This window comes from Gilliamella sp. ESL0232, assembly GCF_013346885.1.
Classification (GTDB): domain Bacteria; phylum Pseudomonadota; class Gammaproteobacteria; order Enterobacterales; family Orbaceae; genus Gilliamella; species Gilliamella bombi.
Map to the genome: position 1 here is coordinate 224,103 of NZ_JAAEDW010000002.1, position 57,671 is coordinate 281,773.

44 protein-coding genes and 2 tRNA genes (1 of these 46 only partly in view) are annotated in these 57,671 nt (G+C 34.8%); 20 read left to right on the forward strand and 26 right to left on the reverse strand.

What is annotated here, in order from left to right; all coding sequences use genetic code 11:
* Both ispE and GYW75_RS04120 read left to right on the forward strand, forming a co-directional pair.
* A protein-coding gene (gene ispE, locus GYW75_RS04115; protein ID WP_174798539.1) for a 4-(cytidine 5'-diphospho)-2-C-methyl-D-erythritol kinase crosses the window boundary here: on the forward strand, positions 1-795 show its 3' portion. It extends 48 nt beyond the left edge of the window; only the last 795 of its 843 coding nucleotides appear in the window; its start codon lies off the left edge, out of view; it ends in the stop codon at positions 793-795.
* Positions 796-1,041: 246 nt separating this feature from the next.
* Positions 1,042-2,103: a bifunctional transcriptional activator/DNA repair enzyme AdaA gene (locus GYW75_RS04120; protein WP_174798540.1), complete on the forward strand. Its 1,062-nt coding sequence runs from the start codon at positions 1,042-1,044 to the stop codon at positions 2,101-2,103.
* A gap of 63 nt (positions 2,104-2,166) precedes the next feature.
* Here GYW75_RS04120 and GYW75_RS04125 read toward each other — a convergent pair whose 3' ends face one another.
* Genes GYW75_RS04125 through GYW75_RS04135 form a run of 3 tightly spaced genes read right to left on the reverse strand, consistent with a single transcriptional unit; the run spans position 2,167 to position 5,654 of the window.
* Entirely contained in the window at positions 2,167-2,850 is a 684-nt protein-coding gene (locus tag GYW75_RS04125; RefSeq protein WP_034914577.1) for a response regulator transcription factor, read from the reverse strand.
* A 2-nt stretch (positions 2,851-2,852) separates the two neighbouring features.
* Positions 2,853-4,298, reverse strand: a complete 1,446-nt coding sequence (locus tag GYW75_RS04130; RefSeq protein ID WP_174798541.1) for a sensor histidine kinase — start codon at positions 4,296-4,298, stop codon at positions 2,853-2,855.
* Between the two features lie 3 nt (positions 4,299-4,301).
* Positions 4,302-5,654 carry a vWA domain-containing protein gene (locus tag GYW75_RS04135; RefSeq protein ID WP_174798542.1) on the reverse strand — a complete coding sequence of 451 codons (1,353 nt, stop codon included), beginning with the start codon at positions 5,652-5,654 and terminating at the stop codon, positions 4,302-4,304.
* 215 nt (positions 5,655-5,869) lie between these two features.
* Between GYW75_RS04135 and apt the strand changes: the two genes are divergently transcribed.
* The 3 genes from apt (at position 5,870) to GYW75_RS04150 (ending at position 8,925) form a co-directional block, all read left to right on the forward strand.
* A complete protein-coding gene (gene apt / locus GYW75_RS04140; RefSeq protein WP_065609011.1) occupies positions 5,870-6,421 on the forward strand; it encodes an adenine phosphoribosyltransferase in 552 nt (183 codons plus the stop codon).
* Between the two features lie 272 nt (positions 6,422-6,693).
* Complete coding sequence (ddaH, locus tag GYW75_RS04145) at positions 6,694-7,464, forward strand: dimethylargininase (protein ID WP_174798543.1); 771 nt, start codon at positions 6,694-6,696, stop codon at positions 7,462-7,464.
* Between the two features lie 51 nt (positions 7,465-7,515).
* Positions 7,516-8,925 carry a basic amino acid/polyamine antiporter gene (locus GYW75_RS04150; RefSeq protein ID WP_174798544.1) on the forward strand — a complete coding sequence of 470 codons (1,410 nt, stop codon included), beginning with the start codon at positions 7,516-7,518 and terminating at the stop codon, positions 8,923-8,925.
* An 11-nt stretch (positions 8,926-8,936) separates the two neighbouring features.
* Here the strand turns inward: GYW75_RS04150 and GYW75_RS04155 are convergent, their stop codons facing one another.
* Positions 8,937-9,683: a tRNA1(Val) (adenine(37)-N6)-methyltransferase gene (locus GYW75_RS04155; protein WP_174798545.1), complete on the reverse strand. Its 747-nt coding sequence runs from the start codon at positions 9,681-9,683 to the stop codon at positions 8,937-8,939.
* Complete coding sequence (nfi, locus tag GYW75_RS04160) at positions 9,673-10,338, reverse strand: deoxyribonuclease V (RefSeq protein ID WP_446719038.1); 666 nt, start codon at positions 10,336-10,338, stop codon at positions 9,673-9,675. The genes GYW75_RS04155 and nfi overlap by 11 nt, the downstream gene beginning before the upstream one ends.
* 59 nt (positions 10,339-10,397) lie before the next feature.
* Here nfi and GYW75_RS04165 point away from each other — a divergent pair, with 59 nt between their 5' ends.
* On the forward strand, positions 10,398-10,979 hold the full coding sequence (locus tag GYW75_RS04165; RefSeq protein WP_174798547.1) for an IMPACT family protein: 582 nt from the start codon (positions 10,398-10,400) through the stop codon (positions 10,977-10,979).
* Between the two features lie 249 nt (positions 10,980-11,228).
* Here the strand turns inward: GYW75_RS04165 and GYW75_RS04170 are convergent, their stop codons facing one another.
* The 3 genes from GYW75_RS04170 to GYW75_RS04180 all read right to left on the reverse strand — a co-directional run bounded on the left by GYW75_RS04170 (position 11,229) and on the right by GYW75_RS04180 (position 14,074).
* Positions 11,229-11,675 carry a hypothetical protein gene (locus GYW75_RS04170; protein ID WP_174798548.1) on the reverse strand — a complete coding sequence of 149 codons (447 nt, stop codon included), beginning with the start codon at positions 11,673-11,675 and terminating at the stop codon, positions 11,229-11,231.
* A gap of 36 nt (positions 11,676-11,711) precedes the next feature.
* Positions 11,712-12,155 carry a hypothetical protein gene (locus GYW75_RS04175; RefSeq protein WP_174798549.1) on the reverse strand — a complete coding sequence of 148 codons (444 nt, stop codon included), beginning with the start codon at positions 12,153-12,155 and terminating at the stop codon, positions 11,712-11,714.
* Positions 12,156-13,093: 938 nt separating this feature from the next.
* Positions 13,094-14,074, reverse strand: coding sequence for a hypothetical protein (locus GYW75_RS04180; protein WP_238786396.1), 981 nt, complete (start codon positions 14,072-14,074; stop codon positions 13,094-13,096).
* A gap of 893 nt (positions 14,075-14,967) precedes the next feature.
* Here GYW75_RS04180 and GYW75_RS04185 point away from each other — a divergent pair.
* A complete protein-coding gene (locus tag GYW75_RS04185; RefSeq protein ID WP_085163926.1) occupies positions 14,968-15,462 on the forward strand; it encodes a GNAT family N-acetyltransferase in 495 nt (164 codons plus the stop codon).
* Positions 15,463-15,505: 43 nt separating this feature from the next.
* Positions 15,506-16,237: a rhomboid family intramembrane serine protease gene (locus GYW75_RS04190; protein WP_174798551.1), complete on the forward strand. Its 732-nt coding sequence runs from the start codon at positions 15,506-15,508 to the stop codon at positions 16,235-16,237.
* 54 nt (positions 16,238-16,291) lie between these two features.
* Here GYW75_RS04190 and lolE read toward each other — a convergent pair whose 3' ends face one another.
* From lolE to lolC, 3 genes are read right to left on the reverse strand one after another with little or no spacing between them, the layout of a single operon-like run.
* Complete coding sequence (gene lolE / locus GYW75_RS04195) at positions 16,292-17,530, reverse strand: lipoprotein-releasing ABC transporter permease subunit LolE (RefSeq protein ID WP_194240425.1); 1,239 nt, start codon at positions 17,528-17,530, stop codon at positions 16,292-16,294.
* Between the two features lie 12 nt (positions 17,531-17,542).
* Entirely contained in the window at positions 17,543-18,247 is a 705-nt protein-coding gene (gene lolD, locus GYW75_RS04200; protein WP_065590452.1) for a lipoprotein-releasing ABC transporter ATP-binding protein LolD, read from the reverse strand.
* On the reverse strand, positions 18,240-19,442 hold the full coding sequence (gene lolC, locus GYW75_RS04205) for a lipoprotein-releasing ABC transporter permease subunit LolC (RefSeq protein ID WP_174798581.1): 1,203 nt from the start codon (positions 19,440-19,442) through the stop codon (positions 18,240-18,242). Before lolC ends, lolD begins: the two co-directional genes overlap by 8 nt.
* Positions 19,443-19,600: 158 nt before the next feature.
* Between lolC and mfd the strand changes: the two genes are divergently transcribed.
* From mfd to mmuM, 5 genes are all read left to right on the forward strand, one after another.
* Complete coding sequence (mfd, locus tag GYW75_RS04210) at positions 19,601-23,059, forward strand: transcription-repair coupling factor (RefSeq protein ID WP_174798552.1); 3,459 nt, start codon at positions 19,601-19,603, stop codon at positions 23,057-23,059.
* 36 nt (positions 23,060-23,095) lie between these two features.
* Positions 23,096-24,607, forward strand: coding sequence for a YdgA family protein (locus GYW75_RS04215; RefSeq protein WP_085163922.1), 1,512 nt, complete (start codon positions 23,096-23,098; stop codon positions 24,605-24,607).
* A gap of 313 nt (positions 24,608-24,920) precedes the next feature.
* The gene (locus tag GYW75_RS04220) at positions 24,921-26,213 is read left to right on the forward strand and encodes a DUF945 family protein (RefSeq protein WP_174798553.1); all 1,293 of its coding nucleotides are present in this window, start codon (positions 24,921-24,923) and stop codon (positions 26,211-26,213) included.
* A gap of 89 nt (positions 26,214-26,302) precedes the next feature.
* Positions 26,303-27,706, forward strand: a complete 1,404-nt coding sequence (gene mmuP / locus GYW75_RS04225; protein WP_085163920.1) for an S-methylmethionine permease — start codon at positions 26,303-26,305, stop codon at positions 27,704-27,706.
* Positions 27,693-28,634, forward strand: a complete 942-nt coding sequence (gene mmuM, locus GYW75_RS04230; RefSeq protein WP_174798554.1) for a homocysteine S-methyltransferase — start codon at positions 27,693-27,695, stop codon at positions 28,632-28,634. Before mmuP ends, mmuM begins: the two co-directional genes overlap by 14 nt.
* 520 nt (positions 28,635-29,154) lie before the next feature.
* Here mmuM and GYW75_RS04235 read toward each other — a convergent pair.
* A complete protein-coding gene (locus GYW75_RS04235; RefSeq protein ID WP_174798555.1) occupies positions 29,155-31,125 on the reverse strand; it encodes a TonB-dependent receptor domain-containing protein in 1,971 nt (656 codons plus the stop codon).
* A 167-nt stretch (positions 31,126-31,292) separates the two neighbouring features.
* Between GYW75_RS04235 and GYW75_RS04240 the strand changes: the two genes are divergently transcribed.
* The 3 genes from GYW75_RS04240 (at position 31,293) to GYW75_RS04250 (ending at position 35,262) form a co-directional block, all read left to right on the forward strand.
* Positions 31,293-32,219 carry a siderophore ABC transporter substrate-binding protein gene (locus GYW75_RS04240; RefSeq protein ID WP_174798556.1) on the forward strand — a complete coding sequence of 309 codons (927 nt, stop codon included), beginning with the start codon at positions 31,293-31,295 and terminating at the stop codon, positions 32,217-32,219.
* Positions 32,220-32,548: 329 nt separating this feature from the next.
* The gene (gene rimO, locus GYW75_RS04245; RefSeq protein WP_194240428.1) at positions 32,549-33,865 is read left to right on the forward strand and encodes a 30S ribosomal protein S12 methylthiotransferase RimO; all 1,317 of its coding nucleotides are present in this window, start codon (positions 32,549-32,551) and stop codon (positions 33,863-33,865) included.
* An 8-nt stretch (positions 33,866-33,873) separates the two neighbouring features.
* The gene (locus GYW75_RS04250) at positions 33,874-35,262 is read left to right on the forward strand and encodes an MATE family efflux transporter (protein ID WP_174798557.1); all 1,389 of its coding nucleotides are present in this window, start codon (positions 33,874-33,876) and stop codon (positions 35,260-35,262) included.
* Positions 35,263-35,444: 182 nt separating this feature from the next.
* On the opposite strand, the gene tkt is transcribed toward GYW75_RS04250, so the two are convergent.
* From tkt to GYW75_RS04275, 5 genes are all read right to left on the reverse strand, one after another.
* Positions 35,445-37,451 (reverse strand): transketolase, encoded by a 2,007-nt coding sequence (gene tkt / locus GYW75_RS04255; protein WP_174798558.1) that lies wholly within the window; start codon positions 37,449-37,451, stop codon positions 35,445-35,447.
* A gap of 136 nt (positions 37,452-37,587) precedes the next feature.
* On the reverse strand, positions 37,588-38,538 hold the full coding sequence (gene tal, locus GYW75_RS04260) for a transaldolase (protein ID WP_174798559.1): 951 nt from the start codon (positions 38,536-38,538) through the stop codon (positions 37,588-37,590).
* A 321-nt stretch (positions 38,539-38,859) separates the two neighbouring features.
* Entirely contained in the window at positions 38,860-39,102 is a 243-nt protein-coding gene (locus GYW75_RS04265; RefSeq protein ID WP_238786397.1) for a FeoC-like transcriptional regulator, read from the reverse strand.
* A 77-nt stretch (positions 39,103-39,179) separates the two neighbouring features.
* Positions 39,180-41,507, reverse strand: coding sequence for a Fe(2+) transporter permease subunit FeoB (gene feoB, locus GYW75_RS04270; RefSeq protein WP_174798560.1), 2,328 nt, complete (start codon positions 41,505-41,507; stop codon positions 39,180-39,182).
* The gene (locus GYW75_RS04275) at positions 41,504-41,746 is read right to left on the reverse strand and encodes a FeoA family protein (protein WP_065589913.1); all 243 of its coding nucleotides are present in this window, start codon (positions 41,744-41,746) and stop codon (positions 41,504-41,506) included. The genes feoB and GYW75_RS04275 overlap by 4 nt, the downstream gene beginning before the upstream one ends.
* Positions 41,747-42,574: 828 nt before the next feature.
* Between GYW75_RS04275 and GYW75_RS12735 the strand changes: the two genes are divergently transcribed.
* On the forward strand, positions 42,575-42,679 hold the full coding sequence (locus GYW75_RS12735; protein ID WP_446719039.1) for a hypothetical protein: 105 nt from the start codon (positions 42,575-42,577) through the stop codon (positions 42,677-42,679).
* A gap of 44 nt (positions 42,680-42,723) precedes the next feature.
* Here the strand turns inward: GYW75_RS12735 and GYW75_RS04285 are convergent, their stop codons facing one another.
* From GYW75_RS04285 to erpA, 4 genes are all read right to left on the reverse strand, one after another.
* The gene (locus GYW75_RS04285; protein ID WP_174798561.1) at positions 42,724-43,854 is read right to left on the reverse strand and encodes a hypothetical protein; all 1,131 of its coding nucleotides are present in this window, start codon (positions 43,852-43,854) and stop codon (positions 42,724-42,726) included.
* A 764-nt stretch (positions 43,855-44,618) separates the two neighbouring features.
* Positions 44,619-44,694, reverse strand: a tRNA-Gly gene (locus tag GYW75_RS04290).
* 18 nt (positions 44,695-44,712) lie between these two features.
* A tRNA-Leu gene (locus GYW75_RS04295) sits at positions 44,713-44,800 on the reverse strand.
* Between the two features lie 216 nt (positions 44,801-45,016).
* Complete coding sequence (erpA, locus tag GYW75_RS04300) at positions 45,017-45,355, reverse strand: iron-sulfur cluster insertion protein ErpA (protein WP_034914816.1); 339 nt, start codon at positions 45,353-45,355, stop codon at positions 45,017-45,019.
* 159 nt (positions 45,356-45,514) lie between these two features.
* Here erpA and hemL point away from each other — a divergent pair, with 159 nt between their 5' ends.
* Both hemL and bcp read left to right on the forward strand, forming a co-directional pair.
* Positions 45,515-46,807, forward strand: a complete 1,293-nt coding sequence (gene hemL, locus GYW75_RS04305; protein WP_174798562.1) for a glutamate-1-semialdehyde 2,1-aminomutase — start codon at positions 45,515-45,517, stop codon at positions 46,805-46,807.
* A 61-nt stretch (positions 46,808-46,868) separates the two neighbouring features.
* Positions 46,869-47,345 carry a thioredoxin-dependent thiol peroxidase gene (gene bcp, locus GYW75_RS04310; RefSeq protein ID WP_065559949.1) on the forward strand — a complete coding sequence of 159 codons (477 nt, stop codon included), beginning with the start codon at positions 46,869-46,871 and terminating at the stop codon, positions 47,343-47,345.
* Between the two features lie 24 nt (positions 47,346-47,369).
* On the opposite strand, the gene GYW75_RS04315 is transcribed toward bcp, so the two are convergent.
* Both GYW75_RS04315 and GYW75_RS04320 read right to left on the reverse strand, forming a co-directional pair.
* On the reverse strand, positions 47,370-48,455 hold the full coding sequence (locus GYW75_RS04315; RefSeq protein WP_174798563.1) for an AI-2E family transporter: 1,086 nt from the start codon (positions 48,453-48,455) through the stop codon (positions 47,370-47,372).
* Between the two features lie 48 nt (positions 48,456-48,503).
* Positions 48,504-50,027, reverse strand: a complete 1,524-nt coding sequence (locus tag GYW75_RS04320; RefSeq protein ID WP_174798564.1) for a helicase HerA-like C-terminal domain-containing protein — start codon at positions 50,025-50,027, stop codon at positions 48,504-48,506.
* Between the two features lie 169 nt (positions 50,028-50,196).
* Here GYW75_RS04320 and GYW75_RS04325 point away from each other — a divergent pair, with 169 nt between their 5' ends.
* On the forward strand, positions 50,197-50,418 hold the full coding sequence (locus GYW75_RS04325) for a YdcH family protein (RefSeq protein WP_034914830.1): 222 nt from the start codon (positions 50,197-50,199) through the stop codon (positions 50,416-50,418).
* A gap of 334 nt (positions 50,419-50,752) precedes the next feature.
* Here GYW75_RS04325 and mgtA read toward each other — a convergent pair whose 3' ends face one another.
* From mgtA to zntB, 3 genes are all read right to left on the reverse strand, one after another.
* On the reverse strand, positions 50,753-53,461 hold the full coding sequence (mgtA, locus tag GYW75_RS04330) for a magnesium-translocating P-type ATPase (protein ID WP_238786398.1): 2,709 nt from the start codon (positions 53,459-53,461) through the stop codon (positions 50,753-50,755).
* A gap of 968 nt (positions 53,462-54,429) precedes the next feature.
* Complete coding sequence (locus tag GYW75_RS04335; protein WP_065589907.1) at positions 54,430-56,322, reverse strand: DNA topoisomerase III; 1,893 nt, start codon at positions 56,320-56,322, stop codon at positions 54,430-54,432.
* 143 nt (positions 56,323-56,465) lie between these two features.
* Entirely contained in the window at positions 56,466-57,467 is a 1,002-nt protein-coding gene (zntB, locus tag GYW75_RS04340; protein WP_174798566.1) for a zinc transporter ZntB, read from the reverse strand.
* Positions 57,468-57,671: the final 204 nt, after the last annotated feature.

Here is a 57,671-nt window from a genome sequence, read left to right on the forward strand (position 1 = left end):
ACTGGACGCCGTTCTGACAATTATCATAATTTGCAAACGTTATTTCAATTTATTGATTATTGCGACATCCTAATCTTTAATGTTCGTCAAGATAATAAAATTAACTTATTAACCGATTTTACAAATGTACCCGTTAATAAAAACTTAATTGTTGTTGCTGCTGAACAATTGAAATCCTATACCAACCGTAATGATTTAGGTGTAGATATTACAATTGATAAAAAAATTCCTATGGGTGGTGGATTAGGAGGAGCCTCATCTAATGCTGCAACAGTATTAGTAGCACTTAATCAGCTATGGCAACTTAATTTATCAACCGAAATACTAATGGATATAGGACGAAAAATTGGTGCCGATGTCCCTATTTTTATTTATGGTCATGCGGCTTTTGCCGAAGGAATTGGCGATCAATTTCACCCTGTAGATATTCCTGAATATTGGTATTTAGTCACTTGCCCTAATATTGAAATATCAACAGTCGAAATATTTAATGCTCCTGAGCTAACTCGCAATACGCCAGCTCAAAGCATTACTGATTTACTTTCATTGAAGTTTAACGAATTAAAAAATGATTGTGAGGAAGTAGTTAGGAAACGTTATCCAACAATAAATAAAATAATTACTTACCTTTCCCAATATGGTACAACTCGATTAACAGGAACTGGTGCATGTGTTTTTACCCAATGTGAATCAAAGCAACAAGCATTAGCCATTCAAGGCAAACTTAATGCAGCACTATCAGTTAATAGTTTTGTCGCAAAATCGTTAAACACCTCTCCTTTATTCACAAATTAAACAAAAACCTTAATCAACAATCATTAAATGGTTAAGGTTTTATTACGTCAATATTTATATATTAAATATAACCACATTTTGACAAAGATAGAATGTGGTAATCACCAATTATATTTATAAACCATAAAAACAGTAAAATAAAAATAGTTGTCGATTTTTCGGTTGCGATGCTTATTGTTTATTTAATATGCTGACCAGATTACAAAACCCAGTTATCAATTAACTAAAATTAAGATTTTAAAAATTATGCTTATTACCAATTTAGACAAAAGGAAACAATATTATCAGGCTTTACTTGCAAAAGACCAAGGCTATATTGGGATATTCTATGCTGGAGTTAAAACAACTTCGGTATTTTGTATTGCAACTTGTCGGGCAAAGAAACCAAAATATGAAAATGTAGAATTTTTTAGCACTTTCAAAGAAGCTCTTGATGCTGGATATCGTCCTTGTAAAATTTGCAAACCAACTGAAAATTCTAACGCAGCACCATCAGAAGTCATTAAAGCTATCGCTTTAATTACCCAAAATCCTAAAACAAAAATATCCGATATGATATTAAAAGAGCATCAAATAAGCCCCGAAACGATCAGACGCTGGTTCAAAAAAAATTATGGTATTACCTTCCAAGCCTATCAAAGGATGTATCGAATAAATAATGCCTTTCAAGAGCTTAAAATTGGTAAAAATGTCATTAATATCGCTTATGATACAGGATATGTGTCATTAAGTGGTTTTGGATACACTTACAAAAAAATAATGAAAAATGCCTCATCTCAAAATACTAATAACGAAATTATTTTGGTTAATCGCCTAACTACACCATTGGGACCAATGTTTATTTGCGCCACTAATCAAGGTGTTTACCTATTAGAATTCGTGGATCGTCGAATGTTAGAAACAGAATTTAAACAATTACAAACACAACTTAATACAAAAATTATTTTTGGAGAAAATAGCCATATTGTTCAAGCTAAAAATGAAATTGATGAATATTTTCAAGGAATAAGAAAATATTTTGCAGTTAAATTACATACTCCTGGAACAGATTTTCAGCGAACTGTTTGGGACAGTTTAAAACAAATCCCTTATGGAAAACTAACTACCTATAAAGAGCAAGCAGAAAACATCAATAATCCACATGCTATTCGCGCAGTTGCAAGCGCAAATGGATTTAATCGAATTGCAATTATCATACCTTGCCACCGAGTCATTGGCTCAAATGGCGAATTAATGGGATATGGTGGAGGATTAGAACGAAAACGTTGGCTAATTGAACACGAAAAAAAATATTCAGATAAAAACTAAAAGTATTCTCTCAACACAAATTAGACTAATGCAAAATAAAGTTTTTTATTATCAAAAGTACGATTAATGCCTATACCCTACACCATGAACTGTTTTGATCAAAACTGGATTTAAGGGATCAATTTCGATTTGTTTGCGTAATTTCGAAATATGTTGATCTAGTGTTCGGCTGTTTGGCATATAATCATAGCCCCAAGCGTAATCAAACAGCATATCACGGGTAACCACGTTATTTTTATTTTTATAAAAACATTCCAGTATCTTTATTTCTCGTAACGAAAGCTCAATAGTTTGTTCCCTACGTTTAGCGCATAACTCAATTGGATAAACCAGCAAATCACCAAAAACAAAAGAATCATCAACTTTTGGATTGGATTGTTGTGATTTTAAATAACGTTTAGCTATAGCTTTAATTCTTGCTCTTAGCTCATGTACACCAAATGGTTTACTCATATAATCATCAGCACCTAGTTCAAGCCCTATTACGCGATCAATTTCTTCATCTTTTGCTGATAAAAATAAAATTGGCACATCATCATTTATTTTACGTATTTCACGACAAACGCTGTAACCATCAAGTTCAGGCATCATAATATCTAAAATAATAAAATCAGGTTGATTTTGTTCAAATAATTCTAGAGCAACTTTACCATTAGGAGCTTGAATAATTGAATAGCCTTCTTGTTCTAAAAGATCGGTCATACCTTTACGGATATATAAATCATCTTCAGCAATTAAAATCTTCATTTTTACTCCATAATAATTAACGAAAAGGCTACGCCAGGGTTTTCATTTACAACCTGAATGGTGCCATTCAATTGCTGTGCTAATTGGTTAGCAATGGTAAGTCCAATACCTGTACCAGCAACCCCTTCTGTTATTGATGAATTGATACGATAAAATGGTTTAAAGATCTGCCTGATTAAATGATTCGGTATGCCGATACCATAATCTCGAACTGTAATGATTGTTTGTTTGTCATTTTTATTGAGTAACAAATCAACTTTTTTACCTCTTGCAGCATATTTTTCGGCATTACTTAAAAAATTATTAACAATTTGTAACACACTATCTTCATCGGTATTAATCATGCAATTTTTATCACAATTAATAATTAAATTAAGTTGCAAAGATTTCTTTGCTAACACAGGTTTAAAAGTAGTATAAACTCGTTCAACTAGGTGTGTTAAATTGACTGGTTTAATATTCAGCTTGGCTGGCTTATTAAAATTAAGCACATTTTGTACTAATCTTGTCAATCGCTTGCTTTCACTTGTTATTACCTCTAAATAATCTGAAATTGGCACGGGCTCATCTATCAGTTTTTCTTGTAATAGTTCAGCATAAAGTGTGATATTGGTTAAAGGTGTTTTAAACTCGTGTGAAACCTGACCAACAAAGCTAACTTGTTGTTTTGCTAATCGTAATGTTCGAGTATATTCACGATAGCAATACAAAACAATAAAACTAATAGCAATGATAAATAAACCAATAACCCCACCACCAAGTAAATACAATACTAATAATTTAGGCGATTGATAATAATAAATTAATTTCCAATTCTGTAATGGATAATCTAGCGTAATAGTGATACTATCGGCCAATTGTTCACCATTAACATAAATCTGTTTATCGTGATCTAATAACACAAAATTATCAGCTAACATTTGATCGTCAAATAAACAAATCACATTTAACGAAAAATTAATGGTTGAAAGCTCAAAACCAATTATCGTGTCTGATTCAATTACCCAATAAATAAGATGATCATAGAATTGATACCAACCAAATTTAGGTTGAAATTGCTCAGATTGAGAATGATGATTAACTAAAATTGAACTATCGTATTCAATTGATTCAACAATATTGCTCCATTGCAGATCGGTTTTATTGCTAAAATAAACAATTTTATTATGTTTGATCTTAAAGATATTTTTAATATCGGTTTGTGATGCTAAAAAAACATCAATATCAGTTTGATCGCTATGTAAAAACTGAGCCAAACTATTAAAATAAACAGCTCGTTGATTTAACAGCGATTCAATTGATGATTTTATATTCTTCATTTGACTTTGTGCTAATAGCTTCTGATTAGTTTGGCGCATTAAGATCTCATGCTCAATAGTTCGCCAACCTAAATAGCTAAAAGCAACTATTAATATAAAAAAAGACAAAATCGCTGTTAATTTTTTCATAAGTTATTTTTTTATCACACTTTTCATATTTTGCTTAGATTCATACTGTTTTTCAGTCACTTTTTTACGATAAGTGTTCTCATCATCGGTAAGAATTGCATCAGCCATTATATTATTTTTATCCATTTGTTCTTTTAATCTACTACTTACTTCTGGCTCGCGTTCGCTTAACATTTCTGCTCGATCTCTAAGCTTTTTACTATTTTCTTGCAATAACTGTCTTGCTTCTTCTAATTTACCTTCATTATAAAGTTTTAAAGCTTTTTCATTTTCAAGTGCAACTTTTTGTATTTCTGATTCGGCAACGACTTCATGAACAATGGCTTTATTAACTACATCTTGATTATCAGTATAAGCAATTTTAACGACTTGGGTTTCATTTTCGGTTTTATTTTCTAATAAATTATTATATTGCAAATCAATTTTGGCGAGTGTTTTATTTTGCCCTACTTTACCTTTTTCTGGGATAACTTCTAATAATAGATACTTTTCTTGATTTGAATACAACTGATTCATTTTAACTGTGACTTGATTATCTTTAATCACACCATCACGACCAAGTAAACGCACAGGCTTAACACCTTCTTTCAAATGAATAGTAATAATTACATCTTGCGCAACAGCAGACATAACATCTTTAAATTCACGCACAAATACATTTTCAAGCTTTGCTGTATCATCAATAAATACATGATTACCATCACTATAACTTGCAATCGAAGACATTAACTGCTCATTATAATCACTACCAATACCTAACGTAGTAATAGCAATATTCTTTTTAGCTGCAATAATGGCTAACTCTGAAAGTTCGCCAACCGAAGAAGGTCCAATGTTAGCTTGTCCATCAGATAACAAAATAATTCGATTAACTTTATCTTTAGTTAGTTGCTTTTCAACTTGATTAATACCTTTACTTAAACCAGCAAATAATGCTGTACCGCCACCAGCAACAATGTGTTTATTAATCAATCTTATAATTTTTTGTTTATTAGTAACTTTAGAAGATGGCAAAATAACTTTAGCATCAGAATCATAAGCAACAATTGATAACATATCTTCATTATTAAGCATATTAACCGCAAGAATAGCCGCTTCTCTTGCTTTTTCAATACGGTCACCAGACATAGAACCAGAACGATCAATGACCAAAGCTAAATTAATCGGTACACGCTTAGATGAGTCAAACTCAATTCCAGTTAACGACACTTTTAAATAATTCTTTTCTTCTGAGTTTTCTAAGATAATAGGCGATGCCAATTCTGAACGAACCTGTATTTGATTATTTGTTTTAGCATTCCCCAAAAAGCTCAAGGCAGAAATTCCAATAAAAATAAGTGATTTAATAAATTTCATGTTATTTCCTTTTTTATATGAAGTTTATTCAATTATCTGCTTTTTATAAAATAAACTGTCTGAATATTGTATTTATTTGTAAAAAAATGTAAAAAAACAAGTTAAGAACTTTAATTTATGCCGATATTGACTTTTGTTTATTGCCATTCCAAATGGCGAGAGTATATAATAAAAAATTGTCCATTCTCATAGAAATGATATAGAGAACATTTAATATGACTCAATTACAAGAAAAACTTGCACTTATTAAAAATAGTATTATCACCATACCAAATTACCCTAAAAAAGGGATTTTATTTCGTGATATTACTAGTCTGCTTGAAGATCCTGTTGCATTTCGCACATCGGTTGAGCTATTAATCGATCACTATAAAGATAAAAAAATAGATAAAGTGGTTGGCACCGAAGCGCGTGGATTTATCTTTGCAGCTCCAATTGCATTAGCATTAAATATTGGTTTTGTACCAGTAAGAAAACCCAATAAGTTACCGCGCCACGTATTTAAAGAAGAATATCAGCTTGAGTACGGGACAGATACGTTAGAAATTCACACTGATGCCATTAAACCAGGTGAACGAGTATTAATTATTGATGATTTACTTGCTACAGGTGGAACAATTGCTGCAACAGCGAATTTAATTCGTAAAGCTGGTGGCATTGCCGAAAACGCCGCATTTGTAATCAACTTACCAGATTTAGGTGGCAAAACAAAGTTAACGGATATGGGAATTGATTGCTTTACTTTAGTTAATTTTGACGGCGAATAATTACTATTAAGGGCACAATTAGTGCCTTTTTTTATTTTGAATACTTTTATCTCTTTTCCTTTCTAAAATAAAATAAGTTAGTCATTTTCATTGCATAAAAAATAGATATGTACCACCACTCTATCTAAATTCAGCTAAATAAATCAAGATAAAAAACCAACAAAACCTCCAAAAACGAATGAAAATACACTTTACATCTTGATAAAGCCATAAATGTGAATTATTATTCACAAATAAAGCATAATTATTTAAAACAAAAGGAAATAGATAGAATGAAAAAATTTAACCATATTATTGCAAGAACACCAGCTAAATCACTAATTAATGGTTTAACATCATCCAACTTAGGCAAACCAAATTATCAAAAAGCCTTAGATCAGCACAATAATTACATTCGAGCATTACAACAGTGCGATGTTGATATCACTATTTTACCACCCGACGAACGTTTTCCTGATTCAGTCTTTGTTGAAGACGCTGTGCTTTGTACCCCATATTGTGCAATTATTACAAGGCCTGGAGCAGAAAGTCGCCGAGCAGAAACCGAAATTATATCAAACACCATTGAACGATTTTATCCCAATAAAGTTGAGCGAATCACCGCACCAGGCACCGTTGAAGCGGGCGATATAATGATGGTTGAAAACCACTACTATATTGGCTTATCTGCTCGAACCAACCAAGCTGGTGCTAACCAAATGATAGCTATTTTAGAGAAGTACGGATTAACTGGTTCGGTAGTTAAGCTTGAAAAAGTATTACATCTAAAAACAGGTTTAGCTTATTTAGAAAACAATAACCTATTAGCAGCAGGCGAATTTATAACTAAACCAGAGTTTCAACGCTTTAATATTATCGAAATTCCCGAACAAGAAAGTTATGCTGCCAACTGTATTTGGGTTAATGGTCACGTAATAATGCCGATGGGCTATCCAACAACAAAAGCAAAAATAGAAAAACTTGGTTATCAAGTTATTGAAGTTGATACATCGGAATATCAAAAGATTGATGGTGGCGTAAGTTGCATGTCACTAAGATTTTAATCGATCTATATTAAATATTAACCGTACTAAACCACATAATAAGACAACAACATGAATACATCGGTAAGAAAAAAGCTAGGCATCCTGCCACTCACACTGTTAGTGGTTGGCAGTATTGTAGGCAGCGGTATTTTCAGCCTACCACAAAACATGGCCGAAAGTTCGGGCTCTGGCGCTATTTTAATTGCATGGATAATAACCCTATTTGGCATGTTAATGCTAACACGGATATTTCAGTATTTATCGATTCGATTTTACAAAATCAATGATGGATTATATGGCTATGTGCGTGAAGGTTTTGGCGATTATATCGGCTTTAATGCAGCGTGGGGCTACTGGATATCAGCATGGATGTCGTGCACCAGCTACCTAGTGATTTTATTTAGTGCATTAGGATCTTTCGATTGCTTGAGCTTCTTTGGTCATGGTACTACATTACCTGCCGTTATTACAGCTATCATATTTTTATGGATAGTGCACTATTTTGTATTAAAAGGAATATATCGTGCTTTTTTATTAAATTGCCTAGTAACATTAGCGAAAATCGTGCCTATTGGTTTATTTATTGTTTGTGTTAGCCTTGCCTTTAAAATATCGACATTTAAGATAGATTTTTGGGGAACACCGCAATTAGGCTCAATTATCGAGCAAGTAAAAAACACCATGCTCTATACCGTTTGGGTCTACTTAGGGATTGAAAGCGCAACTGTGTATGCTGCTAGAGCCAAAAACATCATCAGCATTAGCCGAGCCACCTTTTTTGGCTTTGCTATTACCAGCTTATTACTTGTTTGCGTATCTGTGTTATCGCTTGGTATTGTGCCACAACTAGAACTTGCTCAAATGAAAAACCCTTCCATGGCACTTGTTATTGAACATGTAGTAGGCAGCTGGGGAGCAACATTAATTAATATTGGTTTAATTGTGTCAGTCAGTGGTGGATTACTATCATGGTTAATGCTAGCGGCCGAAATGCTATTTTTAGCTGGCCAAGGCACACAACACACAGTACCAAGTTGTTTTGGAAAACTCAACAAAGCAGGCACACCATCCAACGCATTATGGTTAACAACATGTTTAATAACCGTATTAATTATCCTTGCCCACTACTATCAATCTGGCTACAACACCTTAATCCAATTATCAACCTCAATGGTGCTTATTCCCTATTTACTGGCGGCTCTCTTTGTTTTTAAATTAGCCGTTCAACAAGGTAAAGCCTACTTAATTATGATTGGCGCTTTAGGATCGCTTTATGGCATATGGTTGATTTATGCTGGTGGCACAGTTTATTTATTACTGTCGATGGTACTCTATAGTATGGGACTCTGTTTTTACCTTTATGCCAGAAAGGAACGATCTTTGCCAGCATTTAGTTACTTACATGACAAAGTGTACGCTATTGCAATCATCCTATTAGCTATCATCGCTATTTTACACTTCTACATAACACCAAATTAATTAGTTAGGCGTTATTTTCGGAATAAATAAAAGTCAGCTAATAGCTTTCTGAACTCTTGAGAATAACGCCCATCACCATCTCGCATACACAATTGCTGCTCATCAATTTTATTAGCCTGGATAAATGAAAAAGCCAATAATGATAACGAAAAGTCTTTATCTGCACTATATCTAACATTCATCAGTTGGAATAAATATAACTGATTAGATTCACATAATAACCTAAACTGATTGGATAAATGATAAGGTAAAACTAAACAAAATTGCCCTTTCGGTTTTAGTAAGCGCTTAACTGTGTCAATAAGCTGTTGAAAGTTCAAGCTTTCGGTATAACGTGCCAACTGCCTTTGGGAATTGCGACAATCAACGGCAGATTCAAAATAAGGGGGATTAGTCACAATCAAATCATAGCCCACCGCATAACTTAGCTGAAATTGATTAATATCAGCATTAATCGCATTAATCAAAGTAAACCCAGCTTGTTGGCTATTTTGCTGACATTGTGCTACCGCCTGCATATCAATATCGATGGCATCAATTTGGCTGTTATCATGTTCTAACCGCTGAGCTAACATTAACGCAATTACACCACAACCACAGCCAATATCGAGTACCTTTTGCGGAGCCGAATCAATCGGAACCCAAGCCCCTAACAAACAACTATCGGTTGTTACCTTCATTGGACTTTTATCGTGCGCCACAAAAAAACGCTTAAAAGTAAAGCCACCTTTTTTTAACGGTAATGAATTATTCTGCATAAATAAACTTCTTAAACAAAGGCTTGTTAGATGCTATCGCATCAGCCCAGCGAGTCGGTTCTGGCAAACGATAGCCCCGCAAGCATAAATTAACCCATTTTAAGGCACTACCTTGACTTACTCGGTGACCTGTTGAAATAAATAAAGGATTGCAATTATTCTTACTACATAAAACCCAACCAATCTGTTCTTGCCTGTCTTGTAAAGGTGTTACATTACCTACTTGCTTAGGTAATATTTCGTATTGACCGCAAAGCCTTTTTTTAGCAACACCAATTGTTGGCATATCTAACAACAAACCTAAATGGCTTGCAATACCTAAACGCCTAGGATGTGCAATACCTTGCCCATCAACTAACAATAAATCAGGCTTTTGTTTTACCTGCTGCCAAACGGCAAGTAGCGCAGGGTATTCTCGAAAAGACAAATAACCAGGAATATAAGGAAACCCTGTATCAACCCGAGCAATATGATACTCAACAACCTCGAAAGTTGGATAGCGCAAAATAACGATTGCTGCTCGAGTAATCTTGCCATTATCTTCAAAACCGACATCAGTACCACCAACGTAATTTATTGACGGATTAAAGTCATCATCGCATTTAACCTGCTTGGCTAACGCCTGCTGTGTTTGCATTAATTGTTCTAAATTGATAGACATTTTTATTCTGTTCAGTATCATTATTCCAATAGATTGATTTTATCAGAATTAGCATGCCATATACATTAGCAAATCCTACCGAGTTAACAGAAGAAATCAAAAAAAGTCGTTTTATTGTCAATGCAGCGCCAGTCACATCAGCTGAACAAGCCACCGACTTTATTAATCAAATAAGCGATCTCAACGCCACCCACAACTGCTGGGCATGGAAGATTGGACAACAATACCGATTTAATGACGATGGCGAGCCCACTAGTACAGCAGGTCGTCCTATTCTTTCAGCCATTGAAGGACAAGATTGTGACCAAGTGGTTGTAGTAGTAACTCGTTACTTTGGCGGCATAAAATTAGGTACTGGAGGATTAATTCGTGCCTATGGCGGTTCAGCTAGCCACTGCTTACAACAAGCTGAGCTAATTGAACTCATTGCCCGCATAACGCTACAATTTCACTGTTATTATAACGAATGGCCAATTATCGAAAATCGTCTAAAGGAACTTGATTCCATTGTTGAAAATCAAGAGTTTGATGCTGAAGGTGTAAAAGTAAACGTCGCTATCACAAAAGACAAATCGCAACTCCTACAAAAAAATATTAGCGACATCACTCGTGGACGAGTTATTATTGAACTATAAGAATCACTCAGGTAGAATATTGATTTTATTTTATAAAAGATTAATTTTTTTATTGACTATCTTTTGTTATATCAAGTTTAATTTTTAATAAAAGTGCTTTTGGACTTTCAGTCATTAAAATGCAAAGCTCTCAGGCTTTGCTATTTTGGCTGTCCTCCTCGCACTGGAATTTTATTCTTTTATTGATTATTCTTTATTAATATCAGAATATCATCAGCACCATAAAGATTAATAACTAAGTCATAAAAACTAAGGGGTGGTGCAAAGACCATAATTAATAATAGAAGTCTTGAACCAAAAAATATCACCGTTACTAGCTCCCACATCAAACTGACCACTAAACTGCCCTATTCTAGTCGTGTCACTTGTCCAATAGTTTTGGTCAACGAAGTCCGCACCAGCGTAATGATACATAAAGCCCCACTCCGAAAATAATCCAGCACCTATTGTACGCAGGTAATTATTATTTTTTGATGGAGGTGTAGCGCCGATAGAGCCTTGGCAATTCGGACCTGAGCCAATACCAGAACAAACAGCGTTAGTCAGATCCTTAACCTGTGGCACACGATAACCCAAACCACTACACCAAGTTACCATATCAGGGTAGTGATATAATTCAGCCCCCCTAACTACGAACCATTTTTGCAGGACAAATCCATATTTAATTACCTCGTTCCCCTCTCTATCTCTCCCCACTAACTCAAAGGTCAGCGGTAACCTTGGCCTAGCAATTCAACTAGAATAAGGATTGAACCATTGATTTCTTGCCTCTGGACCTGTTAGTGTAACGCGAAATTCAACATCGCATTGGGCATTACATTTTGTTTTTCTTGTTACTGTAGCGGTAATTCCATCATGCGTAATTGGCGTTCCCCATGTTAATTCATCTGCATTTCCCCTTATGATTAAATCAAAATATAACCCATTTGCGCCCGTTGTCGGAAAATTTAGGTTATATGATCCCTGATCGGTTGATTGAACTAAGAACCCATAATCTGGGTGCCATATATCAGCAGGGCCAGCAAAATGGAGTCCACCCAGCTCAATATTGGGCTTTACAAATTTAAGCTCCCCCCATTGTGACGATGGCAGTATTACGGCATCACTACGATTAATCCTTCGACCATTTTTAACGGGTAATGCCTGTAAACTCCATAAAGAAGATAATAATAACAATACCAATACTAACAGAAATTTTCGGAATAATTTTGATAATAATTTGAAAGATAGCTTTGAAAATATAAACGTGGCGGGGCTAAAAATCCAACCAGTATGTTTATTTGATAAATTTAAGACATAGGTTTGCCAGTGCTGGTGTCTGGTGTCTAAAATGATAATGCATTACGGTTCACCTGTCAAGTAAATTAATGATTTATTTTAATTTTTATATTTATTTGATTGTTTAATAAACTATTCCTTTAAGGTGTTAAAGTATAGCCATTTTAAAAAAACTTGGCTAGTTTTTTATGCAATTTTTTAATTAGCATATGGTGTTAGGTTTTGGCGTTACAGTAGGTATAACACGAGATAACTCCCTATTACTAAAAAAATATTAACAATACTACTTGGTGGACAAGTTATTTTTGAGTTAAAAAACTAACCAATTATAATTAGCAAATTTACTATGTACCTTAAATTATTAGTTAACAGCATAAGGAATTATATAAAAAATATTAGTACTTGACCGACTAATACAGGAAAATGAACTAACTACATTAAAGATCTAAAGTCGCTTTAGATAACTTTTAAAATTTCATATGTGGAATAAACCTATTAATCAGTAGCACTGCTCGTTCAAAGCCCCAACTTGGCAGGGCTTTGTTCTTTAATTGATCGTCCTTTATTTGTATCATACCCTATGTAGTCTAGGGATTAAGAATTAAGTTGGAATGGCAACTTAAAAGCCCCTCTTAAAAGATAAATTGGATTTTTATTATTCTGCTTATTAAGACGCCAACCACAAAATTGGCGTCGTCGGTCAAGTTGCGTAGAGGCTTATTGATGCTTACTTAATCACAAAGGTACAAACTATATAGTGGGTAGTCTTGCACTAAAGCTTTATTTTTGGATTACTTGAGCTTTATTTATAACATAAAATTGACCACAACTAAGAATTAAGGAGTGACACACATAGCCCCTCTATCGTTGCCTTTCCAAAGTATTCCGATCTCCCCAGCAGCCAAGTTCACATCGTACGCATAGACGCTGTTCTCCGCTGGGCCTCTTGCCCAATACCAGTCTGGGGGAACCGAAGCACCATAAAAACTCAAGTATCCCCACTCAGTAAGGAGTCCAGCACCTATTCGACGATCGTGCTTATTAATCCTCCTATCTCTTACCCACCATAGTGAAGATGGTATAGCGCTAACTACATTGCCTCGGCATTGGTTATAAGACGCCCCACCATTAGCCCGATCAATACAGACTGCGTTGGTCACTTCGTTGATATTTGCCATACGATACCCCAAACTAGAACACCAAGATTCTTGTATTTGAAAGGTCTTCTCTCCTTCCGGGTAGTATCTATAATCAGCACGGAACGCAAACCACTTCTGCAAGACAAATCCATATTTAATTACCTCGTTCCCCTCTCTATCTCTACCTATTATCTCAAAGGTCTGCGGTAATCTTGGCTTAGCAATTCGATTTGGATATGGATTCCGCCATTGAGATACTGCTTCAGGGCCTGTTAGCCGAACCTTAACACAAACATATATTTTACATCTTTCACGAGTAAAATAATTTTCTCCAGCATAAGCATAGCTCATTGTAGCGCTGATGCCTTCATGTGTAACAGGTTCCCATGTCAATTCATCGGCATCTCCTCTTATGGCTAAATAAAAATATAACTCATTTGCGCCCGTAGTTGGAAAATTAAGCGCATATGATTCCGGATTGGTAGATTGGATTAAGAATCCATAATCAGAATCCCATATACCGGGGATGGGAAGCCCATATTCAAGAGAACGAGGTATTGCATACATAACCTCACCCCATTGTGACGATGGCAATATTATGGCATCACTACGATTAATCCTTCGACCATTTTTAACGGGTAATGCCTGTAAACTCCATAAAGAAGACAATAATAACAATACCAATACTAACGGAACTTTTCGGAATAATTTTGATAATAATTTGGAAGATAACTTTGAAAATATAAACGTGGCGGGGCTAAAAATCCAACTAGTATGTTTATTTGATAAATTTAAGACATAGGTTTGCCAGTGCTGGTGTCTGGTGTCTGGTGTCTAAAATGATAATGCATTACGGTTCACCTGTCAAGTAAATTAATGATTTATTTTAATTTTTATATTTATTTGATTGTTTAATAATCTATTCCTTTAAGGAGATTAAAGTATAGCCATTTTAAAAAAACTTGGCTAGTTTTTTATGCAATTTTTTAATTAGAATACGGTGTTAGGTTTTGTAAGTCTTAACTTTTGTGAATATCATGAATATTGTTGATAATTTCTAAACCAAGGAATTAGTGAATTACCTAACAACCAATGAACATATAATCCTTACCATGTTATAAGATGTATTACGCCCATAAAATCGCTCAGGTAGAGTGTTGATTTTATTTAATTTTTTATTTTCATTAAAATCAACCAGTTATACAGAAATTTCTATTTTTTATACAAAATACCGCCTACACGGCGGTAAACTAGAAGCCAATATACTATAATTCCATTTAGCAAAAGGCAAACAGGATTTTTTCTGTCAAAAACCCTTTTTTACAAGATATCATTAACCTTTTGTTTTTATTGATTTTAATTTATTGTTAAAAAAAAGGGTTAGCTAAATTTTATATTTTGAGGCAATTTTTAAATTGTATTTTCAAAAAATCCATCTAGTGAATTGATTTTATTTTAAATGTGAAATATTACTATGCATTATTTTTCTCACTATAAAAAATATGCTTTATTGCCAATAAACAATAATAAAATTACAATAATTTCACTTTAAACCACTTAAAGCAAAAAAAATGATTACTTACCACGATGCTACATTAGAAGATTTACCATTTATTGTTGATGTTTATAATTCAACAATTGCTGGTCGCCAAGTTACTGCCGATACAGTACCTGTTTCTGTTGAAAGTCGATTGGAATGGTTTTACCAGCATAACCCTAACAATCGTCCACTTTGGTTAATTAAATATCAAGATAAACCTTGTGGTTGGATTAGTTTATCTTCGTTTTATGGTCGCCCCGCTTTTTATAAAACCGTTGAGATTAGCTTATATCTTCATCAAGATTTTCGTGGCAAAAAAATTGGTCAATTTATGGTGGATAAAATTGAACAATTTGCTAAACAGGCTGGAATTGAGGCAATTTTTAGCTATGTGTTTCGACATAACTTACCTAGTGTTAATTTATTTAAAAAAATGCAGTATCAACAATGGGGACTTCTTCCAAAAATTGCTGAATTAGATAATGTTCAGCGTGATTTAGTGATATTAGGTAAACGGTTAGATTAACTGACCTCTATCGATAAAATTTACCTATTCAAAAGGATTTTTAATGAGCACCTTTAATGATATTAAATATTACGCCAGTCAATCTAAAATCACCACAACGCTAGTAGTAATCAATATTCTGTGTTTTTTTGCATTTCGGCTAGTTGATAGCCGTGGGTTTTCGCCATTATATGAAAATCATTTTTTGATTGATTGGGGAGCCGATGTTGCGGAGTTAACTTTTTCTGGCCAATATTGGCGCATGTTTACTAATTTATTTATGCATGTCAGTTTTACTCATTTAGCTATGAATATGCTGGCATTATGGAGCATTGGTCCTATTTTAGAACAACGCATTCCTTGCCTTGCTTTTGTTGGCATTTACTTTTTTTCAGGGCTAGTAGGAAGCTTATCAAGCAATATTGCCACCATCAATCAAAATGTGATTAGCTGTGGTGCCTCGGGTGCTATTTTGGGTATTATTACCGCATTGTTGGCTTATTGTTTGGTATTTAGAACCAATATACAAGAAATGCCAGTCAAAGCAATGCTGGTGAGTTTAGTATTAACTGCTGGGTTAGGGTTATTGCCATCTATCGATAATATGGCGCATATTGGTGGTGCTTGTGCTGGTTTTGTACTTGGTGGGGTTGTTTCGTTATGTATTAAAATGTTCAAATACCCAAGTAAGTTAACTCTGCTTATTATTGGTCTTGTATTTATTGTGACTGCATTGGGGATCTATGTGCAATATATGCACTATGCTTTACCTAATGGTTATTATGTCTATTATTAATAATAAAAAGGCGCTGATTATCATTAAACAGCGCCTTATTTATACAAAAGCTATTTAAAAGCTATTTAAAATCCGTGCAGGCTCAATCTTACAAGCACGTTTAGCTGGATAATAGCTAGCAATTAAGCTAAGTAACATGGCAGTTATAAACACTATCACCACATCAAATAGATGAATTTCGGATGGTAAAAAATCGATAAAATAGATATTGCTATTTAAGATTTTATGCCCCATTAATGACTCAATAAAGCCCATGATGTTAGAAAGTTGCCATGACAGTATTACGCCTAAAATAACTCCAATTAGACTGCCAATTAACCCTGAAATCACCCCATACCATATAAAAATATGTTTGATTAAACGATTAGTTGCGCCTAGGGTCTTTAATATGGCAATATCACGCTGTTTATCTTTTACGGCAATGACTAAAGTGGATACAATATTAAAACAAGCCACGCCAATGACCACAATCATGGCCAGATACATGATTTGCCTAATCATTTGAATATCACGATACATAAAGCCAAACGTCTGTTCCCAGCTATTAAATAACAGATCTTCGTCAAGCCTTAATGCTGCTTGACCAATAAGGTTATTGGATTGATAAACGTCTTTTACATTTACCATAATACCTGTAACGCTATCGCCCATATTTAGTAATTTCTGTGCATCTGTTAATGGAATTAAGGCCATGTTATTACTCAAGCTGCCACTTAATTCTAAAATCCCTACTACTTGCAAACGGACTCTTTTAGGTGGTTTGAGTTGATTTGGACTGCTCGAAACAGGAATTAATAAAGAAACCCATCCCCCTTCACTCACTGATAAATTTTTAGCAAGCCCTGCTCCAATAATAATTTGTTGGCTATCGGGCTTAAAATCTTGCCATTTTTTATTCAGTACATAATTCGGTAGTGAACTAAATTGCATTTCTTGTTCAGGGTCAAGACCTTGTACTTGTACTGCACCAAGCTTACTACCATTTTCAATTAATCCAGTAAAATTAACAAATGGTAAGGCTGATACAATATTACTATTGTCTTTAAGTTCTTGTTGAACGTGTTGCCAATTATCTAAATTGCCGTATTTTGGATAAAATTGTCCATGTGGCACTACCGATAACACTCGATTGTGTAATTCACGCTCAAAGCCATTCATGGCACTTAAGCCAATAATTAATGCCGCAATACCAATAGCAATGCTGAGTGTTGAGATAATCGAAATTAATGACACCATACCACTTTTACGACGCCCTTTTCGAAATTTTATGGCGGTAATTAAAGATAAATTCATATTAATTATCCATTAATTGTTATCTGATGATGCGCTATCAGAAAGTTGACCATCTCTCATCACCATTTGTTTATCAAGTTTATTAGCAAGCTCAAGATCATGTGTAACAACCAAAAACGCAGTTCCATGTTCACGATTTAATTTAATCAGTAACTCAAAAATAGAATCGGCTGTTGATTTATCAAGGTTACCTGTTGGCTCATCAGCCATTACTAAAGCGGGGTTATTAATTAATGCACGCCCTATTGCCACTCGTTGGCGTTCTCCGCCAGACAACTCGGAAGGACGATGATTTGCTCGTTTGACTAAATTAACCGACTCTAGCATTGCCATAGCCCGTTTTTTAGCTTCGTTGGGTAAAACGCCGCCAATTAATAGTGGCATGGCTACATTTTCAAGCGCGGTAAAGTCAGGCAATAGGTGGTGAAATTGGTAAACAAAGCCAATTTCTTGATTGCGTAGACGTGCCTTTTCTTGTTCAGATAATTGATTTAACTGATGTGATTTAAAAATAATTTCGCCAGATGTGGGATTATCTAAGCCACCAAGCAAATGCAGTAAAGTGCTTTTACCTGATCCTGAACTACCTATAATGGCAAGTAATGATTGTGAATAAATGTCAAACGAGACATTTTTTAAAACCTCGGTTACCATTTTGCCTTCGTTATAAGTTTTATAAAGATTTTTGGCACTTAGTAATATTTGTGAATTATTCATAACGTAAAGCCTCGGCAGGTTGAATATTGGCTGCACGATATGCAGGATAAAGTGTTGAAATTAGCGATAACATAAGCAATCCAATAATAATTAAAATAATTTGCGATGGTTCAACCAATGAAGGTAACAAGATACCAGCTAAAGATAAACCTAACAATTGCATGATTTCGTTTAAGTTAATAGCAAGTAGCAGTCCTAAGGCGCTACCTAATAACGTGCCAATTATTCCTGAACTTGCACCTTGAATAATAAAAATTAACATAATTTTAAAGCGAGACAGACCTTGTGTTTTTAAAATAGCGACTTCGCCTTGCTTTTCCATCACCAACAAGCTTAATGAAGTAATAATGTTAAAAGCCGCAACAATCACAATCAGGCTAATGAGTAATCCCATGACATTTTTTTCCATTTTAATGGCTTGAAATAATTCACCGCGTTTAGCTCGCCAATCTTTAAAGACTAATCCATCAGGTAATGGGGTATTGGTTATCGAGGCAATATCCAGTGGTTTATCTAAAAATAGACGCCAACTGCTAATCATATTAGGAGGATAACGTAATAAGTTTTTAGCGTCAGATTGATTGACATAAATAAGCGTTTGATTGATATCGTGGTTAACGGTAAACAGTCCTACAATATTAAATAAACGCTGGGAAGGTATACGCCCAACTGGGGTAATTTGACTTGCATCTGTTACCATTAAACGTATTTTATCGCCAACGGTTACACCTAATTGATTAGCTAACGTTTGCCCTATGATAACATTGTATTGCCCTGCTTGAAGATCTAATAACGATCCACTATAGATATAATCATTAATAGGATCATCATCTTCTGGGTTAATGCCCATTAGTGTGCTTACAGTGATACTTTGCTCACTTTGCAAAACCACATCACTCGACACCAAAGAACTAATACGATTAACACCTTGAATCTGATTAAATTGCTCACGAGTAATGACCTTAGGATCTATCCTACCTTGTGGTATTGTGATCTGGGCTTGAGGTAAAAACTTTAAAATACTACTTTGCATCTGATCTTCAAGCCCGTTCATGACTGATAAGACCACAATTAGACCAATTGAACCTAACATAATCCCAATCATCGACAACCATGATACAAAGCGACCAAACCCATCCGTTTTTTGCCCGTATACATAGCGCAAACCAATAAAAAATACTAATGGACGAAATATTTTTGACATAAACGTATATATTACCTGAAACTTTTTTACAAAGTTTTGCTAGTTAAATGCAAGGTGCTTATCATACAGGATTAAACAGTTATAGAAAACAACCTCATACTTACGTTATAATCTGACAATAAATTTTCAGCGAAATCAACGAACTCATCATGTCTAAAACAGTTAATATTTCAAACTTAATTCCTCAAAAATCAGGTGAAGTAAAGCAAATTGGGCAGCTAGTTGGCTCTTCCTTATCACAATTTTGCGCTCAAGCTATAGATGCACATGAAGGTATAGTTGTGATTGTCACTGATGATATGCAACAAGCTTCGCGCATTCATGAAGAACTAAAGCAGTTTACATCCTTCCCGCCTATTATCTTTCCAGATTGGGAAACATTGCCTTATGACAGCTTTTCTCCTCATCAAGATATCGTATCAGAACGCTTATCTTGCCTTTATCATCTTGGACATTTAACCAAAGGGGCGTTAATTTTACCCATTAATACCTTAATGCAAAAAGTCTGCCCACAAAGTTATTTGGGTGGACATGTTTTTATGATGAAAAAAGGCTTACAAATTAGCCGAGAACATTTACGCCTTCAACTTGAAAATTCTGGCTATCGTTCAGTCAGCCAAGTTATGGAGCATGGCGAATATGCTACTCGTGGAGCGCTTTTTGATATCTACCCCATGGGCAGTGATAAGCCTTATCGTATCGATTTCTTTGATGATGAAATCGACAGTATCCGTACTTTTGATGTCGAAACTCAACGTACCTTTGGTGAAATTGCTGAAATACAATTGCTACCAGCCCATGAGTTTCCTTTCGATAAAACAGCTATTGAGTTGTTTCGTAGTCAATGGCGAGAACAATTTGAGGTTAGATTAGACTCAGAAAGCATCTATCAACAAGTTAGTAAAAATATTTTGCCAACCGGTATTGAATATTGGCAAGCACTGTTTTTTAACGAACCATTAACACCTCTATTTTCTTATTTTTTAACAAATAGCTTAATTATCAATACAGTTAATATTGAGCAATGTGCTAACAAATATTGGCAAGATATTACCCAACGTTATGAAAGTCGCAAAGTCGATCCTATGCGACCATTACTTGCACCAAATGTTATTTGGTCTAAAACTGACGAGATTTTTGCCAATTTCAAAAACTACTCAAGAATGGTTTTATCGCATGCAATAACCACTGAATCAAATAAAAACGTTAATTTGCCTTATATAGCATTACCTAATATTGCTATTGAGATTCAACAAAAAGATCCTTATTTGCAATTTCAAAAATTTGTTGAAAATTTTGCAGGAACAATCATCTTTTCGGTTGAATCAGAAGGACGCAAAGAGGCTTTACAAGAAATTCTTGGACGAATTCGTATTCATCCCACTACCATCAATTTACTTGATGAACGAAAAAACAGTGATAGCCGATTTTATTTAATCGTTGGAGCTAGTGAACAAGGCTTTATCAATCAGCAAGATAATTTTGCCTTTATTACTGAAAATGAGCTATTAGGACGACGAGTAGTTCGTCGTAAAAAAGAAAATAAACAAGCTATCAATACTGATTCACTTATTCGTAGTTTAGCTGAGCTAACACCCGGCAAACCCGTTGTCCATTTAGAACATGGCGTTGGTCGATATGCAGGACTTACCACATTAGAAACAGGTGGGATTACGGCTGAATATCTTATTCTATTATATGCCAATGACACCAAGCTTTATGTTCCTGTTTCATCATTAAATCTAATTAGCCGTTATTCTGGTGGCGATGAAGAAAACGCACCACTCAATAAATTAGGTACTGATGCTTGGAGTAAAGCACGGCAAAAAGCGGCCGAAAAAGTACGAGATGTTGCAGCTGAATTACTAGATATTTACGCTGAACGTGAAAGTAAACCCGGATTTGAATTTAAACAAGACCGAGAGCAGTATGAACTATTTTGCCAAGGGTTTCCTTATCAAGAAACTGATGATCAACAAAATGCCATTGGGGCAGTAATTGGCGATATGTGCTCTCCTTATGCCATGGATAGATTAGTCTGTGGTGATGTTGGATTTGGTAAAACAGAAGTAGCGATCCGAGCTGCTTTTTTAGCCGTTATTAATCATAAACAAACAGCAGTTTTAGTTCCTACAACTTTACTTGCAGAACAACATTACGAAAGTTTTTGTGATCGCTTTGCAAACTGGCCAATTCGCATAGAAAGCCTGTCTCGATTCAAAACCGCCAAACAACAAAAAAGTATTATAGAAGCTCTTGGTGAAGGCAAAATTGATATTGTAATTGGCACACATAAATTGTTACAAGAAGATATCAAATGGAAAGATTTAGGCTTGTTGATTGTTGATGAAGAACATCGTTTTGGCGTCCGCCAAAAAGAACGAATTAAAGCAATGCGAGCAAACATTGATATTCTAACACTAACCGCAACGCCAATTCCAAGAACCCTCAACATGGCAATGAGTGGTATGCGGGATCTTTCTATTATTGCGACTCCTCCAGCTCGCCGTTTAGCAGTGAAAACCTTTGTTAGAGAATATGATGATCTCGTGATTAGAGAAGCCATTTTGCGTGAAATTTTACGTGGTGGTCAGATTTATTACTTACACAATGATATTTCTGATATCGAAAAAGTAAGCGAAAAACTGGCAGAGCTGGTGCCCGAAGCACGAATTACCATTGGTCATGGGCAAATGCATGAACGCGACTTAGAGCGCGTAATGAATGACTTTCATCATCAACGTTTTAACATACTTGTTTGTACAACCATTGTTGAAACTGGTATCGACATTCCTAATGCCAATACCATTATAATTGATCGTGCCGATAAATTTGGTTTAGCCCAGTTACATCAGCTCAGAGGACGAGTTGGACGTTCTTATCATCAAGCTTACGCTTATCTATTAACCCCACATCCTAAATTACTCACTAAAGATGCCAAAAAACGCCTAGAAGCAATTGCCTCACTTGAAGATTTAGGTGCAGGTTTTGCTCTAGCCACACACGATCTTGAAATCCGAGGTGCTGGGGAGTTATTAGGCAGCGATCAAAGCGGTCAAATTGAGACTATTGGCTTTAACCTTTATATTGAGCTACTTGATGAGGCCGTCAAATCATTAAAAGAAGGCAAAGAACCGACACTAGAATCATTACTCAATAATCAACAAACAGAAATTGAGTTACGCTTACCAACACTTATTCCTGATGATTTTATTCCCGATGTTAATACACGTTTATCACTATATAAACGTATTGCCAGTATCATCGATCTTATCGAACTCACCGATATTCAAGTTGAAATGCGAGATCGTTTTGGTAAATTGCCCGATGCAGTGCTTTTTTTACTAGAAACTACCAAAATCCGTTATCACGCAACTCAATTAGGCATTACTAAGATTGAATTTAGTGAAAAAGGCGGTTATATTGAATTCGGTAATAATAATAAGGTGTCAGTCGATTACTTAATTGAAATAATTCAAAAAGAACCAAAAAATTATCGCTTAGAAAGTTCAAATCGATTAAAATTACAAAAATCAGAATTGCAACGAATCGATCGCATTGAATATATTAAAAATTTGTTGTCTGATTTTGCAAGTCATCAAGAATGATAACTATAATTACAATAAACGACTAAGAGAGCCACAATGAAAAAAAGCACACTTACTATAGGAATAATTGCTGTATTAGGTATGGCTTATGCAGGTACATCATGGTACAGCGGTAATATGATTGAAGAGCATATTGATGACCAATTAGCACTAATCACAAACAAAGTTAACCTGTCCCAAGATCTTTTCACATTTTCCGTTACTAAAAACCATTATGACAAAGGTATTTTTTCAACAAAAGTACATCTAACAGTGACCGTATCACCACGTGAATCGACTATTCAAGGTAGTTATCCAAAAAACTTATTTGATGACGATGTCACTATCCATCATGGTCCTTTTCCTATTGCTGCGCTTGCAAAAGGGACTTTTTCCCCACAATTGGCTTGGTTACAATATGAAATGAGTCAACAAGCAAATCCAACACTGTGGAAACTAGCGGGCAATCGACCGTTTATTAGTGGACATACAAGCGTGAGTTATGACGAATATATTACCGTTAAACTAGCAAGCAAAGCGATTAAAGCCTCGCAAAACGAAATCCCAACCATTCATGATAGTATCTTAGATATCAGTAACGGCAGTTATACCTTTAGTAGCTATACCGATGGTTCTGACATCAAGGCTGAAATCAAACTGGATAAATTAGTTTTTCTTTCTGACGATACCCATCATTTTAACTTTGATGACTTTAAACTGTCATTAAAGCCACTGACTACCACAGAAGACATCGATTATGAATTTAATATTGGCAATATTAACTACAGTTTTGATAGCTATCTTTCAAAAGGGAATTTTAATATTGACAACTTAAAATCAAAAGGTCGTGCTAACTACAAAAATCGAAATATTGATGAGCAAAGCAGTATTGATAAAATTACATTAAATTTCAAATCATCCACACCGAAAAACGAATCAGTGATTATTGACAAAATTGTGATGAGTCAAAAAAATATCTTAAATGACAGCAATAATACAATTGAAGGTTCGCTTGTAAGTCGTATTGGTTCGATTATTTACGGTCAACAAAATCTAGGTAGTGGATCATTTGATATTGACTTCAAAGGGGTTGGTAGACAATTTTTCGATCCTCACTTTGAAACAACTGATCCTGACATAAGTGAGAGCGACAAACACAATATTGAATTTTCGTTAAATAAATTGAATTGGCACAATGCTAGTGGCGACATTAATGTTAACTTATTGTTTAATATATCAGAAATAAATAGCTCAAATACTGATGTAGAAAACTATGACAAAATAAATACACTTAAATTCAATCTCGAAGCTCCGTTTGATGTTTTAGCTAGTTTGTCCGCACAAATCCAAAACCCTAACACTAAGCAAGTTACATCAGAACAAATTGCAAAAGAAAGCGCTGTAATAAAAAACAATGCCAAAATGTTTTTTAGTAGATCACCATTTTTTATCTTTAATAAAGATCAAACAGAAGGTATCTATTCTAATGTGGAGTATACAAAAGGCAATCAAAGCGTAAAGGTAAATGGACAATTACTAGATAAAAAAGATTTTTTTGGAAATTTCTAATTTATTTTAGCGACACTAAAAAAATTATAAAATGTTTCAATGATATTGGTTAATTTGGCGATTATTTTAGATTCAAGCGTAGTAGTTAACAATATATGCACCATAATATGCTAAGGTACTTATTTAAACTTGTATAGGTGCATTTTACAAAACATCAAAAAACTATCGCCTAGAAAGCTCAAATCGATTAAAATTATAACAACTAGGATTACAATTAATTTATCACGTTGAATATGTTAAAAATTTTCTAGTTGATTTTATAAATCATCAGGAATGATAATTTAAAATATAATAAATAACTAAGAGATCTATAATGAAAAAAACCACACTTGCTATAGGAATATTTGCTGTATTAGGGGTTGCTTACGTAGGCACTGCATGGCATACAGGCAACATGATCGAAAATAACATCGATAATGAATTGGTACAAATTACAAACAAAATTAATCAAACTCAAAACGATTTCACGTTTAATATTATAAAAAGTAATTATGAAAAGAATATCTTTTCAACTAAATTGCATTTAACTATTACAGCATCACTCCAAAATGCTACAGGCGACGATGCTCAACCTAAAACCTTATTTTCTGATGATGTTACTATTCATCATGGTCCATTTCCTATCGCTGCACTCGCCAAAGGAAGTTTTGCGCCTAAAATGGCTTGGTTAGAATATGAAATGAGCGAACAAACTAATCCGACACTTTGGAAGCTAGCGGGCAATCAGCCTTTTATTACAGGACATGCAGGTATAAGTTATGGCGAATATATCACTGTTAAACTAGCAAGCAAAGCAATAAAAGTTACCCAAAATGAAGTTCCATTCTTTCCAAGAATTGATAGTGCATTAGAACTTGGTGAAGGCAAGTACACCTTTGGTAGTTATACAACTGGCTCTGACATATCAACTAAAATTGAAATTGATAAAATTTTATTAACCTACCCTGCATCATTTAATTCAAAACCAGTTTCGGTTGTTATTAATAAATTCGTTATGGACGAAAAAAATGTCCTAAATGATGTCACTAATACTGTCGATGGATCATTTTCAAGTAGTGTAGATTCAATTATTTATGGACAACAAAATCTAGGTTATGGCTCGATAGATATTGATTTTAAAGGACTTGATAAGCATCTATTCACTAATCAATTGGGAATAGGTTATCCTGACTCAGATGATACAGAACAAAAGCATTATATTAATTTTTCGTTAAATAAATTGAATTGGCACAATCCTGCAGGCGATATTAATCTTAACCTAATTTTCAGTATGTCTGATGTAGATAGTACAGCTATTGATGAAGCTGATTACGATAAAATTGACTCACTAAAATTAAAACTTGAAGCACCATTTGATGTATTAGCGTATACGTCCGCACAGATCGAAAACCCTAACTCTAACACGGTAACACCAGAACAAATTGCTAAAGCAAATCAAAACCTACAAATGATGTCCGCATTTTTCATTAGTAGCTCTCAATATTTTACTTCAAGCAATGGTAAAACCAAAGGTATCTATTCTGATATAAGCCTAACCAAAGATAGTGATGAAGTTAACGTAAATGGTAAAAAAGTAACAAAAGAAGAATTCTTTGAACAATTATAATTAGCTAATTTATTATTCAAATTAACCTATTTAGTTCCGCCACTAATTTTGGCGGAATCTTATTATTTTTAACTTAAGCAAAAAAATTTATGAATACAAATTCATCATCCACAACAGAAAACCAATTTAAACGAACCATGAAAACCCGTCATTTAATTATGTTGTCACTGGGTGGCGTTATTGGCACAGGTTTATTTTTTAATACTGGTTATATTATTGCTACTGCTGGGGCTATTGGCGCTATTATTGCTTATTTAATTGGTGCATTAGTTGTTTATTTAGTGATGTTGTGCCTAGGCGAACTGGCTGTCGCTATGCCTGAAACAGGTGCATTTCACACTTATGCTTCTCGCTTTATTAGTCCTGGCACTGGTTATACCGTTGCTTGGCTGTATTGGTTAACTTGGACAGTGGCACTTGGTTCAAGTCTAACCGCAGCTGGATTATGTATGAAGTATTGGTTCCCTACTGTTTCGGTCTGGATTTGGTGTTTAATTTTTTGTATCGTAATCTTTGCATTAAACATTATAACCGCTCAATTCTTTGCCGAAAGTGAATTTTGGTTTTCAATCATTAAAGTCATCACTATTATTATTTTTATTGTTGCTGGAGCTGCTGCTATCTTTGGTTTTGTTCCTATGAAAAATGACATGCCAGCACCTTTTTTACACAATATTACCGATAATGGCTGGTTTCCTAATGGTATAACACCAATTATCATGACGATGGTTTCAGTTAATTTTGCCTTTTCTGGTACCGAGTTAATTGGTATTGCTGCGGGCGAAACTCATAATCCCGAAAAATCGATTCCACTTGCCATTAAAACAACAATTTTAAGATTGATTCTCTTTTTTATTGGAACCATTATTGTGTTAGCCTCTCTACTACCTATGGATCAAGCTGGCGTTATTACTAGTCCATTTGTAATGGTATTTGAAAATATCGGTATTCCATATGCTGCTGATATATTTAATTTTGTTATTGTAACCGCTATTTTATCAGCCGCTAATTCAGGACTTTATGCCTCTGGGCGTATGATGTGGTCGTTGTCTAATCAAGGTACACTACCAAAGTGCTTTGCTAAATTAACCAATAAAGGTATTCCAATGATCGCTATTGCAGTAAGTATGCTTGGTGGATTGTTAGCGTTATTTTCAAGCGTGATAGCTCCTGATACTGTATTTGTAGCATTAACCGCTATTTCTGGCTTCGCCGTGGTAGCAGTTTGGTTAAGTATTTGCATTTCACATTACTTTTTTAGAAAGCAACTATCTGAAAATCAAAAAAATGCCTTAAAATATAAAGCACCATTTTACCCTTTTGTGCCAATTTTAGGGTTTATTCTGTGTTTGATTGCTTGCATTGGTTTAGCATTCGATCCAGAACAACGCATTGCGCTTTATTGCGGTATTCCTTTTGTAATTGTCTGTTTTATTGCGCATCACTTTACCCAATCTTATCAAAAACGAGCAGTAAAAAATGACAAGTTATAATCCAATTAGTGCACTATTCAAACAAAAAAATCACATTATTATTGATGGTGCACTAGCCAGTGAACTACAACGCCGTGGATGCGATCTTAATGATAGCCTATGGTCGGCAAAAGTATTAATTGAAAAGCCCGAACTGATCTATCAAGTTCATTATGACTATTTTAAAGCTGGCGCCGATTGCGCTATCACCGCCAGCTATCAAGCCACACCAGTAGGGTTTGAAAAAAAAGGAATTACGTTTGATGAATCTATCAAATTAATAAAAAAAAGCGTTGAACTTGCACAGCAAGCTAAACAGCAGTATTTGAATGAAACAAAGCAAAATAAAACATTATTGATTGCTGGGTCAGTTGGTCCCTATGGAGCATATCTTGCTAATGGGTCAGAATATACTGGCGACTATCAACTAACTGAAGCTGAATTTATTGATTTTCACCGTGATCGCATTCAAGCCTTGATTAATGCCCAAGTTGATATCCTTGCTTGTGAAACTCTACCTTCTTTTGCTGAAATTAAAGCGTTAGTTAAATTGATACAGCAGTTTCCAACTATCAATGCATGGTTTTCGTTTACATTAAAAGATGCCCAGCATCTTAGCGATGGCACACCATTATCACAAGTAATAGATTATTTAAACAACTTCGAGCAAATTGTAAGCCTTGGTATTAACTGCATTGCGTTAGAAAGTGTTACTCCAGCATTAGAAGTGCTCAATAAGCTTACAACCAAACCATTAATTGTTTATCCAAATTCAGGTGAACAATATGATCCAATAACAAAACAGTGGCACAAGAACCATCAACATGATTGCACCTTCAAAAATCAACTACCAATCTGGACAAAATTAGGTGCAAAATTAATTGGCGGTTGCTGCCAAACAACACCGAATGATATTAAAGAGATTGTGAGATTATTAAAGGATTATTAATTTTATTGTGATTGGATTTTGAGTATGAAGAACTATTGTAGTTTTGCCATAATATCTTAAACCACTTCAAATCCAATCAAATTAAACCAACAAAACCATCAGTTAAACACTTGATTTTTATCTTCTATCAAGTTAAAGCCTGATAGTCCAGTCAATAATTCCCTAGTACAATGAAAAGCTACTGAACAATTAATTATTAAACTTAATTCATTTGATTATAAATCGCAATTAATAGCACTACAAATAAGTGCAATGTTCCATCCTAAATTTTTACTATCTATCATTTGAAGGAAGCAATTAACTTTTCTAAAATAAACCGACTCGTTTCACTTTTCTTGTTTTGGATGAATATGTCCATTTTTTAATAAATTACCGTATTAAGCAATTTATAAATAAATGAATACACAAATTTAATTGTAAGATCAGATTAAATAATATTTAATTGAATAATATCATTAAAAAGGCAGCTATATTAAAAAGCCGCCTTAAAATTATAGACAAAATTAAATTTACTTAGTGATTAAAAATTAACCTCAGTCCCAACAAAGTATCGTCTACCTTCTAAGGTTTTACCAAAATCATCGTTAGTTACATTTTTATCAAATAGATTATAAACACCAGCATAAACCTTAGCTTGTTTATGTATTTGATAAGATGCACCGATGTCCCAGAAAGTATAACCAGGATATTCAACTTTTGTGCCATCACGGTTATTAGACGATTCCATGCCATAATAGGCCATTTTTGTCCATAAATCCCATTGTTGGGTGACATACCAATCTAATTGAGTATTGAATTTTTGTTTAGGGGTTCGATTTAAAGATCGTCCTTTAAATTGCCCACTTTTTTGTTCTGTTTTTGTCCAAGAATAGTTAGATGTTAATAGGAAATCAGTAAATAAAGGCGTTTTAAATGAAAATTCAAAGCCTTTAAGATCAGCTTTGCCAACATTTTCACGGCCTTGTATAAAGTCAAACTTTTTACTATAACCATTCAACAAGCACTTGCTTCCTTTTTTACGATTACAAATATAATATGATTGAATTTTGTCTTTATATTTTGTGTAAAATGCAGTTGCAGAGGCATCAATACCATAATCATTGGTATAACCTATACCAATTTCGAAATTATTTGTTTTTTCTGGTTTTAAATCTGGATTTCCAATAATTACACCATCAGAATATCCACCACCAGTAACTTGCCCCCAATCCGTCACCACATAACGTAATTGTGGTGTAGCATAACCAGTAGAATAACCGCCTTTTAACGTAAAGTTATCATCAATATTCCACACACTGTAAACTCTTGGGTTCCAGTTGCTACCATAATTTTCATCTTTGTTATAACGTAATCCTAATGTTAAACTCCAATTTTCTAAAATACGTAACTCATCTTCTCCAAATAACGCATAATTCCAACGATCAATTTTAGATAATGTCGTTTTTAGTTGATTTCCTTCGTCATGCAACTCTTGATAATTATATTTTCCGCCTAAAGTCAGCATGTTAATACTAAAAGGAATAGTAACACGTGTATCTACATCCGTATTACGAATTTTCATGTTCCTTTTTGGGTTATTATTTCCTTCATAAGAGACAAATGAAGTTGTAGAGACATCACCAAACAAACCATTATGTGTTAAAGCAAACGTATTTCGTCTATTATCTCTATTAAAATCACTTCTAGATTTATCTCTTGTTTTTCCTGCAGTTGCATTACTATTTTGTAAAGCTCGTCCAAAATCGAGATCAAATTTTTGTGTGTCTGTAGCATTTAAAGACAATTTACCATTTAAACTACGTAATTTTTGTCCTGCATGACCAGCAAGAAATTTATCTTCATGACGATTTGAATACTGCCCATAAAGTTGTATACCTAAAACGTCATCAATAATCGGTCCCATGGTCGAAAAACTGCCAGTATATGTATCTTTTTCTTTTGAACGATAAGGAATAACCGATTCTAAACGTATACCACTTTGCCATTTATTTGACACTTTTTTGGTAATAATATTAACAACCCCTCCCATCGCATCAGAACCATATAATGACGACATAGGGCCTCGCACAACCTCAATACGTTCAATTGCCGTTAATGGTGGTAACCATCCTTGTTCAAATCCTGAATTATCACTATTTGGTCTTGTTTCGCGGGTACTAACCTTTTTGCCATCTACTAATATTAGGGTATATTTGGCATCCATGCCTCGAATACTAATATCAGTAGAATCACCACCACCAGTAATATTTACTCCAGGAATATCCTTCAACGCATCTGTGACATCACGATAAGGTTTTTTTTCAATTTCTTCTGGTGTAATTACCGAAATGGTAGCCGGCGCTTCTTTGACTTGTTGAGAAAACCCCGATGCAGTAACAACCATGGTGTCAGTATCTGAATTGCTAGCTGCTATAGCTACTGTCGATAATGACAACAAAATACTAGTATTAATGACATTTGTAGCCAATTTAATCTTCTTTTTTGCTTTCATTGTTATAACCCTATTATTTATAATGACATTTATAGATTTATAAGATATATGAAGACTACACTATATGAGAATGATTATCAATATCTTTAAAAAATTATTTATAGCTAGACAAATCCTTTTTGTTAAATGATAATAATTATCATTTATATAAACACAGGAAAATTGAGATGAATAAACAGAAAAAGATATTTTTAAGTAGTATTGCATCGATTATATTAAGTTTAACTGGTTGCCAATCAACGACAACAATGAGTGTAACTGCCAACAACCAAACGGTACAAGTTCCTAAGTTGCCCGAAAAAGTTGTTGTCATGAACTATGGGGCATTAGATACTTTAGAGGCGCTAGGTAAAGGTTCGATAGTTGTTGCAACTCCACTATCAGTTATCCCTTCTTATTTGCAACAATTTAACAAAACATCAATTACCGATACAGGCAATATGAAAGAACCCAATATTGATGCAATCAGACAAGTTAAGCCAGATTTAATTATTATTGATGGCCGTCAAGCTAGTAAAACTGAAGATCTATCTAAAATTGCACCAGTCATTAATTTAAGTGTTAACGCCCAAAATTATGTTGAATCAACCAAAAATCATATCCACCTACTGGCAAATATTACAGGCACAGAGAGTAAAGCTGATAATATTATTCAGTCATTAGATGAAAAAATTCAACATGCCCGAGCAGTAGCCGAAGCTAGTTCTAAAAAAGCTATTGTTGCTATTCATAACGATGGGAAGATGATTCTTATCAATTCAAGCTCAAGCGCGGCATTGATTCACGATGTACTAGATGTTAAACGAGCGGTACCACTCACCGTTATGCCCGCAAATAACTTAATAGGCAAACCAAAACCAATTTTTATTGATGATAATTACATTAAATCAGTCAAACCTGATATTATTTTTGTTGTTGATCGTAGCAAAGCAATCGGCAATCAAGGTATGGCTGAGCACTTTTTTTCACAAAAAGTATTAAACAAAAGCAAAACACAGGTTGTTTATTTAACTCCTGATCTTTGGTATTTGTCGGGTGGTGGTGCTGAAAGCATAGATCGTCAAATTGACGAAATCATTAATGCATTAAAATAATATAACTTGATTGTTAACTTTCTATTTTTTAAATAGCCTTTATTGTCAATAAAGGCTTTATTTTATACTGATAAATATCAGAGAAATACTTAATAAATAATCCTTTTTATTCAAACGAACTACTTTCCGAGTTATTACTAATACTTAATAGATAAGCCAAAGCATTGTTAATGTAAATTTGAAATTAGAAAATCGGTATATTAACTATGATGAAATGTGATAAAATGCCGACTTTATTTTGATTTGTAAACGATAATTAACAAATATAGTTTATTGAATTCTCAAACAATACCTCTTTAATATAACACACTATTATAAATACTATGAATATGTTACCCCCTACAATTGGATTTGTGAGCCTTGGCTGTCCTAAAAATTTAGTTGACTCTGAGCGAATTTTAACCGAACTGCGTACACAAGGTTATCAAGTCGTACCTAGCTATGACAATGCCGATCTAGTCATTGTAAACACTTGTGGATTTATTGACAGTGCAGTGCAAGAATCTCTAGAAGCAATCGGCGAAGCTCTTAATGAAAACGGCAAAGTCATTGTAACTGGATGCCTTGGTGCCAAAGAAGATCAAATTAGGACTGTACACCCAAAAGTACTTGAAATATCAGGTCCACACAGCTATGAAGCGGTACTAAATCATGTTAATAAATATGCACCAAAACCTGCTTATAATCCATTTACCAGTCTAGTCCCCCAACAAGGTATAAAACTAACACCAAAACATTATGCTTACCTAAAAATTTCTGAAGGTTGTAATCATAGTTGTACATTTTGCATTATTCCATCATTACGAGGTGAAATGATTAGTCGCCCTATTGGTAACGTACTTGATGAAGCAAAACGTCTAGCCGACAGTGGTGTTAAAGAATTATTAGTTATTGCACAAGACACTTCAGCTTACGGCGTTGATATCAAAAACAGGACCAGTTTCTGGAATGGAATGCCATTAAAAACTGATATTCAAACGCTTTGCGAACAATTATCAAGTTTGGGAATTTGGGTCAGATTGCATTATATGTATCCTTATCCAAGTGTCGATAATCTAATTCCATTAATGGCAGATGGTAAAATTTTGCCTTATTTAGATGTGCCATTACAACACGCAAGTCCAACAATTTTAAAATCAATGAAACGACCTGGAACCATTGAAAGAACCTTAGAACGTATCCATAAATGGCGAGAAATCTGTTCTGATATCACGTTACGTTCAACCTTTATTGTTGGTTATCCCGGCGAAACAGAACAAGATTTTGAATTACTGCTCGACTTTTTATCACAAGCGCAATTAGATCGCGTTGGCTGCTTTCCATACAGTCCTATAGAAGGTGCTGAAGCCAATAAACTTGCCGATCAAATTCCTGAAGCAATAAAACAAGAACGTTTTGATCGCTTTATGCAACTACAACAAAAAATCTCAACGCAAAAATTACAAGCCAAAATTGGCAAAACGCTAGCTGTCATTATTGATGAAGTTGATGGTGAAGGTGCAATAGGTCGTAGTATGGCTGATGCCCCTGAAATCGACGGCGTTGTTTATTTAAACGAAGAAAACCAAGTCAAAGTCGGTGATATTGTTCAGGTTAACATTGAGCATTCCGATGAGTACGATCTATGGGGAACGGTTAAACGTTAATTAACACCATGAAACAACATTATAAACACGAAGTAAAAAATCTGGTTAAATTGGCAGTTCCGGTGCTAATTGCGCAAGTATCGCAAACTGCGATCACCTTTGTTGATACTATCATGGCAGGCAATTATAGTAAAACGGCACTTTCTGGGGTAGCCATTGCTGTCTCGATATGGCTACCTACCATCTTATTTGGGCAAGGTTTACTCACTGTTTTAACGCCAATTATTTCAAACCTAAATGGTGCAGCTAAACGAAACCAAGTTGCCGATCATACTCGGCAAGGCGTTGTCATCGCATTGGTATTATCAGTGCTTATGATGTTAGTTCTCTATCATTCCGACCTAATAATAAACTTAAGAAGCTCGGACGATCACCCTATTGATCCAGAAATGATGGACGTGGCAACCAAATTTTTACGTGCCATAATGTGGGGTGTGCCAGCATTCTTGCTTTTCTTGGTCTACCGCAATCAATGTGAAGGGCTATCAAACACAAAGCCAGCCATGGTGATTATATTCATTGCCCTTCTTGCCAACATTCCAATTAATTACGTTTTAATCTATGGAAAATTAGGCTTACCTGCTTTTGGTGGGGTCGGCTGTGGCATTACAGCGACAATCATCTTTTGGCTCATGTTTATATTAATACGCTTATATACACTCACTAGCGCAAGCCAACGCGACATTCGCCTAACACCAATCACCAAACTAGTTGATTTTGCTATAATCAAAAAAATTGTTGTGCTTGGTGCTCCTCTTGCTCTCGCTTACTTTTTTGAAATGAGCTTATTTGCTGTGATTGCATTATTAATTGCCCCATTAGGTCAAATAACCGTTGCTGCACATCAAATTATATTCACCATCAGCAGTTTAACCTTCGCTATTCCATTATCTCTTGGGGTTGCTACTAGTATTCGTGTCGGTTATTTACTGGGCAAAAGAAAACCAGTTTTAGCCAAACAAACTTCTTACATTAGTTTAGCCATATCCTTAGCAATCGCCATTATAGTTGCATTAATTTTAGTTATTTTTAGTTCACAAATCATCACCATATTTACACAAGAAAATGCTGTAATTGCTATTTGTATGCAACTTATTATTTTACTCGCTATTTATCAAGCGTCTGACTATTTACAAGTAGTAGCTAGTAATGTGCTTCGAGGTTATAAAGACACTAAAAGCATTTTTTTTATTACTCTACTTTCTTATTGGGTAGTCGGATTGCCAGTTGGTTATGTTTTAGGATTAACCGACCTAATCATTCAACCAATTGGCGCAGCTGGTTTTTGGATAGGTATTATATCAGGACTTGCTGTTTCGGCATTACTATTAATAGCTAGGATGATCTATATTCAAAAACAACCCGTTGAAGTTATTTTAGAATGGGCATCAAAGTAAAATCATCTATATAAAAATTTAATAATATAGAAAGGATTAACTACATTTTTATAATAACCAATTATTGAATTTTCAATAATTAAACAAAAAATGGGTTAATCCTTTTGATTAATACTCATTATTTAAATAAAAAAACGCCATCAATACTTTCACTGATGGTGTTTTTTAGTATAATAAATTAACTATTTCAATAAACTATTTGCTTGCGCAAGTACATTTTCAACAGTAAAGCCGAATGCTTTAAATAGTTGATCAGCTGGACCTGACTCACCAAAGCTTGTCATGCCAACGACTTTGCCGTTAAGACCAACATATTTATACCAGTAATCGCTGATACCAGCTTCAATAGCTAGGCGAGCTGTCACTGATGATGGCAATACTGACTCTCTATAAGTGCTATCTTGTTTATCAAACGCATCAGTTGATGGCATTGACACAACTCGCACTTTTTTACCTGCTTGTGTAAGTTGATGATAAGCTTCAACTGCAAGTTCTACTTCTGAACCAGTAGCAATAATTATCAACTCTGGAGTACCAGTACAATCATTTAAGATATAACCGCCTCGATAGACATTGGCTAATTGTTCAGCTGTACGTTCTTGTTGTTTTAAATTCTGTCTTGAGAAGATTAATGCAATTGGACCATCTTTGCGCTCAATACCATACTGCCAAGCAATAGCTGATTCTACTTGGTCACATGGGCGCCAAGTACTCACATTTGGCGTAACTCGTAAGCTTGCCATTTGCTCGACGGGTTGATGCGTTGGGCCATCTTCACCCAAGCCAATTGAATCATGTGTATAAACAAATAATGAACGGATTTTCATTAACGCAGCCATACGAATAGCATTGCGTGCGTACTCCATAAACATTAAGAATGTTGCACCATAAGGAATAAATCCGCCATGTAAGGCAATACCGTTCATGATTGCTGACATACCAAACTCACGCACACCATAATGGATATAGTTACCATCAGCATTAGCTAAAATTTCTTTAGAGCCTGACCACATGGTTAAGTTACTTGGTGCTAAATCTGCTGAACCACCTAAAAACTCAGGTAATGCAGGAGCAAAGGCTTCAATTGAATTTTGTGATGCTTTACGAGTAGCTATTGTTGCAGGGTTTGCTTGTAGTTTATTAACCACATCGTTAGCAATTTGTGACCAGTCTGCAGGCAGATCACCATTAACGCGACGCTTGAATTCTTTAGCTAATTCAGGATAGGCCTTAGCATAAGCATCAAAACGAGCATTCCATTCATCTTCGTGCTGTTTACCTTTTGCTTTCGCATCCCAAGCATCATAATAATCTTTAGGAATTTCAAAAGCAGGATAATTCCAACCTAATGATTTACGGGTTGCTTCAATTTCAGCATCACCTAAAGGTGCACCATGACTTTCATGGCTACCTGCTTTATTTGGCGAACCAAAACCAATTACCGTTTTACACATTAGTAGTGATGGTTTATCACTTACTGCTTGCGCTTGTTCAATCGCTTGTTTTAAGGCTTTAGCGTCATGCCCATCAATACCACGAATAACATGCCAACCATAAGATTCAAAACGTTTTGCGGTATCATCAGTAAACCAACCTTCTACCTCACCGTCGATTGAAATTCCATTATCGTCATAAAATGCAATTAGTTTACCTAGCTTTAACGTGCCTGCTAATGAACACACTTCGTGCGATATTCCCTCCATCATACAACCATCGCCCATAAACACATAAGTATGGTGATCAACAATAGTATGACCTGCTTTATTAAATTGTGCCGCTAATGTTCTTTCTGCAATTGCCATACCTACAGCATTGGCAATACCTTGCCCAAGTGGACCTGTGGTTGTTTCGACACCTGGCACATAACCATATTCAGGGTGTCCTGCAGTTTTTGAATGCAACTGACGGAAATTTTTAAGATCATCAATCGTCACATCATAACCAGTTAAATGCAATAGGCTATAAATCAACATAGATGCATGACCATTTGATAAAACAAAACGGTCACGATCAGCCCATTTAGGATTGGTTGGATTGTGTTTTAAAAAGCCACGCCAAAGTACTTCGGCCATATCCGCCATACCCATAGGTGCACCAGGATGGCCTGATTTTGCTTTTTGCACGCCATCCATGCTTAATGCCCTTATCGCATTCGCCAGTTCGCGGTGAGATAGTGTGGTTGCATTCATGTCATCATCTCCAAAAAATTTTGAGTTTAAATTTGTTAATACCTGCAAGGTTAACATCACTTGCAAAATCGTTATTTAAATTAACGAAAGAAATAGCATAAAAATGGGGAGCATACTCCCCAATTGTTTTATATGATTATAACAATGCGCCAATCATATCTTCTAATTTGCCTTGATCTACGGCAAAAGCACGAATCCCTTCGGCTAATTTTTCAACTGCCATAGCATCGCTATTATGTTGCCATCTAAATTCGGCCTCAGTCATTGGCGCAGGACGAGCAACTATGGTTTGATTTGGATTGAGCTTCTGTACAACAGGCGTATTTGATTGTTGCATTTCGGCCAGTAAGTTAGGCGAAATTGTCAATCTATCACAACCTGCTAATGCTAAAATCTGATCGACCTTACGGAAGCTAGCCCCCATAACAATAGTTTTATAACCGTGTTGTTTATAATAATTAAAGATATTACGCACAGAAATTACGCCCGGATCTTCATCCGCAACATAAGGTTCGATTGATTTTTTAGCTTGATACCAATCATAGATTCGGCCCACAAAAGGCGAAATTAAAAATGCATTTACTTCAGCACAAGCACGTGCTTGTGCGAACGAAAATAGCAAAGTTAAATTACAGTTTATCCCTTCTTTTTCTAGCACTTCAGCCGCTTTAATACCTTCCCAAGTTGAAGCAATTTTAATTAAGATACGTGACTTATCAATACCCTTTTCTTCATAAAGTGCAATAATTTCACGTGCCTTTTCAATACATCCTTGTTTATCAAAAGACAAACGGGCATCCACTTCGGTCGAAATACGACCAGGAACTGTTTTTAAAATTTCGGCGCCAATATTAACTGCAACCTGGTCACACGCATTAACTAATTGTTGTTCTTTACTGCCACCAATTTTTTTCGCAGTTTCAACTGCAGAATCAATTAAATAACGATATTGAGGAAGTTGCGCTGCTTTCAAAACGAGGGAAGGATTGGTTGTTGCATCTTCGGGGGAAAACTGCTTAATAGAATCGATATCACCAGTATCGGCTACCACTACAGTTAATTTTTTAAATTCATCTAATTGACTCATACATTTTATCCTCATACAACGTTTTACTATAATGAAAGTATAATAACATTTATTCAACAATAAAACGACTTTGTCATGAGGTGGTCATTAATCTATCTTGTTGTCTAAAATCAGATAGGCTGAAAACATAAAATGTAGCCTCAGACTCTGATAATATAGAATCACTTATCCATGTTTGCTAGCTTATCCATACAAATAAAATTAATTCTGTGAATTTAATCACAAAATCAAATCAGCGTTAATTAGCATCATTTATCTATGATGCAACAAAATAATTGACAACACATTATAAATGTAAAAAGTTACTGATTCATGATTCAATTAAACCCAAACATATTCAACATTACCAGCTAAGTGACAGTTTGAACAAGAGTGACACTTATTAGTTTGGCAAAACAATAGCTGATCTTGTACTATGAGCTTTATCATCCCTTTTTTAATCCAAAACCCTAACATCTGCTCAGCTGCACTTTCAGGTAAACGAAAATGGCGTGCAACATCTTGCAATGGTACACGGCCTTTTAATTGTACATAATCACGAATCGACGTTATTAACATAGCCATAATCCGATAATTAAAGTTACAGAAAAATCACAAATCTTTTCTCTATCTATATTTTTACAAATTAGCTAGCCAGCTACTTACTGACAGCATGATGATTTTTTACACTGTTGTAGATTCGGTTCCGTTTGTTGGTTAAATGATGAATATCGCCCTAAAGTACGCATAAACAATAGTGCTACAACAATAAATACACTACATCCCAAAAGCCACCAACCTGCTATAGTAGAATGCCCAAGCAAAGTAAATTGATAATAAATCGTTGCTGTTAGCCATGCGATAGTAAAAGTCCAAATTGCCACAAATATCACCCATCTAAAACCAGCCTCTCGGTACACAGCTCCTAATGCAGCAGCACAAGGTGTATAAAGTAAAATGAAGATCAAATAACTCATCGCATTCGAAGACGAACCAAAAGCGCCCTTGATTTGAGAAATTGTTACCGAATTTACATCCAAATCAGACTGAAGTGAATCAATATTTTGTGAAACTGTATTAAACCCTAGTGGATCTAATACTGCATCTGATAGATCAACTAAATTCTTAGGAATCGTTGCCAACGCATCTACAATCCCTTGTGATAAATCAAATGACTTGGTTGCTTGCTCATTGTCATCGCCCATCGAATAAAGCGAATTAAGCGTTGCAATCACCGACTCCTTAGCAAAAATACCCGTAAAAATTCCCACCGTTGCGGGCCAATTATCGTGTTTAATCCCCATTGGTGCAAATGCTGGAGTGATTGTTTGGCTAACAACTGAAAGCATAGAGTCCTGCGAACTTTCGTGTCTAAACGAACCATCACTCCCCCATGAATTAAGTACACTTAATATTGTTACCATCAATACAATGGCTTTACCTGCTTTAAAAACAAACGACTTTAAACGCTGCCAAGTTAAACTAATTAGACTACTTAAAGTCGGAATACGATACACTGGCATTTCCATAATAAACGGTGTTAATGAACCTTTTAATAGCGTAAATTTAAGTATAAATCCAGTTATCATTGCCACAACTACACCAAGCAAATATAAGGCAAACACCACTAAAGAAGCATTTTTAGGAAAAAATATCACAGCGAATAAAGCATACACCGGCAATCTTGCTCCACATGACATAAAAGGAATCATACAGATCGACATAATACGATCACGTGTACTTTCTAACGTTCGAGTGCCCATAATGGCTGGCACACCACAACCGAACCCCACTAACATTGGCACAAATGCTTTTCCCGGCAAACCAATGCAACGCATCAGCCGATCGATTACCATTGCTGCTCGCGCCAAATAACCAGAATCTTCCAAAAAAGACAAACAAAAAAACATCGCCCCAATGACAGGAATAAAAGTTGAAACCGTTTGAATACCACGACCAATCCCATTAGACAAAATAGCCGTAAGCCAATTCGGTGCATTGATAGCATGAAGTAACTGCGTTGTGCCATCGACAAAGATAGTACCACACAGCACATCAAAAAAATCAATAAACACAGCCCCAAAATTAATTGCTAGCATAAACATGGCATACATTGCGAGTAAAAAGAACGGAATACCAGTAATACGCCCTAAAGTAATATTATCCAATATATCTGAAAATCGACGACTAAGTTCACGTGGTTTATCAATCACTTTCTTACAAATTGTATCAATCGTATCATAACGTGCACTAGCAAGCGCCACATCAATTTCATTATCACACCATTTTGCAAGCAATGAACGGCAGTTTGCAAACATCTCTTTTTCGCATTCGAGTAAGTTATAACGCGAATCATCTAATAACGCATCCATCAATTGCCAACGATTGAATTGATGCACAACACTATCATCTGGTAACTCACAAATACAACGATTAATCACCGCTTGCTGATCATCGCCAAGCAAATCAATCGACGGATGAGCAGCTTGTGGTGTAACTACCATATTTTCGATTTGTTGATAAAAACACGATAGACCCAATTTTTGGGTTGATGATATTGCTACTACAGGACAACCTAACAGTGTTGACAACATATCAACATTAATCTGCTCGCCCATTGCTTTAATTGCATCCATCATATTTAGTACAACAATCATTGGCACTTGTAAATCAATTAACTGACAAGTTAAATACAAACTACGTTGCAAATTAGTTGCATCAATAATATTAATAATAACACTATCACTATCAGACAACACAAACTGACGTGCGATAAGCTCATCTTGAGAAACGCTAAGTGGATCTGGTTCAATCGAATATGTACCAGGTAAATCGACAACTTCATATTGTGCATTATGATAAGTGAAAACACCTGTTTTACGTTCAACAGTCACCCCAGGCCAATTTCCCACACGTTGCTTTGAGCCAGTTAATAAATTAAATAATGTCGTCTTACCACAGTTAGGGTTACCAATTAATGCTATCTTCATTTACTTACCTCCATAACTTCAATAGCTTGTGCTTCTTTACGACGCAAACAAAGCCAAAATCCACGCATTTTAATTTCAATCGGATCACCAAATGGTGCAACTCGCACAACCAGAACCTTACACCCTGGTGTAATCCCCATTGCAAGTAACTTTCGACGAAAAGGTAACGATTCGGGTAACAACCTAGTAATAACCGCCTCGTGGCCTAAAGGTAACTGGTTAAGAGTAAAAAATGACATTACGCTTCCTAAAAATGACAACAGTGCTGATATAAATAATCATATAAAATTAAAAATACATATTTTAGAAAGAAATGAAGTTATTTTTAGTGTAAAAATGCGAATTATTCTCAACAAAAATAAATAAACAGTAAAAAAATAGTAAATATAATTAAACAATAAAAAATACAAACTCAAACCTTCGCTGTGTTGTGTTTCTAAATAGGTAAAATAAATACTCACGATGTAAATACCCCAAACTTAGTACACTCTCACGTAGAAAATTAAGCTGCCTGTTTTCGTGTTTTTAATTCAATAGGCATCATATTATTTGATGTCTTATGTGTAAGATATTACTAATATTGTTTACGGTAATTTGAGAAACTACTGTAATAATTAGTCGTAAAAAACAAAATTAGCGCTTTATCACCAGCAAGCGATATGGCGTTTATATCATAAAGAAAAAACGACGGCCATTGATTTGGCTAAACGCTATTACAAAACCTATCCAAGCAAAATGCTACAGGTTGATACCAAAGGTTTATCTTTACTTATAAATCAAACGAAACAGCAAACTAGAAAAATTATTTTCTAGTATTAACATGATTTTTTTTGTTTTTTTACTTAAACACGGTATTTTCCTGAAACTTTTTGACAAAAATTGGACAGTCTTTGTTTGTTAGATAAATATTTGTTTAGATAAACTGCGTGATAATCGCTGTATCAAGCAAAAATGTACCAATCCCACCTGTCAAACCGATGTGAAAGCCGAAAGAGTGATACAAACTTTGAATTGCGATATGGCATAATCGGCAAATATTTAGCAATTCAAAAGATAGAAAACAAAAACTGAAACGCTTTATTAATTTTTATAATACCGTTAAACCACATAAAGCGATTTCAGGGAAAACGCCTTATGAGTCTTTAGAGGATTATTTTAATTATGAAGTGTAAACAACTCGGCGTTTTCATACAGATTAAGGACTAAACGCTAAAAGCTAAGGTGCGGAGCAAAGGGCACCGCTGTAGTAGGTGCCAGCGAGGTTGGGGCTGGGACTGAGGTTGTCGACGTAGCCGTAGCTGCCGACATAGAACTGGTTGCTACCTGCCGCCTCGCTCGTCCAGAAGTCCAGGTGGACGAAGTCCGTATCAGCATCAGCGTAGCCGTCCATGCTGCCCCACTCCGTGAAAAAGCCAGCGCCTATGTAACGCATGAACCAATTACCTCGTGACAACGGCGTGGCGCCATCTATGTTATTTATACATGGGAAATCATTACTATCTACACCACACTTCGCATTGGTTAAATCCCTTACCCTCGGCATGCGGTAACCCAAACCATTACACCATGCTAACTGGTCACTATAATGACTCAAATTCTCCCCCCGACTGACGAACCACTGCCTCAACACAAACCCATATTTTACTACCTCAACGCCATATATATCTCTACCCACTAACTCAAACGTCTGCGGTAACCTTGGCTTAGCAATTGTGTTGGGATGAGGATTATCCCATTGATTTCTTGCCTCTGGACCTGTTAGCTTAACACGTGCTACAACTTGTCCCCTATCTTCTTTAGGAATCCACCAATCCTTAGCTACAACATTTGTCACTGTTGCAGTAATTCCCCCCAAAGTAACGGGTTCCCATGTCAATTCTTCTATATCTCCAGTTATGAGTAAATCAAAATATAAATTATGCGCACCCGTGGTCGGAAAATTTAGGCTGTATGATTCAGGATTGATTGATTGAACTAGGAAGCCCTTATCAGGATTCCATATGTCAGCTGGGCCTGCACATTTGCCGTCATTTTTATTACTATTACATAGAACTGGCCTTACATAATCAATAACTGCAACTACCGTTGAAGGTAAAATTATCGCATCACTACGATTATCCGCTCGAGCTATTTTACCATTCAATGCCTGTAAATTCGATGAAGATGACAATAATAACAATGCTAATACTAGCAAAGCTGTTTTAGGTGATTTGAGCGATAATTTCGAAGATATAAATAAGTTTTGTGTAAAAACTCGTCGAATAGGATTATTTGATAAATTTAAGACATAGGTTTGCCAGTGCTTGTGCCTTGTGCCTTGTGCCTTGTGCCTAAAATGATAATGCATTACGTTCCTCGTGTCAAGTAATATTTTGTTTTATTTCGATTTTTTATAATTACTCGCTTATTTAATAAGCTTGTTTTCCTACAGCGATAAAAGTATAACCATTTATAAAATAGTTGGCTAGTTTTTTGGCGGACTTTTTTGTAAAGAAATGTAAAGATGAAAACGATTCGGTTTTATAGATAGGTTAATTTTATAATTAAAATAGGGTGTTAGCTTTATAGCTTTTGAATTTTGTCGGAATAACTGATATTGGTGATAACGTTTAATTTAAGAATTTTGAGCGTAACATCTTACAAATCACATGGCTACAAAATATAAACTACGGTACCCAACGCCCACGCTCGCTCTTAACCATCGGCATGATTTACTCAAATCATTATGAAATTCGCCTTTTTTAAGCCTATTTGCTTTGCTCAGAAGTGCCAAATTGTTACTGATAAATTGGCATCCATAACAAAGCACAAACTCGCCAAACAGTCCTATTTGGCGTGCTGCCCTCAGTCTATCAGCAAAGCACTCCGACACAGTTAAAAGATAGGTAAATTAACCTTGCCGTGTTGTGTGTTTTCTCTAAAATAGCTCAGGTAGACTATTGATTTTATTGAAGTTTTTTATTTTGCTTAATTTAAGTAATTATTAGCTAATTTCTGTTTTTATTACAATGTTTTTGCTGTGTTTTTTGTGCCTTGCACACAACTAATAACTTTCGTTAGTTAACACACTATGGGATATAAATTTACTTTTATACTAAATAGATGTTTTATTGGAGCGGGAAACGAGGTTCGAACTCGCGACCCCGACCTTGGCAAGGTCGTGCTCTACCAACTGAGCTATTCCCGCATGAGAGTTGTTTGTTAGTGGTGCCCGGGGCGAGACTTGAACTCGCACGGCCAAAAAGGCCGAGGGATTTTAAATCCCTTGTGTCTACCGATTTCACCACCCGGGCTCAAAACTTATTACCAAAAGGTAATTGCGTTTCGAATGCTGTGCATTTTACCCATCTTAATTTTGCCGTCAACTAAAAATTAAAAATTATTGTTTAACTGCTCAATGTTTGTCACTTTTTATGGCTTTTATTAATCTTTCTATAAATATTAAAGTTAAAGTTATGGTTTATTATCTTCCCATAACGTTATTGGTATTTTTAAAACTTAAATATGGCTTAAACACTGAAAGATGAACCGCAACCGCATGTTGTTGTTGCATTGGGATTATCAACAACAAAACGAGAGCCTTGTAAACCTTCTACATAATCGATAGTGCCGCCAACTAGATATTGTAAACTCATGGGATCGATAACTAAAGATACACCATTTTTTTCAATAGCTAAGTCATCTTCGTTTACCTTTTCATCGAAAGTAAAACCATACTGAAATCCACTACAACCACCGCCTGTTATATACACCCTTAATTTTAGGTTTGGGTTCTCTTCTTCAGTGACTAATGATTTAACTTTGTTGGCTGCAGCATCAGTAAAGTTAATCGGTAAAGCATCGCTCATATTCTTCTCCTAATATATTGATCTTTGCATTATATACCTTTGCTAAATGAAAATACAAAATAGAAAACTTCTATTAAATAAATTTCTCATAGTTAGCTTGAATTTATTTTGATTTTATGAATAAATACAACAAATTTTTATAGAGAGATCATCTCAGTTATGCAAAACAATTTCAAATCAGAAAAACTTTATCATCAGGCTCAATCAGTTATGCCTGGTGGCGTTAATTCGCCTGTTCGCGCCTTTAATGGCGTTGGTGGTTCACCTTTATTTATCGAGCGTGCAAACGGTGCGTATATTTATGATGCGGACGAAAGAGCCTACATTGATTATGTCGGTTCTTGGGGGCCGATGATCCTTGGACACAATGACCCCGATGTAGCTAATGCGGTAATTAACGCTGTTCATAACGGTTTGAGTTATGGTGCACCAACCGAAATTGAAACCAAAGTTGCTAATTTGGTTACTCAATTAATGCCTTCAATTGAAATGGTGCGTATGGTAAATTCGGGAACTGAAGCAACCATGAGTGCCATACGTGTTGCACGTGGTTTTACTGGACGTGATAAGATTATTAAATTTGAAGGCTGTTATCACGGTCATGCTGATTATTTGTTAGTTAAAGCGGGGTCTGGTGCCCTTACTTTTGGTCACCCAACTTCACCAGGTGTACCTGATGATTTTGTTAAGCATACATTAGTTTGTGATTATAATAATTTAGAATCGGTTAAAAAACAATTTGAGCAATATCCCGACCAAATTGCCGCCATCATTATTGAGCCAGTTGCAGGCAATATGAATTGCGTGCCAGCAAAGAAAGAGTTTCTACACGGTTTACGAGCACTTTGCGATAAGTATGGTACGTTATTAATCATTGACGAAGTGATGACAGGCTTTCGAGTCGCACTGGGCGGAGCTCAAGATTATTATGATGTTGTGCCCGATTTAACTTGTTTAGGCAAAATTATTGGTGGAGGTATGCCTGTTGGAGCGTTTGGTGGTCGTGCAGATATTATGATGCAATTAGCACCAACTGGTCCAATATACCAAGCTGGAACGCTTTCAGGTAACCCCGTTGCAATGGCAGCTGGTTACACAACGTTAACCAAGTTAATGGAAGTTGGAATCTATCAAGAGTTAAAAGATAAAACCGCATCGCTTGCTGATGGTTTATTATCGGTAGCTAAAAAGCATAATGTGCCGTTAGTGTTGAATTATGTAGGAGGGATGTTTGGATTATTCTTTACAACTGCTTCTGAAGTAACCACTTATCAAGATGTGATGCAGTGTAATGTTGAATTATTTAAGAAATTCTATCATCATATGCTAAATGAAGGTGTTTATTTTGCACCGTCAGCTTTCGAAGCTGGTTTCATGTCACTTAAGCACACAGATAAAGAGATCAATCATACCATTGATGCAGCAAGTCGTTTTTTTAATAACTTAGTTTAGATGTATGGCACTTTTTATATTTCCAATTAAAAATTAAACTATTAAAATAGGTAATAATCATATGGTTAATCCACTTAAAGAAGGTGAAAAAGCACCTCAGTTTTCGTTGCCAGACCAAGATGGAGAGCTTGTAGGCTTAAATGACTTTAAAGGCAAACGTGTTTTAATTTATTTTTACCCAAAAGCGATGACACCTGGTTGCACTGTGCAAGCATGTAATTTGCGAGATTGTTCTGATGAGTTCAAAAAATATAATGTGGTGATCCTTGGTATAAGTACCGATAAACCTGAGAAATTATCTCGATTTATCGAAAAAGAGCTGTTAAATTTCACGCTGCTTTCTGACGAAAATCATGAAGTTGCTCAAGCATTTGGTACTTGGGGCGAAAAAGAGTTTATGGGAAAAACCTACGATGGGATTCACCGTATAAGCTTTTTAATTGGCAAAGACGGTAAAATCGAAAAAGTGTTTGATGATTTCAAAACCGCTAACCATCACGAAGTAGTTTTAGACTATCTTAAAAAACACAGCAAATAGTTCTGATTAAAAGCAGATTAACCATTAATCTGCTTTTACTTCGCTATTGATAGTATTTAATTCGTCTGATTTTGGCCATGCATTTATAATTGCTTTAACCAATGTAGCCAAAGGTATTGCAAAAAATATTCCCCAAAATCCCCATAAACCACCAAACACAATTACCGCTAAAATAATAACTAATGGATGTAAATTAAGTTTTTCAGAAAATAAGCAAGGTACCAATAAATTACCATCTAATGCTTGTATTAATACATAGAAAAACAATAAATAACCAAATTGTGCGCTTAATCCCCATTGAAATAGAGCAATTAATACAACCGGAATACTTGAAATAATAATACCAACGTAAGGCACTAATACAGATAATCCAACAAGCACTGCTAATAAAAGTCCATAATCTAAACCAAAATACCAAAAAGGAATATAGACACAAATGGATAAAATAATTATATGTAGTACATTGCCTACTATATAATTGGATATTTGCATATCCATTTCAGCAGCAACTTTGTTCAAAATTGTACGGTTCTTAGGCAAGATTTTTGAACAGTATCCCCATATTTTTGTTTTGTCCTTTAATAAAAAAAACATCATTATGGGCACTAATACCCCATTAATTGCAACAGATACTAGCCCTAATAAAGACACAATGGAAAATTGCAATAACGAATTACCAGTTTGCACAACTTTGTTGGTAATACCTTGGATGATCGAGTCGAATAAGCCAACATCAATTAGTTCAGGGTAGTGTTCAGGCAAGGTGGTTAAAAAGTTGTTTGCAAAATTTAGCATGTTTGGAATATTAGTGATTAAGCTAATGCTTTGTTGCCAAATTAATGGTAATAAAATCATAAATCCGACTAATACAATCATTAAAAAAAGCAGTAACACCATTACAACTGCCAGTGTTCTTGGTATGTTTTTTTTATGTAGATAGTTAACCGGTCTATCAAGTAAATAAGATAGTACAATCGCAATTAAAACCGGTAGAAGAATTTTATTGAAAAAATAGATAATAACAAATAAGCCAACAATAACAGCCATTAGCGAAACAACATGCGGATCGCTAAAGCGTTTTTTATACCATTCTATGAACATTTTTAACATTAAAATACTCCTATTTTGCTGACTTTTTAAGTAATAACTTCGTTTTGGTTATTTTTTTAAACCACCTAATATACCACGGGTGATCTGTTTACCGATTTGATTAACAACTTGCCTTGTTGCGCTTTTAGCTATTTTTTGGGTGATACCATCATGTTGTCCACCTCTTGGCCCCTTAGTACCAAAAAGTAGTGTGCTTAAAAAATTTAGCAATCCACCATTATTTTGTTTATTATTTTTATCATCGTCTATTTTTATATCGCTACCATTGCTGTTTTGATCGGATTGGTTATTTAACGAAAATCCATTTTTCAGTATTTCATAAGCGGATTGTCGATCTATGGTTTGTGCGTATTTATTGTAAAAACATGATTGGCGAATAATAGTTAATTGATCTTCTGGCAACATAGGTCCCATTTTTGAACTCGGTGCAATAATATAACCACGTTCAACCATGTTTGGACTGCCTTTTTCATCTAGAAACGAGATAAGAGCTTCGCCAACGCCTAATTCCATTATTGCTTTTTCAGTATCAAAACTTGGATTGGCACGCATAGTTTGGGCAGCCACTTTTACAGCTTTTTGATCTTTTGGGGTAAATGCGCGTAAGGCATGTTGCACACGATTGCCTAATTGCCCTAAAACTGTATCAGGAATATCACTCGGATTCTGAGAAGAAAAATAAACCCCGACCCCTTTAGAGCGAATTAAACGCACCACTTGTTCTATTTTTTCTAATAATGCAGGCGAAATGTTATTAAAAAGTAAGTGAGCTTCGTCAAAAAAGAAGACAAGTTTCGGCTTATCAAGATCACCTACTTCTGGCAAATGCTCAAAAAGTTCTGACAATAGCCACAATAAAAAGACTGAATATAATTTTGGCGAGTTATATAACTTTTCGGCCGATAAGATGTTAATTATACCGTAACCTTTAGGATTAACTTGCATTAAATCTTGAATGTTAAGCATTGGTTCACCAAAGAAAAATTCGGCACCTTGTTGTTCAAGAGTTAACAATCCACGTTGAATTGCGCCAATTGACGATAGCGAAATGTTTCCATATTGTGTGGTAAATTTTTTAGCGTTATCACCAACAAATTGAATTAATGCTCGAAGATCTTTAAAGTCAATTAATAATAAATTGTTATCATCAGCGATTTTAAATATCAACTGTAATACACCTGCTTGAACGTTATTTAAATCGAGTAACTGACCAAGCAAAATAGGCCCTATATCTGACACAGTGCTACGAACGGGGATTCCTTTTTCAGCAAATACATCCCATAATTCAATGGGTGACGAGTCTGGTTGCCAATTATTAACTTCAATACTCGCTAAACGAGCTTGTAGTTTTTCAGTTAATTTGCCCTTTTCACCAATCCCAGTTAGGTCGCCTTTAACATCAGCAAGAAAGACAGGTACACCTATTTTTGAAAAACCTTCTGCCATTTTTTGTAATGTCACTGTTTTACCTGTACCAGTTGCGCCAGTAATTAAACCATGACGATTAGCTAATGCAGCAATAATTGATAAATCTTTACCATGACTTTTGGCAATTACAATCGACTCACTCATGGAATAACTCCCTTGTTGTTTTTTACTTTGCAATTAAAACAGTTTTGTTATAAAAATATATTTTGGTTATTAAAACAATTTTTCTATTAAAACTACACATAATATTGTATTCTGAATTAGCAATAGCTGCTATTGTTATTATTCTAACTAGCCCATATAAGGAGGCACTATGTTTCCAGAATATCGAGAATTAATTTCCAAATTAAAAAATACCGATTTACGTTTTCAAAAATTATTCGACCAACATAATGAGCTCGACCAAAAAATTAAAAATATTGAATCTGGAATTATTGTCAATACCGCTGAAACGATAGAGGCATTAAAAAAACAGAAACTTAAAATTAAAGATGAAATTCATGAAATTCTAAAAAAAGCGTCTGAAATTATCTAAACTTTTAATTACCTACAACTTGTAATTATTTTAATTAATCGTTGTATTTCAAACTAATAAACAATTAAACAAAAACCCCAATAATTGGGGTTTTTTATTATGTGTTAACTTAAAATCCTTGCGCTAACTATTTTATATTTAATTGCTTAATTTTGCTTGAGTTTTTTTTGTTTTCGGCTTTTAATTAGCATAATTAAATTTTTATGTGGTGTTTTCATAGATTATTTCCTTTGTTATTATTTTATATTTAACATTTTGATTTTTAGTATTTTTTAAATACATACTTCTTAAATTAGCTAAGCGATATTAGTATCACTTAGCTGTTATTAGTTAATTAAAACCATTGTCCAAAACGTTTGATATAGATACGTTTCATTAATTGTGCAACGCAGCAATAGCTAAATAGAGTTGCTAATAGCCATGGAAAGTATGACCACGGTAATGGTTGTAGTCCAATTAACCCACTTAGTGGAGAAAATGGAATATAAATACCAATCGCCATAACTAACAAAGTCATCACAATAACAGGAAATGCCGCCGTGCTTTGCACAAATGGAATTTTTTGTGTTCTTAGCATGTGCACAACTAAAGTTTGCGATAACAACCCTTCAATAAACCATCCTGAATGAAATAGTGATTGAGCTTCAACACTATTAGCACTAAATACAAACCACATTAATGCATAAGTTGTAATATCAAAAATAGACGATGTTGGTCCAATCCAAATCATAAAACGTCTAATATTTAACGCATTCCATTTACGTGGTTTTTGTAAAAATTCATTGTCCATTTTGTCCCATGGCAATGAGAGTTGTGAAATATCATACAATAAGTTTTGAATAAGTAAATGTATCGCTAGCATAGGTAAAAATGGTAGAAACGCACTAGCAACCAATACTGAAAAAATATTGCCAAAATTAGAACTTGCTGTCATGTTTAGATATTTCATGATATTACCAAAGGTCTCGCGGCCACATATTACACCTTCTTCTAAAACCATTAAGCTTTTTTCAAGTAAAATAATATCAGCAGATTCTTTAGCGATGTCGGTTGCAGTATCGACCGAAATCCCTACATCTGCATCGCGAAGTGCTGGTGCATCGTTAATACCATCGCCTAAAAAACCAACAGTATGCCCATTATCTTGCAACAATCGAATAATTCGCGATTTTTGCAATGGTGTTAATTTTGCAAAAATAGTGTGCTGTTCGATCTGTTTTTTTAGCTCGTCATCATCCATTTTTTCAATTTCAGTGCCAAGTAATGGTGTGCCTGGTTCTAAACCAACTTCTCGGCAAACTTTAATGGTGATGATTTCGTTATCACCAGTTAAAACTTTAACGCCCACACCATGCTCATTCAATGCCGAAATAGCTTCAAATGCGCTTTCTTTTGGTGGATCTAAAAAAGTTAAAAAGCCACGAATGGCGATCGCAGTTTCGTCCTGCACGGTGTATTGTGGTTTTGTTTCACTTGCCGGAATGTTTTTTACTCCAACGGCTAATACTCTAAAACCTTCTTTATTATATTCATGTGCTAATGCGATCAAAGCTTGTTTACGTTCATCGTTTAATGGTAAATATTCGTCATTTTCATAAACGTAACTGGCAATAGACAGCATTTCTTCAACTGCGCCTTTACAAATCATCAAATGGTTATCATCACCATTTTGTACCACCACCGATAAACGTCGGCGTACAAAATCAAATGGTAATTCATCAATTTTTTTGTATAAGCTAACACCAACCTTTTTCATGCTGGTCTTTTCTTCGGCAAAACGAATAATCGCTTTATCCATCAAGTTTTTCATGCCGCTTTGATAATAACTATTAAGCCATGCAAGTTCCAAAACAGATGAATCGACTTGACCTTTTATATCAAGGTGATGCTCTAAAATAATTTTATCTTGTGTTAATGTCCCCGTTTTGTCAGTACATAAAATATCCATCGCCCCAAAATTTTGGATTGCGTTAAGTCTTTTAACAACCACTTTACGTTTTGCCATACCAACAGCGCCTTTTGCTAGATTAGCGCTCACTATCATTGGTAACATTTCAGGCGTCAAGCCAACGGCCACGGCTAATGCAAAAAGTGCAGCATCGCCCCAATCATTTTTTGAAAAACCATTAATAAAAAATACAATTGGCACCATAATTAGCATAAAGCGAATAAGCAACCAGCTAACACTATTAACACCGCGATCAAACGAAGTTTCAGCACGAGATCCTACAATTGATTTTGCCAATGAGCCAAAATGAGTATCCCCTCCTGTTGCAACAACAATGGCTGTGGCGGTTCCACTAACAACGTTGGTTCCCATGTAACAAATGTTATTAACATCAAGCAAATTATCTTTGTTGATGTTTGATGTTTCGAGATTATCGGATGTTTTTTGTGTTACAGCACCTAATGTGTCGTACTTTTCAACTGGAATCGATTCGCCTGTTAATACGGCTTGGCTAACAAATAAATCCCGAGATTCAATCAATCGAATATCTGCCGGGATCATGTCTCCGGCCGACAAGTAAACAATATCCCCAGGAACAATTTCACTTAATGGAATTTCAATACGTTCTGGGGTCATATCTTTATGCGCACGTCTTAGCACCGTTGCTGTTGTACGAATCATCGATTTTAACGCTTCAGCCGCTTTATTCGATCTAAATTCCTGCCAAAAACGCAATAATCCACTCAGTGATACCATAGTTAGAATAATGATAATACTGGTTAAATCTGTCTCTTCACCATTTTGCAAAGGTAACCAAAAATCAGTCACAAAACTGACAATAGCTAACGCTAATAATACAAATATAAATGGATTATTAAACGCCATTAATAGTTGTACTAAAACTGATGGTACCTTTTCGCGTGCAACTTCATTTTTTCCATATGTTTCAATTCTCGACTTTGCACTTTCTTGTGTTAATCCTGAAAGGCTGGATTGAAATTTAGCTAAAATACTATCAAGACTGCTTTGAGCTTCGTTGATAGCTTTAATATCTACACTATTTTGTGCTTTAGTTTCTGATGTATTTTTTGTCATCATAAGTACCTATATTCATAATTTTGGCAAAAGTAGGCCAACTTATTGTTACTAAATAACAATAAATAATTAAATTTTGTGATTAACTAAAATTTAGTGCATAACAAAAGTAGCCTATAAAGCTATTTCTTATAGCTTGGGCTGAGCATTAAATTTGATTAGCAAACAGAATTAATTAAGAATTTAGATACAACTCGGTGGTTCTAAATGTTTTTCTGAAAGATGTAAAACACGCACCATTAAACTTTGCGCGCATTGGTGTTTTGAATTTGTGTGATAGCGTGTAAAAAAATACATATCGTTCACCGTTACCGTTTTATCAATTTCGGTTTGTGAACTGAAAAAATGGTTATTTAGACAGGTTCATTAACCGATAATGATGTGTTTAAATTTGTCTCCCCTAGTCTTGGGGTGACCCGATTGAGTGTCCATATTTCTCCTGTAAATTGAACTCTTCACTTTATATTTCAACTTCCCTTCACCCTCGTTTTTAACTTCCATAATAGCTAAAAAAGGAAGAAAAGCTCAAAAGGCGGGCTCTTTATACTCCTTTAAGGATTAGAAGTCAACCTATATCACGAAAAAATAAATACAGTTGTTGAAAAACGGCACTTATCGCCGTTTTCATCTTCACTTTATATAAAATTGATAACCCTATTATCTAATAGAATATACAATCGCTACCCTATTAACTAACGTAAATATTTTAAAGGGAACTATCTGAATTACTCCATAATAATCAGTCCAATTTGGTAATTATTTTGTGATTTCTTTTATCACATTTATTTAAGAAAAATGTACTCAAAACGGCTAACTTGGATAATATTATTAATATATGCTGATATTTGATCGAGTTATAAAAATAACAAAAAGAAAAAGCACTTAAAATTATTATTTAATTAGTATGGCTATATTAATAAACAGAATGAACAGTATTATTAAATTTCATCCTGTTTTTTATATAGATATTAACCTTGAATATTCAACCTTGCATTCTTTAACTGATTAACAAGATCTAACAGTGATAAATTAAGTTGATACATAAATTGTTGGTACGAAAACTCTTTTTTGCTAATTTCGTTTAATTGCAATTCCCAATGGGCGGTCATGTCTGGCATCGACATTATATCTGGTAGTGATAAAATCAGATTTTTACCCACCTCGGTTGAGCGAATTGCTTTGCCTTGACGAATTAAAAATTGACGTTTAAATAACAATTCAATAATACCTGCCCTTGTTGCTTCTGTACCTAAACCATCTGTTTCGCGTAGTATTTTTTTGATTTCTGGATCTTTAACAAATCTGGCAATCCCCGTCATCGCAGACAACAGTGTTGCGTCAGTAAATTGTCTTGGTGGCTGAGTTTCTTTGCTAACCAGTTCAGTATCAATGCATTGCACGGTTTCACCCTTTTTAACTAATTTAGTTAATAAACCATTACTTTCATTGTCATTCATATCGGTTGGGGATTGATGGTTTTTAGTTCTAAATAAAACTTTCCAACCTTCATCAAGCATTTGGTTAGCTTTAGAAATAAATTTTCCGCCTTGAATATCTACATCAATTTGCAATTCAGCATATTTATATGCTGGATAAAATTGAGCTAAATATTGCGTTGCCACAACTTGATAAACCGCCTTTTCGTTGTCAGTTAAGTTTTCCATTTTAGCTTTACGCAACGTTGGAATAATAGCGTGATGTGCTTCCACTTTTTTGTCATTCCAAGCTTTAGTGCGTAAAGTATAATCAGCATTATTAATTGCGGTTTGTAGTTCTGGACAATTATTTTCAATGGCAGACTTTACACCTGTAATTTGTTTTAAGTGTTCTTCTGGCAAAAAGCGACAGTCTGATCTTGGATAAGTAATTAATTTGTGTTTTTCATATAACGATTGGCAAATATCAAGCACATCTTGGGCACTTAGCCCATTTTTTTTAGCCATCTCAATTTGCAGTGCCGATAAATTAAATGGCATTGGTGGCGCAAGTTCTTTCTTTTTATTACTAACTTTATCAATTGTGCCTGATTGCTTATTAATACGCTGACAAACATTTTCGGCCAATTTTTTAACTAAAACACGTCCTTCTTCGTCCTGATAAGGCGAACAAGCTTCGCTGGGTTGCCATTTAGCTTTAAATATTTCATTATCTTTGGTTTGTAGCACTGCAAAAACTTCATAAAATGGTTTAGGTACAAATTGCTCTATCTCTAAATCTCGCCTAACCACTAACCCTAAAATAGGAGTTTGTACTCGCCCAATTGATAAAACCCCCCGATAACCGTTTTTTTGACCAACAATGGTACAAAGACGACTCATATTAATTCCATATAGCCAATCGGCTCTAGCCCTTGCTAATGCCGAAGTTGATAAAGGAATAAAATCTTGATTGTTGCGTAATTGTTGCAATGATTTTTCAACAGCGCTGGCATTCAAATCACTAATTAAACAGCGTTGAATTGCTTTGCGCTTATCTGGCGATAATTGGCAATAATTTAAAATTTCATCAACTAGTAACTGCCCTTCCCTATCTGGGTCACCAGCATGTACTATTTGCTCTGCTGACTTAATCAAATCTACCAAAATATTAAATTGTTTTTCTGTATTGCCTTTAGGCATTAATATCCATTTTTCAGGCACTATGGGTAAATCATTAATCACCCATTTCTTATATCGAGGATCATAAACCTCTGGAGTGGCTTGCTCAAGGAGATGACCAATACACCAACTAACCACATCACCATTACTCGCTTTAATAAAACCATTACCTTTTTGAAGAGGTTTAGGTAATACGTCAGCGATAGCCCTTGCTAAGCTGGGCTTTTCGGCAATAAATAAACGATAAGATTGATTAGGTTGCATAAGAATAATTATTCATTAAAATTTCAAACAAGATAAGTTTGAATCAGTATTAATTTTATGGTTTTAAATAAAAAGTCAATTATATCCTTATACCCAACTTTATAAACATTCATAAATTTTCATCCATTTTTAAAGATGCTTTATTACCACCATTTTTTGTATTTAAGCCAAATAACTGAAATAACACAAATAATAACAAGTAATAATATTAATCCAACAAAAGACCAACTTTCACTACTAAAAGGAATACCAGCTAAATTGACACCAAGCAAACTGGTTAAAAACGTAATGGGTGTAAAAATTATGGTAAAGAGTGACATTAAATAGATTCTTTTATTGGTTGATTCAGCCAAGAAGCTATTAATTTGTTCCATAATTGAAGCTATTCTTAATAAACAGCTATCAATATCAGATACATAATGATTTTGTTGATAGGAAATATCATGCAAGCGTTGGCGATCGTTATCGTCAATCCACGATATTCTTTCAGTCGAAATTTTTACAAAAATATCGCGTTGTGGTGATAACAATCGGCGTAAGACGATCAACTGTTTACGAACACGACCAATTTCTTTATAAGAAAAGATACGTTGGTTTAAAACAGATTCCTCTAACTTAATGATTTTATTGTGAACACTATCAAAAGATAAATTAACTTGATCACTAATTAAATCAGACATTTGAATCAACCAATCCGCCACATCTACAGGACCAATGCCTTTTTCTAGATGATCCTTTAATTCAGCAATAGCCGAAATTTGTTGATGCCGTGTTGAAATAATCATGTTATCAGTTATATAAAAACGAAAGGTAACAATAGGATCGGGAAGCTCATTGGGAACAAAATTAACACCTTTTAAAACCACTAAAACACCAGACTCAAAACGAATTTCCTTGGATATTTGCTTAGGTTTTAGCAATTCATTTTTAATCAAATCTGGAACTAGATTTGTATTATTTACCCAATTGATGGTTTCTTGTTTAGCAAAATCTAAATGAATCCAAAATGGTTGTGAAATTGAAGGTTTACTCTGTTCATTAAGTGGTAGCGCTTTTCCTTTACCATCTAACTGACAACAAAAAGCTGGTTTAGCTTCTAAAAGATGTGAAACAGAAATAGAACTTACACTATTTTGACTAGTCATTACCGATCCCATTTATTGTTTTTTCAAATTATATACCTAATTTAGCTTAAATTGGAGCCATCAACTAGCGTTTTATTATTTTATTTAAGGCATTAAAACCAATCCGTTAAGCTCATACTGACACAGCTTAAACCTGACTAAAAACCTAAAACGGATCAAGCTGAACAAAGTGGACAATATCTGGAGCATAATACCTGAAAGTAT

Coding starts and splice junctions, on each gene's coding strand:
- apt (WP_065609011.1), top strand. CDS start 5,870: ATGACTCAATTACAAGAAAAACTTGCACTTATTAAAAATAGTATTATC.
- lolD (WP_065590452.1), bottom strand. CDS start 18,247: ATGAATAATTCACAAATATTACTAAGTGCCAAAAATCTTTATAAAACT.
- tkt (WP_174798558.1), bottom strand. CDS start 37,451: ATGAATGCAACCACACTATCTCACCGCGAACTGGCGAATGCGATAAGG.
- GYW75_RS04125 (WP_034914577.1), bottom strand. CDS start 2,850: ATGAAGATTTTAATTGCTGAAGATGATTTATATATCCGTAAAGGTATG.
- feoB (WP_174798560.1), bottom strand. CDS start 41,507: ATGAAGATAGCATTAATTGGTAACCCTAACTGTGGTAAGACGACATTA.
- hemL (WP_174798562.1), top strand. CDS start 45,515: ATGCAAAACAATTTCAAATCAGAAAAACTTTATCATCAGGCTCAATCA.
- GYW75_RS04275 (WP_065589913.1), bottom strand. CDS start 41,746: ATGTCATTTTTTACTCTTAACCAGTTACCTTTAGGCCACGAGGCGGTT.
- GYW75_RS04135 (WP_174798542.1), bottom strand. CDS start 5,654: ATGAAATTTATTAAATCACTTATTTTTATTGGAATTTCTGCCTTGAGC.
- GYW75_RS04150 (WP_174798544.1), top strand. CDS start 7,516: ATGAATACATCGGTAAGAAAAAAGCTAGGCATCCTGCCACTCACACTG.
- GYW75_RS04120 (WP_174798540.1), top strand. CDS start 1,042: ATGCTTATTACCAATTTAGACAAAAGGAAACAATATTATCAGGCTTTA.
- GYW75_RS04155 (WP_174798545.1), bottom strand. CDS start 9,683: ATGCAGAATAATTCATTACCGTTAAAAAAAGGTGGCTTTACTTTTAAG.
- zntB (WP_174798566.1), bottom strand. CDS start 57,467: ATGACTAGTCAAAATAGTGTAAGTTCTATTTCTGTTTCACATCTTTTA.
- GYW75_RS04220 (WP_174798553.1), top strand. CDS start 24,921: ATGAAAAAAACCACACTTGCTATAGGAATATTTGCTGTATTAGGGGTT.
- GYW75_RS04325 (WP_034914830.1), top strand. CDS start 50,197: ATGTTTCCAGAATATCGAGAATTAATTTCCAAATTAAAAAATACCGAT.
- GYW75_RS04265 (WP_238786397.1), bottom strand. CDS start 39,102: ATGGCTATGTTAATAACGTCGATTCGTGATTATGTACAATTAAAAGGC.
- GYW75_RS04190 (WP_174798551.1), top strand. CDS start 15,506: ATGAGCACCTTTAATGATATTAAATATTACGCCAGTCAATCTAAAATC.
- GYW75_RS04335 (WP_065589907.1), bottom strand. CDS start 56,322: ATGCAACCTAATCAATCTTATCGTTTATTTATTGCCGAAAAGCCCAGC.
- lolE (WP_194240425.1), bottom strand. CDS start 17,530: ATGAATTTATCTTTAATTACCGCCATAAAATTTCGAAAAGGGCGTCGT.
- bcp (WP_065559949.1), top strand. CDS start 46,869: ATGGTTAATCCACTTAAAGAAGGTGAAAAAGCACCTCAGTTTTCGTTG.
- GYW75_RS04285 (WP_174798561.1), bottom strand. CDS start 43,854: ATGCATTATCATTTTAGGCACAAGGCACAAGGCACAAGGCACAAGCAC.
- GYW75_RS04165 (WP_174798547.1), top strand. CDS start 10,398: ATGCCATATACATTAGCAAATCCTACCGAGTTAACAGAAGAAATCAAA.
- GYW75_RS04235 (WP_174798555.1), bottom strand. CDS start 31,125: ATGAAAGCAAAAAAGAAGATTAAATTGGCTACAAATGTCATTAATACT.
- GYW75_RS04185 (WP_085163926.1), top strand. CDS start 14,968: ATGATTACTTACCACGATGCTACATTAGAAGATTTACCATTTATTGTT.
- ddaH (WP_174798543.1), top strand. CDS start 6,694: ATGAAAAAATTTAACCATATTATTGCAAGAACACCAGCTAAATCACTA.
- rimO (WP_194240428.1), top strand. CDS start 32,549: ATGTTACCCCCTACAATTGGATTTGTGAGCCTTGGCTGTCCTAAAAAT.
- mfd (WP_174798552.1), top strand. CDS start 19,601: ATGTCTAAAACAGTTAATATTTCAAACTTAATTCCTCAAAAATCAGGT.
- tal (WP_174798559.1), bottom strand. CDS start 38,538: ATGAGTCAATTAGATGAATTTAAAAAATTAACTGTAGTGGTAGCCGAT.
- GYW75_RS04320 (WP_174798564.1), bottom strand. CDS start 50,027: ATGAGTGAGTCGATTGTAATTGCCAAAAGTCATGGTAAAGATTTATCA.
- GYW75_RS04130 (WP_174798541.1), bottom strand. CDS start 4,298: ATGAAAAAATTAACAGCGATTTTGTCTTTTTTTATATTAATAGTTGCT.
- GYW75_RS04215 (WP_085163922.1), top strand. CDS start 23,096: ATGAAAAAAAGCACACTTACTATAGGAATAATTGCTGTATTAGGTATG.
- mgtA (WP_238786398.1), bottom strand. CDS start 53,461: ATGACAAAAAATACATCAGAAACTAAAGCACAAAATAGTGTAGATATT.
- mmuP (WP_085163920.1), top strand. CDS start 26,303: ATGAATACAAATTCATCATCCACAACAGAAAACCAATTTAAACGAACC.
- erpA (WP_034914816.1), bottom strand. CDS start 45,355: ATGAGCGATGCTTTACCGATTAACTTTACTGATGCTGCAGCCAACAAA.
- GYW75_RS04250 (WP_174798557.1), top strand. CDS start 33,874: ATGAAACAACATTATAAACACGAAGTAAAAAATCTGGTTAAATTGGCA.
- GYW75_RS04240 (WP_174798556.1), top strand. CDS start 31,293: ATGAATAAACAGAAAAAGATATTTTTAAGTAGTATTGCATCGATTATA.
- mmuM (WP_174798554.1), top strand. CDS start 27,693: ATGACAAGTTATAATCCAATTAGTGCACTATTCAAACAAAAAAATCAC.
- GYW75_RS04315 (WP_174798563.1), bottom strand. CDS start 48,455: ATGTTAAAAATGTTCATAGAATGGTATAAAAAACGCTTTAGCGATCCG.